Consider the following 57671-nt stretch of genomic DNA (forward strand, 5'->3'; position numbering starts at 1 on the left):
CGAGGGATGGCGAGGTCTCGGAGCCATATCCAATCGACCAAGAGAGAAAAATTTTTCCTTTTATTCAATCCTCTTCCTTTTAGGTAGAGGTAATTATAAATTATCCATTATCAATTATTGAATAATTGGTGATGGCTTACTACTAATAGTTGAATGCTTAAATTTCCTACTTCCAATTTCTTGCTTAAATCCTTCCTTTTTTTCTTAATTTTAAATTTTGACTTTCTTTATGAACCCAAATAAAATAGAATCAACAAAAGCTCTTTTATTAATTAATCCCCATGCTAGAAAAGTTACTAATAATTTACCTTTAGCTTTAAATTATTTACAAGATTTTGGCTTAGAAGTTATTTGTCAAGAAACTCAATCTCCCCAGGATTTTAACCATTTTATTCAAAACTATAAAAACCAGGTAAATATGGTAATTATTGGTGGTGGAGATGGCACATTAAACTTAGCAGTAGATGCTCTAGTAGAAACAGGTTTACCCTTAGGAATTTTACCATTAGGAACAGCTAACGATCTAGCTAGAACTTTAGGAATTCCTGATTCTTTATTTGAAGCTTGTCGAGCGATCGCTACAGGTAAAAAACGTTATATAGATTTAGGTGTAGTTAATGGCAAATATTTTTTCAATGTTGCTAGTATCGGATTAAGTGTAGATATTACTAACAATTTAACTAAAGAAGCAAAACGTCGATGGGGTGTATTAGCTTATGCTATTACTGCAAGTAAAATGATTTTAAAAAGTCGCCCTTTTACTGCAGAAATTCGCTGCAATGGTGAAACAAAAATAGTTAAAACTCTGCAAGTTGCGGTAGGAAATGGCAAACATTATGGAGGTGGTATGACTATTGCTCACGATGCTGTGATTGATGACCAAAGACTAGATTTATACAGTTTAGAAATCAAGTATTGTTGGCAATTTATCGGTATGTTGCCTTCTATATGGCAAGGAAAATATCAAGAAAATTTTGGATTTCGTTTCCTCTCTGGTTCTGTATTTAATATTTATACTCGCAAACCTCGTCCTATTAATACAGATGGGGAAATTGTTACTTATACTCCAGCACATTTCCAGGTAGTTCCTTTAGCTTTAGCCGTTATGGTGCCCAGGAAACTAACAACTGAAAAGGAAAAACTTCAACCTATAATTGATTAAAATAAGGAAGAAGGAAGAAGGAAGAAGGAAGAAGGAAGAAGGAGGAAGGAAGAAGGAAGAAGGAAGAAGGAGGAAGTAAGAAGGAGGAAGTAAAAAGGAAGAAGGAAGAAGGAGGAAGGAAGAAGGAATAAAATTAATTTAAAAGTTGATAATATAATTTATAACTATTCAACCGGACATGATATACAGCAGATTGCAGATATATGAGGTACAAATATTTTCAACAATTAATAATTATTAATAATTAATTATTAATAATTATTAATTAATAATTAACAATTACCTCTCCTTGGAAAGAAGTGGTGCATCTCATATTTGCCAAAATATTTTTTTCCTATTCCCTATTCCCTATTCCCTATTTCTTATTCCCTATTACCTATTCCCTAAAAGCGATAAATTTTTGGCTTTATTCAAAATTGAGATGCACCCGAAAGAAGAGGATTGACCCTTAAGGAAAATTTTTTCTCTCTTGGTCGATTGGATATGGCTCCGAGACCTCGCCATCCCACCCTACGAGAAGCTACGCTTTTTCCTACGGAATGCTACGCAAACATGTCGCGTAGCGTTAACGTAAGTTATGCGCCAGCAAAACGACCGCTTGTTTATCCTTTAAAGGAGAGGATTTTTTACCTTAATTATTCGGTAAGTTTTAAAAATTACTATATTTTTAATATCCATAATTAAAAATATTTTAGAATAGAAGAAAATATAGGTATAGATAGCAATACCCGACAAAAAAACACTTTATTTTATCTTGTTAATTTCTGATGACAGAAAAACTAATAATTCCTATACATGAAACTTTCCAAAAAACCATTCAAGGAGAAGGCTATTGGGCAGGTACACCAGTAGATTTTATTCGTCTTGCTGGTTGCCCGGTAGGCTGTCATTATTGTGATACTGGTTATGCCGATGGAGGAACTAATTTACCAAGGCAAATTAAAACATTTGATGAGTTAATTAATGAGTTATTTTCTCCCAGAGTTGTTATTTCTGGTGGTGAACCTTTTATCCATAAACAGTTACCTAATCTAGTGAACAAAATAGAAGCTACTGGCAGACAAGTTTCTATAGAAACATCCGGTTGCTATTGGCAAGAAATTTCACCTCAGACTTGGATAACCCTTAGTCCTAAACAACATATTAGTCCTAAATATCCAGTTGTAAAACAGATGTGGATGCGGGCATCAGAAATAAAATTAGTAATAGAAACTGGTAAAGAGTTAGAATTTTATAGTAAAATTTTATTGGCAAATAATAATATTCCTGTTTTTCTCCAGCCAGAATGGTACAGTCGTAATCTTGCCTTACCATTGGTCTTAGAGTTACTTCAAAAATATCCTAATTACCGCCTTTCTGTGCAGTTACATAAATATTTAGGGATACAATAATTTATAATAATGAAAGTTAGGAATAAGAACCATATAAAAGGTAAGTTGAAACCCAATTAAAATTCAAGAAAATTATTTTTTTTAGAGCTTAGAAGATTTGAACCCAATATCTACTCTAAAAATTAAAAAGACCGGATTCAAAGTTTAGGACTTTAGTTTGATCCTTCCTCCTAATTCCGTCTTTCTTTCCTAGAGAATGCAATGCAAATTAGCAAACCGTCAAACGAAAAAAAGCTGTCTATTTGGACAATAAACAGCTAGTTCAGAACTGCAGATGGAGATACACCCTGATAGTTAAATGAAATAGTAGATGCCCCTGATGGATAACTCCTAGATGGACTAATTACCTGATGGTTTAACTCCCTAATGGCTTAGTCTCCACATCCCAAATAGCAGGATTGGGGAGAAAATAGTAATAAGACTACTAACACCTCACTTCCGGCTTTTGTGATCCATCAGGTCGTGCCTATGCTTCTTTTATAATTGCAGACTGATTCATCGGAAGACAAGAGGTCTTTTGCAACAACCCACTTTTTACAGGTTGCAGAGTATCGCGAGTCTATCTAAAACAACTAAACAGGGTTCATCTACTACTATGAAACAGAATATTATCATTTTTGGGTTAATAGCCTCCGCAGGCTTGACATTTTGCCAAGTACCAAAGGCCATAGCTGGGAATTTAAGGCCATCTAATGAGACTAGGATTGAAGAGAGTCAGATAATTAGTTATGAAGCGACTGATGAAGATGGCGATAGGGTAGAAGAGAAAACAGGTACAGGTCAAGGTAAGAAATAAAGTAAAGACAGGTAGATAAACTATCAAGAAAGCCGAAATAACTTTCTTGAGACAGTATAGATAGATTAGACTAGATTTAAAATTGGGCAGAACTCTTTGCTACTGATTAGAGTTCTACCCTGGATTATCCTAGTATTACTTCCTAACTCGTATTATCAATTAATGATGGACACAACAACTACTACACGCAGAAAAAGGCTAATTACGAGGACTGCAGAAAGAAGACAAGCAACTCCAAAAGAGAGACAATTAATTCATCTTTTGGCTAATCTTGGGTGTAGTTGCGCTAGATATGACTTCCAGCACTTCTCTAGTAAAAACCAAATACCTCCCGATGACCGAAAACGTTTAGCAGAGTGGCACTATCTCCGGTTACAGCAAATTCGCCGGGTAGAAAGGAGTCTAGAACCTGTGGCCCAACTTAAGCGTGTTTACTATCGAAGTCAACTAAGTCCCAGATCCCTTAAGTCCCTAAAACTCCTATGGGTTGAGGAGGACAAACCAAGAGTGAAGCGGGTTAGTCCTGAATTGGATGAGCTATTAAGTTTAGCCCTTAATTTAGGAGATACTCTCAAGCAGATATTTCACACTATTGAATCTGGGGAAAGGGCATTTTCTAGAACTCCTATACCAGGGGTAGGAGTAGTGCCATTGTGGGTTAACGAGTGGGAAGAGTCTGGCTATGATATTAATTTTTTTCCTCCTTCTTTCCCTGATTGGGCTAATATTGTTGATGACTAAGTTTCTGACACAAATTTAAGTCATAAATTCTCATAGTATGTCCTAATCAACTCAATATTTGCTATAGTTTTTGGTCAAACTCTCCCATAAAATTTTTGCTAAATATTATTTAAATAGGTAAATAGGGTTTGCGCTCAAAAGTCTTATGGGTGAGGGTAGGAGATAGGAGACAGGAGACAGGAGACAGGAGACAGGAGACAACCCACCCCTAACCCCTCCGGTGGAGGGGAAAAATGGGAATGAGCGAGGAGATAGGAGTAAGAATTGTCCTAAGATTTTTCTGTCCGAAGGTTTGCCTTTTATGCTAAATTTTTGAGGGTTTTAGACTACTGAAGAGCGCAATTTTTGGGAATTCAATAAGGCTTAAACCTTTACTTGTCAATACTTTGAGATTTAATCAGCAAGCTCTAAATATTTCGGTGGGGAGAGCTTGCAAATTTCAGTCGGGGATTTGAAAGTTACAAAAATTAATTTTTTTCAATAAAATTTAAAATATAAAGAGTCAGGAGTTAGGAGTCAGGAGTCAGGAGTCAGGAGTCAGGAAGCACCAAAGGAAGAGAGTTTAGAAAGATTTGCCAATGAGTATGGAAACAGGATGAGAAACTGCCACTCTAAAACCTACTGACTTATACCTACTTCTGGGAGTTTTCCAATTTCTATTTGCACTACGACAACCTTTAGAATAGTTTAAGTATCCTCCTCCTCTCAACATTCTGTAGTTATAATTGCTATCTTTTTCCCACACACTACCATCTGAAGGAGCACCCTGATAATTATTATGCCAGGGGTCGGCGCACCACTCCCAGACATTGCCATGAAGATCGTATAATCCAAAAGCATTGGGTGGAAAACTACCTACATCTGTTGTTTGTTCGCGATAATTTTGTTGTAATGAACAGGCATAAGCTTCTTCGCCATTATAGTTTGCTAGGTCAGTTATCAGACTATTACCAAAGTAAAATAATGTCGTTGTTTCTCCGCGACAAACATATTCCCATTCTGCCTCTGATAGTAACCGATAAGTTTTTCCAGTTTGAGCAGATAGCTGGCGACAAAATTCAATTGCATTATACCAAGACACCATTTCTACTGGTCTATTTTCTCCTTTGAAATAAGCTTGGTTTTTGCCCATCACTGCTTGCCACTGCCCTTGAGTAATGGGATATTTACTAACAAATAAAGGTGGTATTGTAACTGTATGTTGTGGGCTTTCTGTTTCCCATTTTTCTGCTGTTGTTTTTGGGGAACCCATCAAGAAAGTATTGCCAGGAATAGATACCATTTCTAGGAAAATCTTATTGGCAATATTTTCAATGAATTGTTGAGTTTCCCGTTGCTCTTTTTGGGTTTCAATTATTTCGCAGTTTGGGCTAATTTTGATTTTTAAATATTCAAATTTAAAAGTTTCCAATTCGAGTTCAAGACTAGAATCAACAGTTAATAATTCTGGAGGAGTATCGGTAATTATTGGCAGAGTTGCTGGCACAGTTGAGGGGATATTAGTTATGATAAATTCTTTTACTGGTGATAATAAAGTCAACCATTCAACAACAAATTGAGGCCGTTCTTCTGGCTCTAATTTCATGCCTTGAATAATTGCATTATTGACTCGATCGCTAATTTGAGAATTATATTTTTTTGGTGGAATTAATGGTATTTTTCCTTCTTGTCTGACTTTTGCGGGTGTAGGCATTTCACCTGTCAATAAAACATATAGGGTTGCTGCTAGGGCGTATATATCAGTAAAAGCTCCCCGTTTGGCTCGTATTTCGTACTGTTCAATTGGTGCAAAGTACAATGTACTATCTGTTGTATGAGTTTGTACGCTGCCACTATTAAATTCTCGTGCTAAACCAAAATCAATTAATATTGCTTCTAAAGTATCTCGACGTAGGAGAATATTTTGAGGTTTAACATCCCGATGTAAAAATCCTTGATTATGTATAAATTTTAGTGCTTCTCCTACTTGTTTAATTAGATGTATTGCTTCACTTTCTGATATAATTCCGTCTTGTTCTTCACGATAAATTCCTAAGTCATCCCCGTCTATATATTCCATCACCATGCACCATAATTTATTTTCTTTAAAAAGGCGGTGAACTTCTACAACATTGGGATGACTACATTTTGCTAAACATAAGGCTTCATTTAAAAAGTTTTCTTGATATTTGTCAAAGTTTGGTTTACGTTGTACTCGATAATTGAGAGTTTTAATCGCAACTAATTGATTAGAGTTTTGTTCTAAAGCACGATAAGTAATCCCGAAACCGCCAATACCAAGCAGGTCTTGAATTATATATTTGCCATTTTGTAATTGTTTACCTGATTTCCAGTATTTCATTCTATTAATAGGGGATTCAGAATTTTAAGTTATCCCTGGAATTAGAGCTAAAAATAGGGGCAAATTATACCTCATGTTAGAATATAATAACATAATTTTGACTCAGAGGGAAGAAGGAAGAAGTAAGAAGGAAGAAGCAAGAAGTAAGAAGCAAGAAGCAAGAAGTAAGAAGCAAGAAGTAAGAAGCAAGAAGTAAGAAGCAAGAAGTAAGAAGCAAGAAGCAAGAAAAAATGGATGGGGATAGTCAAGGACCTGCAACTTTGTGTCTACAAACCCCAACGATTTGTACACTGTGTAGACGGTGGATTATTCAACCCAAAATAAAAAGATAATGGAGGTTTCAAGTCTCTAATCATCATAGACTCAGAAGTAAGAAGGAAAAAGAAAAAGTCTGACTTTCTCTAAGTTTTAAACTTTTGAACTGTCAAACACCTTTCTTTCGGCTACTACAACATTTTTTTTAATGGTATTATACCATTTTGAAAAAATAATTTTACGAATAATAAGCACCAGAAAAAGACTTTCAAATAAAGTATATTTGACAAAAAATGTGATTTAAAACATCAAAAATTGCATTAAATATATCCATTATGCATTCTAAATTCTAAATTCTAAATTAGAATAAACACCCTAAGTATTTGTAGCAAATATTTATCAATTTGGTATTATTCCCTTTTTAAGGAGAGAAAAAACCCTAACTAAAACCTAAGACCCAAGACCGTAATAATTTCCTGCAGAATGCTGTGCAAACATAATTTTTCATTTCCCTTGAATACTAATTCTTTCTTCCAAGATAATGAGTTCATAACTTATAGCTGAATGCTGACTGCTGTTTGCGGAGCATTCCGGTACGGAAAATGCTTACCGCTGACTGCTATTTCAATAATTCCATTCAGCAATAGCTGTAGATATTCCTGTTTTTAACTCAGATTTGATATTGGATTTTTGAGATAAATAAATAAGTTGTTGATATGCTATTTCTGGATCTAATTGTTTTAATGCTGCTATACAATGAAGCCTGACACTAGCATCGTCTTCTTCTAATAATTGAATGAGATAATCTAGAGCGCAAATATCTCCCAAATATCCCAATGCTAAAATCAAAGAATTTTTGACACGGACGCTTTCTAACACTGAATTATTACTTCTGAGAAATTCAATCAAAATTTCTGTAGCTTTTGGCTTTAATTCCTGACGCTCAATTTTACCTAATACTGTAATAATTTCATTCACAATTTGCGGCTGATGTTCTACTGCAACTAAGCAATTATCTCCTAGTAAACTTTGTAGATATTCCACAGATACTTGAGTTTCAACCCAACCTAAAGCACGCACCGCATCAAGCTTTAAAAAAACCGGAACAGTAGTTGTTTTTAACAATTCAAATAAAGCCGTTGCTGCTGTATTTGTACCGATTTTGCCCATAGCGAGCGCCACTTGTTGACAAACTTCAAAATTAATATCCCAAAGTAAAGGTTGTAACAATTCCACCAAACCCAATTCTTGGTGTAAATTAGCATAAGCACTCAAGCCTATTACTGCTTCTTTTCTAACTTGAGCCACTGTATCTTTTAAAGCCGAAATTAAGACAAAAAGCAACCGAGAATCATGGTAATTACTCAAGGCAGTAATAGCCGTTTTTCTAACTTCATCATTGCCATCTTTTACTAAATTTAATAATGGTGTTATAGTGCTAGGAGAATTAATTTTAGCTAAAGCTTTTGTTGCTAATAATCGTGAATCAGGATTGGCCAATAAATCCGTTAAAATATCAACTGCTGAATCTCCCAAAACAGCCAAAGTATCTGCTGCTATTTCTTGTAAATCTTCCGTCTCTGAACTAATAATTATATTTTTCAGAACTTCTCGGACTTCATCACTGTTAAAATCTGCTAATATCCGAGCCACAAACCAACGTTTTTCTAAATCTAAATTTTCATCCTGAATAATTTCAATTAACGGAGCGATCGCTGGTTTACCAATCTGCTTAAATAGTTTATAAATATCCCATTTTTCTTGAAAATCTCCATTTTTCAGAACTGTTATTGCTAGGTCGAGAGCCACATCTAAATCGGCATTTTCTAACACATCAACATGAGTATTTTGAGATGCTAAGAAAAATTTCTGTAAATACTGATTAACTAAAGACCAATTTTTTTCTTGGCTGGCTATTTTTGCTTGTTCAAGTATATTTGACATAACTGAATAATTTTTTAGATATTAAGCTTAAGATATAGCAATAGACATCTTCAGAAAAGAGGGAACAGTCAACAGGCAACAGGGATAAATAATACCATTTCTCAAAAAAATTTCTACATTTTGTTGAGCAGGGGAGTAGAGGAGTGGGGTAGTGAACCCACCCCTAACCCCTCCCAGGAGGGGAAGTAAACATAAGAATAATTAACATTAACTTAGCTAAAATTAGCAAAAAGATGGTTTAGCTTGTACCGATCAATTGACAACTGAAGTCTTGCAAAAGTATAGCACTAATGCATGGGAATTGGTATAATTGATAATTTATAGATAAAAAGGGAAGAGGGAACAGGAAAAAATAATTGATAATTTATAGATAAGAATTGATTTGATTTTTAATTCTCACGCCTATGTCTAATCGAAGGAAAGGGCGCGGATATATCAAAAGCTGATATGAAATACTAAAATTTTTGCTACAAACTTCCTTCTTCCTTCTGCTATATACAGGTATAGCAATTCCCATCCTGACGAGATACAAAATTTGTTTGTTTTAGGAAGTAGGGAGTAGAGAGTAGGGAGTAGGGATTAGAAAATAAAAAAAATCACTGTACTTCAGCAACTTGAGAAACGCTATATTAGGTAAAAAGTTCATAGTGCTAGATGAATCACCTTTTTTTCTATCATTTACTAAAGAATTAAGGTTTCAAGCCTCTCCTTTAAAGAAGAAAGAAGAAAAAAATTTCCTTTTAGTCAATTCTCTTCTTTTCAGGGAGAGGTAATAATTAGGGTTTGCTTATGGAAGTCTTTTAGTAGAGGTAGGAGACAGGAGACAACCCACCCGCGGGCCCCTCCCCTCCTGGGAGGGGGAGACAGGAGAAATGGGAATTTACAGGAGGTAGGAGCGGGCGTTTTGTCCCTTAATTTTTCGGCCCAAATCTTGACCAAAATCCCCTCCTAATTGAACAATTACCACTTAAAACCTCGAACTTTTTGATATTTAAAAAGGCACTTACCTTGTAAGCATTCAGCTATTAGCAATCAGCTCGAGCGCAATGAAAATGAATGAACCAAGTATTTGTTTAACTTCTACTGCATTTTTGAACAAAGAATTGAAGCACAAGAACAACGAGCTTAAATTGTCCACTAAAGGTAATCAAGCTGACCGCTGACCGCTGTTAGCTCCGCATTCCGCAGGAAATGCTTACCTTACCTTTATCTATAAAGACTTTTAGATTTAATCAGCAAGCCCTAATTAATTATTCATTATTAATTATTAATTGTTGAACACTTATCTAATCTTTAAAATGTTTGATAATTGCATCAGCAAATTCAGAACATTTCAAAGCTGCCACAGGTGGTTCCATTAACCTTGCCAAATCATAAGTTACTTCACCATTAGAAATAGCAGCTCCAATCCCTTTTTTAATTAAATCGGCAGCCTCTTGCCAACCCATATATTCCAACATCATCACACCAGAAAGAATCAAAGAACCAGGATTAACTCTATCTAAACCTGCGTGTTTTGGAGCTGTGCCGTGAGTAGCTTCAAAAATAGCACATTCATCACCAATATTAGCACCAGGCCCCATACCTAAACCACCAACAATAGCCGCAGCAGCATCAGATAAATAATCCCCATTCAAATTCATAGTTGCCAGAATAGAATATTCCCCTGGCCGAGTTTGAATTTGTTGGAAAATACTATCAGCAATACGGTCATTTACCATAATTTTCTCTTTCCATTTTCCATCCCCATGACTATCCCAAATAGCTGCCAATACATCCTCAACTTCTTGGCAAATTTCAGCTTGTTTTTCTGGTGTTAAAGCATCATAACCAGGGTCAATTTTTCGAGCATTTTCTTCACTACTAATATTAGAATTTTCTTCCTTATTAGAAAGTATCCAAGATTCTCTTTCCGTTACACATTCAGTACGAAATTCAGTAGTTGCTAATTCATAACCCCAGTCACGAAATGCGCCTTCGGTGTACTTCATAATATTACCTTTATGCACCAAAGTTACCATTTGTTTTGACTTGGGTAAGCGCAAAGCATTTTGGATGGCACGTTTGACTAACCGTTGCGAACCAGTTTTGCTAATAGGTTTAATACCAATACCCGAGTCGAGGCGAATTTGCTTTTTGCCATGTTCGGGAGTAGCAGGAATTAAGTCTTTGTTTAAAATGTCAATCAACTTACTAGCAATATCAGTACCCTCACGCCATTCTATTCCTAGATAAATATCTTCAGTATTTTCCCGATAAATAATCACATCTAATTTTTCTGGACTTTTGTGGGGAGAAGGAGTACCCGCGTAATATCTACAAGGACGAACACAAGCATATAGATCGTTAATTTGACGCAACGCCACATTTAAAGAGCGAATACCCCCACCAATGGGAGTTGTCAAAGGACCCTTAATAGCAACACCATATTCTTTTATAGCGTTGAGAGTGTCTTCCGGCAAATATTGGAAAGTGCCATATTTTTCACAAGCTTCATCACCAGCGTAAACCTTAAACCAGTTTATTTTGCGTTTGTCACCGTAGGCAGTGGCGATCGCGGCATCAAACACTTTTTGAGAAGCTGGCCATAAATCTACCCCAGTACCATCGCCCCGAATAAATGGGATAATGGGGTCCTCTGGAACATTAGGTTGACCGTTGCTGAAAGTGACTTTAGACCCTGTGGTTGGGGGAGTTATTTTTTCGTACATACCTTGATAATTCGGGCTACAATACATTCCTTTGTGTCCAGATTATCAATGTATAATGATATATCTTGAAATATATCTATGATTTTTTTAGAATTGGAGAAGGAAGAAGCAAGAAGGAAGAAATGAAGAAGGAGAGAAATAGTTTAATTATTTTTGTAGTTTTTTGATGGATAACAGTAAGATAAGTAGCAGAATTTTTTCTCTTAGACCATTTCTCAAAAGGAGTATCATATCAAATCCGGTTAAAAAGTTATAGAATGCTTAAGTCAGGAGGAGTCAACCCACCCCTCGCCCCTCCACCAGAGGGGGAGGGGAAGTCAGTCGGACCGAGTCAGGAGGAGAGAGAATTACAAAGATTGAGTAGTTATGACGATTGAAGAATTTTTTATGTCCAATAAAACGGATTTGATATCAGAAATAATTTAGCAGCATCCCTTGATTTGAAATAATTAGCTTAAATAATAGACATCTCTTCCAAAAGAGGGAACAGGGAGCAGAGAACAGGGAGAAATAATTGATAATTTATGGATAAGAATTGATTTTATTTTGAATTCTCACGCCTATGTCTAATGATTATTAGCTCTTACGCACCCGAATCAAGAAACCTGGTTAAGACTAATGATTCTGAGCTGATTATACAGTAACTTTTGTTTAAAAACCCCGTTTCTGCATTAAGTTCTGATTATACCAAATTTGCTTTAGTAATATAGAATCTGGTTATCTGGTTATATAGTATATGTTGATAATTCTATAATTACTTCAATATTTAATCTCCCCTACTCCCCAGGGCTAATTCATTGTCGTCAGAGAATATTGATATGGATATGAAATACATTTAATTGTGCAAATATTAAGAATCTCTCCCTAACCCCACATTCCCCTCCAGGGAAGGGTTAGGGGTAGGTATCCATCTCCCCCACTCCCCTACTCCCAACTATAGAATAACTATTCAACCGGACATGATATAAGAGGGAACTTGAAAAAGTCGAAGTTTTTGCTATACATGGAATTTGGGGATAGAAAAACCATCCTTATAATAACTGGAATTTGGTATTATATCAAGTCTCATTAATTAGCCATAATAAAAATCTTTTCTCTGATAAATTTCTCCCTGTTGCCTGTTGCCTGTTGCCTGTTGCCTCATTTTTTTATTGTGGGTATTCAAAGAGACATCATATTAGTTAAATATTTCAACCTTTTTGAATGAGCAAGATGCTTAGACTTTTGCAAACCAAACCCCTACATCTCAACTTTACCTACTCTTGACAACGCAATCAAGAATAAATACTATTTGTGTGATTCCTCTGGAAATGACAAATGAAAATTTTGCTCTTAAGCAATCATCCTCCTCATGGGGGTGGCGCAGCTAACTCTAGCCAAGAATTAGCCTGTGAGTTGCGGAGTATCGGTCATAAAGTGCTTCAAATAGCACCTTACTGCATTGCTACAGACCTTGCTGAGTATCCCGGATTAATCTGGATTCCCATCAACGATCCTTGGGATACCCTGACCATGACTGCGGGGAATAAAGATAGCATCGATCGCCAGGTACTCGAGATTTACCGTCAACAGGGGCCTTTTGATTGCGTTATTTTTGGTCGCGAATACTATCTGTGGAATCTCCCCGCTGTAAAGTGCATTCATTCAGGTCCAGTAATTACCATTTGTCGCGGGGGTCACATTACGCACCTGGACTCCAACAGACCAGTGGAACCCAAAGTAAGACAAGATTTGATCCAACTTTACCGAGACTGCGACCTGATAATTTGCATCGCTGGGTATTTAGTGGATATTGTCAGAAAGGTGACCGGAGCAAAGAATCAGATTTTTTGCCCTAACCCGGTTAGTCTTCCCAGATTAAACTCTCCAGTGATTTATCAACCAACGGCAAAAGACCCGATCCGGTTACTGATGGCGGCTCAAATGAAGTCCCGCAAAAGACCTCTGGATGCAGTGAAAATCGTGGGGTTTCTTGAGGAAAGGGGAGTCGATGTCTACTTGACAGTCTGCGGTAGCGGTATGATGATGGCGCAGATGCAGGAGTGCATTCGCAACTATGGTTTAGAAAAACGGATTGACATGAGGGGTCAAGTCGATCGTCAAGAAGTGTTAGACTTGATGCATCAGGTAGAGACGGTTTTGCTGTGTTCGGAACGGGAAGGAATTCCCCGGGTGCTGCAAGAAGCGATCGCCTCTGGAAAGGGAGTTGTGGCTTACGATAATCCCGGTTCTCGCGAGGTAGTCAGTCAATGGTTGGGGGATTCTCCTTTAGGTCGTATTGTTCCCCTTGGCAATTCTGTGGCTGCAAGTCATGCTATATTGGATATCGCCGATTATTGGCGTACTGATTACCAACCGATTGTTCCACCTCAATTACCTCAAGATCAGGAAATTATTTATGAGTATGAGTCCATACTCCAAACCTTGATCAGGGAATCATCAAATCCACAAATTATTAAAGCTCTTGCATAAGTAGATTTTTATCTAGTGCAGGATGGCAGAAATAACTAACCAGTTACAAAATCCTAAAAGTTTTACCAATCAATACTTTTGACTGTCAGATGTGCGTCTTACATTCTGAGGAAACCTCAGAATTACGCACTCGCTTTTAATTTCCGCGTAGCGGCACTAGGAGCAAAGCATTTGGGCAGTAAATGTTCTTAAAAATTCGAGGTGTTTTTGTTCAAATGTTTTGCCCCGTCTTTATTATACCAATTTGAAAAAAGAATGCTATACTTAAGTTGTACTTCAATTATTAAGTAATTAACACAGACTGAATAACTTTTTTAATAATTATTAGCTAGTTATTGTTAATTATTCTTATTTTTACTTCTCCCTGTACGGACGTTGCATAAGGGCGTCCCTACCCACTACCCTACTCCCCCGCTCAAGAAAATGTAGCAAACATTTATCAAATTGGTATTAATGCCACCAGGTCGATGGGATTTTGCTAGTTTGCTTCTTTGTAAAAACACAGAATAATGACTAATATATCTACTTACTCCCCACAACCTAACCGCAAAAAAATGGTGTTTGGCTGCGGTTTATCCAGAACCGGTAATAAAAGTCTCGGTCGCGCCCTAAAAATTTTAGGCTACAATCAGATTAAATATCCTGAATCTATCGACGAATTGGGAACGGTGTATGATGCGGCAGTTGACATTACCGTAATTGCCTGGTTGGATGAATTAGATACTAAATTTCCCGATGCCAAATGGATTTTAACTGTGCGAGAAATGGAGCAATGGCTGAAATCTTGCGAAAGTTGGTTTAATCGTTCCTTAGATCACTATTCTCCAGAAAAACAACTTTATATGTTAGAAATACGTCGTCAGGTTTATGGAACGGAACAGTTTTCTCGTGAAATTTGGCAAGATGTTTATCGATGCAATTTTGACAGAGTTGTGACCAAATTTAGCGGGGGAGAAGACCGACTGTTAATTTTCAATATCTGTCAGGGAGAATCTTGGAGTAAATTATGTAAGTTTCTGGGGAAAACAATTCCTGACACTCCTTTTCCCAGGATCGTTTAAGATTTGATTTACAGTACAATGATGCCAGAGAAAGACAAACGGTTGAAAGCGAAAAATGAGTCAGATTTTTTCCTCATTTCCTTTCCTAAATGCGGTCGGACTTGGTTGCGATTGATGTTAGGAAGAGTTCTCCAGACTCACTTTAAATTAAAGAATACTAATCTTTTAGAACTAGACAAATTAAGAGAGTTAGATCCTGATATTCCCAAGATTTGGGTATCCCACGACGATGAACCACAGTGGAAAAACCCGGAGGAGTTGATAACTTCAAAAGCTGAATATCAAGAAAAACGGGTGATTTTTTTAGTGCGCGACCCCAGAGATGCGATTGTCTCTAACTATTACCAAAAGACGAAACGTCGCCTAGCTTACAACGGTAGCTTGTCGGAATTTATTCGCGAAGAAAATGGTAGCTTTACCACGCTTATTCGTTTCTATAATATCTGGGCAGAAAATCGAAACGTACCCCAAGATTTTTTACTGGTTCGCTATGAAGAGATCCATCGCGATCGCCAAAAAGAATTGCGTCGAGTGTTGCATTTCTTAGATTTACCAGAAATTGCCGACGCTCTAATTGCAGAAGCAGGAGAATATGCTAGTTTTGAGAATATGCGCAAAATGGAAGTAGAAAATCAATTTAAATCTCGGCGCATGAGTGCGGTAGATCCTCGATATATCAACTCTTACAAAACTCGCAGAGGTAAAGTCGGTGGATTTAAAAACGAATTGAGTACAGCCGATATTGATGATCTCAATCGTATAATGCAAAAAAGTCTGTCAGTTTTTTATGGTTATCAGGTATGAAAGAAAGTAATATCATGTCCGGTTGAACAGTTATAAATAAACGACGGAGTCCTGAGGAGTCAACCCACCCCTAACCCCTCCCAGGAGGGGAAGTCAGGAGTCAGGAGAAAAAAAGAGGGAAAAAAAGGAGAAAGTTTTTTCATCACTAATTATCCGGACATGATATAAGCATTTATTTGTCTCCGGTGCCCCACGATCGGGAACCACCTTACTGGAGCTAGTTTTGTCTTCACATTCCCAGATTACTGTAACGCCAGAGAGCCATTTTATTCAGCAATTATTTATCAAAGATTTTGCGGCCCAACCGTTAAATCGAGAACAGAAAGAAGAGGCGATCGCCTTAATGCGGGCGGACAAAAAACTCAACAGTTGGCCCAATTTTCACCTAGAGCAATTTATCGCCACCATTTCCTGGGAAACCGACTTAACCATAAGCAAGCTTCTAGACAGTCTCTTTAACTTTTTCGCTTTGAAAAACAATGGAGGTAGGAGACAGGAGGAACGGGGAATTTACAGGAGGTAGGAGCGGGCGTTTTTTCCCTTAATTTTTCTGCCCAAATCTTGACCAAAATCCGCTCCTAATTGAACAATTACCACTTAAAACCTCGAACTTTTTGATACTTAAAAAGGCACTTACCTTTATCTATAAAGACTTTTAGATTTAATCAGCACAGTAATAATTAGGGTTTTAAGATTCTAATTGTTTTTTATTGTTGTTGTGAGGGAATGGTTCGTCTCGAACTGGTAAATCAAAGAAGGAACATAACTTTTCCCATCCTTCCCCTTGACAAATATTCAGAACTAACAAAGATTCCGGACGATCGCGAAAATATTCCAGCACATTTTGACAATGGAGGTCGTAAACATAGGACAATCTTTCAGTATTAAACTGATAAGTTCCATAAACTGCACTCCGTAAGAATCTTCTCAACTCCATTTTCTTTTGCTTTTCTGGTCTCTCGTCAAAGACCACTTTCTTACTCCAATGTGCTTCCATTGATTTGAGCCAAGATTCTTTTTCCCGCACCGTCAAAATAAACTTACTATCGGGATAAATTTTATCTAATTGAGCATAATAAGAAGCCACTGTAATATCGGTAATGCCATCAAAATTATTCAACAAGGAAAACTCGAAATTTCCCTCTATCAATTCTTGCAGTGTTGTTTCATCCTGTGGATAATGCACAACATTTATACCCAGAATATTCAATGCTCCCGTTAAGCTTTTTGTTCCCGTGCGACTTAAACCAATTCCAAATACTTTCATCCGCTTGCTTCGCTGCCATTTTTGCGGATTAATCTTAGCAGATAATTCCCAAACCTGCTCTAAAGTCAATGCTTCTTTTTCGGCAATATTTAACTTTTCTAACTCGCTCATTGCTATCTGCGGTAAATAGGCAATAAATTTCTCTATTTCTTCGAGAGTTGCTTTTTCTTGAATTAATTCTCGACTATAGTTAACCCCATAGTTAGCCACTAGAAAATCTTTATCCTTACTGTCCTCGCTTTGCTTGATCCAATCATCTTGATTAACGTTTAATTTCTTTTGCCAATAATCTTGACGACTTCTTAGTTCTCTAATAGCATATTTAACAAATATATCTAGGTAATACTGAAAAAAGTCATGAAAGATTTTAAAATGCTGAAAAACTTTGCTTTGATTTAGTTTACTTAGAGCTAACTCACGAGTCCTTGACTCGGGACGCAGCACATACTTGCGATCGCCTTTGGGAATTTCCACTTTTTGCATCAATTGCACTACGTCCATTCTAGTAATATGAACCCCACAATGGATGTAACCTCGGAATTTATCGAGAACATAACAGTCCACATAAGGAAAGCTATTGTACTGAAGAAATGGTGTCATATCCTCACAAATCAAACAATCAGCATCCGCAAATACCACAAAATCGCAATTGTAATTTATTGCCAACATTTGCTTCACAGCCAGGGAAAATGGTTTAACATTTTCTATAATATGCACCTCCTGTGGCTGAATGTTGTTCACCGCCAATTCTAGTGCTGCATCCGAAGTTCGTTCTCCGACAGTTCTAAATACTAAGTCTATTTTTTTCATCTACTACGCTTCCCACTTAAATTCTTCATTAATTTCCCCAGCAATTTCCACAAATAAACGCTCTGTGCTAGGGTCTAGTTCTTCTCGCCAGCGCAAATCTAAGCTAATTCCCAAATCGTGATTCTGGTAATAATCCCGGCTATTTTCAGAAATTTTTACAACAGATTCATCTAAGTTTTTCTTTTGTGCTTTTGCTATCAAGAACTGAGTACCGCTGTTACCACCAAGGGGATGATGTTCGTGGCGATAATATTCGACCATTTCCGGTTGATATTCTATCTCTAAAAAATCGCACAATCTTCTGGTTACTGCTGCGGGGTTACTAGCTAATTTTTCATATTTAACTTTGATTTTTTTCCCACTAAAGTCTTCGTATAATTTTTGGGTTTGTTGAATTTTATTGACCCAGTTATTAATTATTTTATCGACATCTTCTTCGGGATATTTTCTCAGTCGAGAATTAATAACTGCTCGACCATCTCTTTGAATAAAAAGCAGAAACATCTGAGTATTTGTATTTTCAATTGCGGCGATCTTTTCTGTTATCCACTTAATTTCTTTGGTCGAATCAATAACGATCGCCTTTCCGGTTTGGCGCGATAATTGTTCGTAGAGGTCGAGGCGATCGCTAACCACAAAATCTCCCCAAACCGGACAGTTTCTACCACAAATTTTACAAGTTCTTTTGATCTCTGGTTTCTGTAAATCTTGAAAAAATCTGGTTTTATTCGCCTCTCCACAATAAAAGCAATCCTGATGACTTCCCAAAATCATCCCCAAAAGCGTCGAGCCAGAATGACCAGCTCCACAGATAAAAACTGCTTTTTTATTAATTCTTGTCAAATTATTTTACCTCAATTATGTAAGCATTTCCTGCGGAATGCTGCGCAAACAGCTATTAGCCGTTAGCTGTCAGCAATAATACCATTTCTCAAAAACTTTTCTACACTTTGTTGAGCAGGGGACTCACCCCTAATATCATGTTCGGTTGAATACTTACACTTTGGAGGAAGGAAGGCAGAAGGCAGCGGGAGCTGGAGGCAGAAGCGGTGCGACCCCGCGTCGGCGTCAGACGCAAGGGAATGCGCACCAAGAGAGGGAAGAAAGGGTTAAAAGGGATAAAGTTTTTTTATAACTGATTATCCGAACATGATATAACCCCTCCCAGGAGGGGAAATAGGGGAGTGGGTAGGGATGTTACATACAACGTCCGTACATGGAGAAGCAAACATAAGAATAATTAACATTAACGCAAGCTGAAATTAGCATGCAAAGTAATTTTGCTTGTGCTGATTAATTAACAACTGAAGTACTGCCCAAGTATAGCAATAATGCATGGGAATTGGTATAATATCATGTCCTGATAATTAGTTATAAAAAAACTTTCTCCTTCAACTCCAGTTCTTCCTCTTCCTTCTCCTTTCTTCCCTCCTGACTCCTGACTCCTGAGGACTCACAACAGTTATTTATAAGTATTCAACCGTTAGCGTAGCTCCCCCGGAGAGGGCACATGAGATAAGATTTTTCGCTTCTCAATTAATAAACCTTTTATCTAATACCAGTTTAATATGGGGTTGTATAGAATTATGAAATTCATTAATCGCTCTATGTTTATCTGTGGTCAATTATGCTTGAAATATTATTCTATACAGCTTCATTTCAATTTGGTATACAACTAAAAGCTTTACTAATTGAGTCAGAGTTAAATCTTACTACAAAAACTGCCTAAAATAGTCTATTTTCATTAAAAACCCGTTATGATAGCTGATAGCTGATAGCTGATAGCTAAATGCTTACGATTTCATTGTCACAATATTTTTTTGAAATTCATCTTATTTACTCCATTCAACAAAAGTTGTTTCTACTTTAGCTCCCGGGGCAACATTACCTTTAAACGATGCTACTTTTCCTGGTTCAACTGTACTAGGTTCAGCATAAATAAAGCCATTATCAATAATATTTCCAGCATCATCTAATACCTGATAATTTACTTTAATTTGTTTCACAGTTTGACAGCTTTTATTTGCAATTTTGCCCGTTAAAAAATTACCATCATAGTTAACATTACTCATCGGTATATCTGTAGGTTTAACTTCTTCTGAATTTGATTTACAACTATTTTTTTTACTTTCATTAATAGCTTCTCGATCGCCACAGAGATTAACTAAATTAATAAATTTCCCCTCCGTAGTTTCCATATAACAAATTGGGTTATCAAACTCAGATTTTTGAGCAAATATATTCACCTTATGACTCTGTAATAATTGATGATAAACTCCCCCGTTTAACAATGGTATTAATATAGTAAAATAGAAGTATTTCATAGTAACTATTAATCACTGGTAAATTTATTTTTGCACTTTTAAGCTAGTTTTGAACCACTAATAATATCATGTCCGGATAATTAGTGATGAAAAAACTTTCTCCTGTTCTTCCCTCTTTGTTTCCTCCTGACTTCTGACTTCCCCTCCCCTCCTGGGAGGGGTTAGGGGTGGGTTGGGAGGGGTTAGGGGTGGGTTGGGAGGGGTTAGGGGTGGGGTGGGTTGACTCCTGACTCCTCTCTCATTTTTTTCAGCTAATAGCTGATAGCTAGTTAATACTTTCTCAGACTCTTAGCTCGCTGACTTATCATTGCTTCAACACTACCTTCTAAACCTAAATCTTGTAAAATTTCCATAGCAGCTATTTCACCTGTCTGACAACCACCTTCCATATAACCTTGATTTTCAAGAATAGATGTATGCTCCCCGGCAAAAAATATATTACCCACTCGCTCTCTTTCTACACCATAAAACTTTGTCCACTCCCCCGGTTTGTAACATAAATAAGAACCGCGAACATAAACTTCTCCTGGCCAATAACTACGAATTGTCCGATCTGGCATTGAGATATTACTAATACCAGGAAAAACCTGTTCTAGTTGGGAATTCAATTTTTGAGCATGAATTTCCGGACTACCAGTTCCTATTGCTACACCTTCAGTACCCCCAACAAATTGTGTAATCAAACCCATACCTGGATGATAACGACTTTCAGAAGTTTCCCAAGTGTTTTGAAACCCTAAATCTAAATAGACATTAGCTGTAGAGTTGTAGCGAGTACGCCAAATTTTCTCTTGATAAGTAGTAATTAACTTAGAGTTCGTTCCGTAGCTAGCAGTATCTATAGATAACTTTTTCAAAGGTGGCAAATCTACATTAAGCTGAACTTGTCGTAACAAAGTTAAAGGTAATGTTAGCAAAATTCTCTCATAAGTACGCTCAAAAGTACTGTTCCCCGACCTTAATACCACTCGATACCGACCATCAGAAAGAGAGTTGATCGCTTCTAATATTGTTCCCGTCTCAATAGAATTGGAGACTAAATTTGCCAACTTTTGGGGTATCAGTTCATTACCTCCCTGTACATAAAAAAGTTGCTCGATCGCACCAATAATACCAAACTTACCTACTTGAGCACCTATTATATAGATTAAATTGAGACTAGACTGCTCTTCCATATTTAGACCGTAGTAAGTTTCATAAGCAGCTTTGACTAGCTGGCGAATTGCTGGTGTAGTTTGAGGAATTTGGTCTAAATATTCGGCAATTGAGATATTATCTAGTTCTACTGCTGCTGGGATTTTTGTGGTATAGTCCTTAAAATTAGCGATCGCCTCAAAATCTCTATTAATCTGCTCTGCAATTGGTGCAAAGTCTGTGGTAATTTCTGCTAATGAAACCTTGCGACCTTCAAAAAAGTAAGTCTCTTGTGTTTCCAAATTTTCATCGACTGCCTGCAGATCTACAAGACGCAATCCTAATTCCTCAACCAAACTGCGCAGATAAATATGCTCGGTGTAGATAAATTCCCCACCAAGTTCAACAGCAAATGGAGTACCTAATGCTTTTTGGCGAGTTCGGATTCTACCTCCTACCCGATTACTAGCTTCAATGACGTTTACTGGAACTCCTGCTTGAGTTAGACGATAGGCAGCAGTTAATCCGGCAATTCCTGCTCCTACTATTAATACTGGAGTTGTTTGAGCCATTACCCTTTCTCCACTCTTGGACAAAAGGGAAACTTTAAATTTTTGAGCTAAGTCTAAACCACCTTTTAATAAGGGACTGCAAGCATTCGGAAATTTCCTAGCTTTAGCTTCTTTTACTATTCCTAATAATTCATCACTAGGGATACCAGTTTCTGTTGACATTCTGGCAATAGTATGAGCACGACCTAGTATTGTCATCACGGGAGATTTAGTCATTTTTGAGGTCTCATTATCACAGGACTTATATCATGTCCGGTTGAATAGTTATAAATAGTAAGGGAGGAGTCAGGAGTCAGGAGGGAAAAAAGAAGGAAGAAGAGGAAAAAGTTTTTTCATAGATATTTAAGACAAAAGCATTATGCATTCACTAACGCCAAAATTTACATCGCAGCAATTTCACCACTATTACAACTACCTTCCATCTAACCTTGATATTAATCAACTAGAAATTCTTGGGCCTTAGTGGTAAACCCCGCCTTCCGCGAACAACATTACCTCTAGGTCCCTGTCTTCGGCCACTACGACGACTTACTTGTAAAGACTGTTTAACCCTAAGCGCCTCAACAGCAGGAGCTAAACCTAAATCTTCTAGAATTTCCATTGCGACTATTTCACCACTCTCACAACCACCCTCCATTAAACCAGAGAAATCTAAAGAAGTATGTTCGCCAGCAAAAAATAAATTGCCCACTCTCTCCCCTTCAACACCAAAAAATTGAACATATTGTCCTGGTCGATAACAAGTATATGAACCCTGAGTATATAATTCTCCTGGCCAATAAGTCCGGACAGCGCGACCGATGCGAGCGCTACTAATTCCTGGATATACCAAATCAAGCTCTGGCAAAAAGCGTTGTGCGTGGTCTTCTGGAGTTCCGCTACCTAAAACTACTCCTAAATTTCCGCCAGGCAAAAATTCCAGCACTCCCTCCGTAGTCGGACTTGTTGGAGCAACTTCTCGGGTATTTTGAAACCCTAAATCTACATAAGTTTCCCCACTTGAACCAAACCGAGTGCGCCAAACTGGGTTATTAAAAGCTATATGTAACTTAGAATTTGTACCAAAACCGTAATTATCAATAGCAAATCTTTTGACTGGTGGTAGATCGACATTGAGTTGCACTTGACTGAGTACCGGAAAAGGTATGGTTAAAACAATTCTTTCATAAGTACGGTCAAAAGTTCTTTCTCCAGACCTCAAGCTCACTCTATAACTACCATCTGATAAAGTTGTTATTGCCTCTAGAACCGTGCTAGTTTCAATGGAACCTTGTACAAGATTAGCAAGATTATTAATAATTTGACTATTACCACCAATAATTCGATAACGTTCGTCAGCAGAACCATATAATTCAAATATGTCGGGTTCAGTGCCAATAATATATATTAGATTCAGACTCGACTGTTCGTTAGCATCCAAACCATAGAAAGAATTGTAAGCTACTTCCAGCATTTGTCGCAAAGTAGTGCTAGTGGGAATAGTTTCTAGATATTCGGTAATTGAGAGATTATCTATATCTGCGGTAGGTTGGTCAAAAGTCGTATAATCTTCAAAATTATCAATTGCTATCAGAGTCTCATCTATTCTTTCGGCAACAGGAGCAAAATCATTAATAATTTCTTCTATGGGAATAATTCTACCCTCAGCAAAGTAAATTTCTGGCGTTAACCCCTCCTCACCAGCTACCAGATCGAATTCTGTTAATCCCAGTTCTGCTGCTAAGTCACGAATGCAAACGTGTTCAGAGTCAATATAAGCTGCCCCTAATTCAGCATCAATAGTTGTTCCGGCTATTTTCGAGATACTTCTAATACGACCTCCCACTCTATTTCTAGCTTCAATTACATTTACTGGTACTCCTGCCTGAGTTAGACGGTAAGCTGCAGTTAATCCCGCAATTCCAGCTCCTACTATTAATACTGGTGTTTGTTGAGCCATTGCTCGTTGTCCACCCTTGAAGAAATTAGAAGCTGCCATTGCTCCAGCAAATCCTAAACCACCTTGTAATAAACGACGACGAGTAGTCCGAAAGTTTCTACTTTGAGTTTCTCTGACCATTCCTAATAATTCATCGGTGGGAATGCCTGTTTTTCGCGACGTATTGGCAATGCTATAAGCGCGACGTAGGATTTTCATTAAAGAAGATTTACTCATAATAATTAATGTCCCTTAATTTTTAAGTATAAATTTTGAATTTAAAGCATACAGAAATGAACGATTGTAGTAAGATAACATTGCTTAGGTTGCAATGTAAACTCAAACATAAACTTTTAAGAAATGTTAACTATTGAAACTCTGTTTGATGAAGGATTTTATTTATTTCAAAACCCTGATGTTGTAGATGAAATTGCTGCGGGTAATTTCAGTAGTGGTTTGGAACATTTTGTGAATGTGGGTCAATTTGAAAATCGCGACCCCAATGCTTTATTTGATACTAGCTTTTATCTGGAAATTAATACTGATATAGCTGCTGCTATTGAGGAAGGTGTACTAACAGCAGTGGAACATTTTCTTAGGTTTGGTCAATTTGAACCTCGCGACCCTAGTCCTTTCTTCCAGAATCTTTTTTATATCTCAGATCCTGAGTTTGCTACAACATTAGAATCAGCAGGATTAACACCTTTTGAACATTATGTTAGGTTTGGTCAATTTGAAAATCGCGACTCTAGTTTTTTGTTTGATACAGATTTTTATCTTGCTCAAAATCAGGATGTAGTGGAGTTACTAAATAATGGTAGTTTTAGTAGTGCAATTCAACATTATATTTTAGTTGGTTTGTTAGAAAATCGTTTGAGTACACCTCCAGATTTTAGAGATGATTTATTAAATGTTAATGCTGATTTTGGTGTTTTGGGAACTGCAGAATTTAACAATTTTATTGGAGATGGAAATCCGGTTGATGTTTATAGTTTTATGTTGAATACTCCTAGTAGTTTAGATGTTGTATTAACTGGTTTGGTTGGGGATGCAGATGTGGAGTTAATTGAGGATATTAATAATAATGGAGTGGCAGAAATTTTAGAGGTTTTTGCTGAGTCAAGAAATGAGGGTACTTTTGATGAAATAATAGATATTGATTTCTTACCAGAGGGTAATTACTTTGTCCGAGTTTCTGAGTTTAGTGGTCATACAAATTATTCTTTGTTTTTAGAAGCTAGTCCAATTTAGAGTAGTTAATAATAGTAGGGTGGTTCAACAATTAATTATTAATAATTAATAATTAATAATTACCTCTCCTTGAAAACGGATAGGATTGACGAACAGGAAAATTTTTTCTTCTCTTGGTCGATTGGATATGGCTCCGAGACCTAGCCATCCCACCCTACCGGAAGCTCCGAAGATAGAACTCCGTTCCGTTGTCGCGTTTCGCGTCAGCGTTGCGAAGCAAACGACCGCTTTTTTCTCCTTTAAAGGAGAGGCTTTAAACCTTAATTATTCGGTAAATTTTGAATTATCATCAAGCAACTATAAACTTTTCCTCTTTCTTGCCTGCCCTAAATTAAATTATCAGTTATCAGTTGACGAAGGAAACCCAACAAAAATATCTTTGGAAAAGTTTCCAAACTGTTCCCCTAGATAAATTAATATCCTTAGATACTCTGCTTTATCCCCTAAAAATAAACCCAAAATTGGGAATCATATTAGTTGCTCATAACTTATTTAATCAAACCAATTATACTGTCAATTTTCAGGTAATTCTCCAAAGCGATCGCGATAACGAGACAGTAAAGATTCTAATTTTTCGGTTCGTTTTTCTGCTTCTTGCCGTGCCAAAATTTCCTGATTCAAAACTTCTCGTAATTCATCAGAAATTACCAATTTTTCTCCCGTATCTTCCCGATAAAATCTTATCAATTTATCCTCAACCTCTAAACGTAATCCTAAAGGTTCGCTCCGACCATCTGTAATTAATTTATAATTTGTTTCTCCCAGACAATACCCTTGCAATTTTTCTTTTATCCATTCACCTTTAGGGTCAAATAACCAACATTCCTTTACTTTTAATTGTTCGTAAAATACTTTTTTATAACCTTCATCGTCTCTGAGGGTGTTTTTAGTAGTTACCTCAAAAATAACTGCCGTAATTTTACGTTATTCCCAAAGTTTATAACTATCTCTTCCCCCTGGTTCTACACCAAAAATAACCATTACATCAGGAACAGTTAGTAGTTTAGGAAAACCCCTAGAAAAATATAAAAATTGTTTGCTGAATACATTGGCTTTTTGACCTTTTAAATATTCTTTCAAGACTTCAAAAATATTTAAAACAGCGTATAAATGATCGTAATTTTCACCAACAGTTGTTTCATCCTCATTAGGATAAAATACTTCTTTTTTGGTAGTTGCGGGTTGATTTTATGGAGTTGTTTGGTTTTCTGATGTCATAGTTTTAGATGAGATTTGTAACAAACGTTTATGAAATAATAGCAATATTTTTTCGATTTTGTTAGAATTGGAACTTACGCAAAGAAACCTGGTTTCTACGGTAAATTATTGGTAAGCATTTCCTGCGGAATGTTGCGCAAACAGCTATTAGCTGTCAGCTTTTCCTGCGGAATGTTGCGCAAACAGCAAAAGAAGGGGATTTTAATAAATATAGACTGTTTCAGCCAGCTTTTATAGTCTGACTCAATTAGTAAAGCTTTTATCACAAACTAAAAGCAATAGCTGATAGCTGATAGCTGACGGCTGAATGCTTACAATTATTGTGTTTGATAATCAACATCTACGAGAAACTGGGTTTATGGACTCGATCATTATCTTCAGCAAAGGTAAAAAATTATGGTAACAACTAATTTAATTAAGACAATAGCAGTTAATATTCCCAAAGAAATTAACCTGAAAATTACTCACGAACAATTTATGGAGTTAGCACTGGTTAACCGAGATTTACAGTTAGAAAGAACAGCTACAGGAGAGTTAATTATTATGGCACCGACAGGAAGTGATACTGGCAGACAAAATTTAGGAATTGAAGCCCTATTATGGTTATGGAACCGTCGCACAAAGTTAGGAGTAGCTTTTAATTCTTCTAGTGGTTTTCATCTGCCTAATGGTAGCGATCGCTCTCCTGATGCTGCCTGGGTAAAACAGGAAAGATGGGATAGTTTAACTAGGGAAGAACAGGAAACTTTTGCACCTTTATGTCCCGATTTTGTAGTAGAGTTACGTTCTAAAAATGATACTATTTTAGAGTTACAAAAAAAGATGAAAGAGTATCATTCAAATGGTGCAAGATTAGGTTGGTTAATTGATAGTAAAAACCGAAAAGTAGAGATTTATCGGCAAGATCGGGAAGTGGAAATTTTGGAAAATCCTAATAGTTTATCTGGAGAAGATGTGTTGCCTGGATTTGTTTTAGATTTAACAGAAGTTTGGTAATGGAGTGCTAAATAAACATTTGTTGCTGAGAGGATATCTGAAAAGTTTTTTGATACTGAATTTTGCCCCCCGAGCAAGCCAACTTTGGGGGGAACAAGAGTTAATTTGCTTCTAAAAGTCCCCCAAAATTGGGGGATTTAGGGGGCTTGAATTTTGAAAACGCTTTCTTTTTACAAATCATTTAGGATTGCTATATTATATTTTTATTAAGCAAAGGACACAGATATTGCTCAATGTTTTTCGTGCAATATTTGGACATTGAAAGCTCAGTCATAGATTGCTTCTGACTTCTCATTTCTCATTTCTCTAATAATGCACCATTTACCAAAAAATTATGGTTTAAAGTCTCCCCCCTTTTAAGGAGATAATAAAGAAAAGTTTTCCTTTGAGTCAATCCTCTCCTTTAAAAGAAGAGATAATTATTAATTATTAATTATTAATTGTTGAACAACTTGTTATGAGTTATTGTATAAATCCTCAATGTTCTAATCCTCAAAATAGTGGCACTCCTTTATTTTGTAAAAGTTGTGGTTCCCAACTGTTGCTGCAAGACATTTATCGAGTCATTCGACCCCTGGGTGGTGGTGGTTTTGGTAAAACATTTGAAGTGGAAGATTGTGGCACTCCCAAAGTATTAAAAGTTCTGCATAATAATCATCCGAAAGCGGTTGAATTATTTCGACAAGAAGCTGAGGTTTTAAGTAGTTTAAATCATCCTGGTATTCCTAGAGTTGAAGCTGACAGTTATTTCACTTTTCAACCTAGAAATAATCAAGAATATTTGCATTGTTTGGTGATGGAAAAAATTGAAGGGATGGATTTAGAAAAATATATGCAGCAACGCAACTTTGAACCTATTTCTCAAAAGGCAGCATTTAGATGGTTGAAACAGTTGGTGGAAATTTTGGATGAAGTTCATCAACAGGAATATTTTCATAGAGATATTAAGCCGTCGAATATTATGATTAGAGAAAATGGTCAGTTAGTATTAATTGATTTTGGTACAGCTAGAGAAGTTACTCAAAGTTATCTACAACAATTAGCAGGGCAACAAGTAACAGGAGTTATTTCTCCTGGTTATACACCTTTGGAACAAGTGAATGGAAAAGCTGTGCAGCAATCTGATTTTTTTGCTCTGGGGAGAACTTTTGTTTATTTATTAACAGGTAAGCATCCTAATAGTTTTTCTGAAGACTCTAACACGGGAGATTTAATTTGGCGAAATAGTGTTGAAGTATCAAATGATTTGGGTGATTTTATAGATTATTTAATGAAGCCTTTTCCAGGGCATAGACCTCAAAATACACAAGATATTTTTAACTATTTAAACAATATAAATGAAGCAAAACAGAGTTCTGGTTTGCCTAAAAATAATCAGAAACAAGAACAATCAACAGTTGTTTCCTCTACTCCTGAATATGCAGGATTTTTTAGGCGTTTTTTCGCTTGGATTGTCGATAATATTATTCTGATAATCGTAATGGGATTATTAGGCAAAATCATTTTAAATAATAAATTTTTGTCTGATTACATAATCAATTCAATAGGTACTTTTGGATGGTCGATAGGTTGGGGGTCTTTCAGTATAACCACAGGAATTATAGGTATTATTTTTATCATTTTAATAGGATTAAAGGAAGGATTATTTGGCGATTCATCATATATAGTGACTCTAATGTTTGTCTTATTCACTACTATATTAAAATGGTTTTATTTGACGCGACTTGAAAGTTTACCAATAAAAGCAACTATTGGGAAAAAAATAATGGGAATTATCGTCACAGACTTAAATGGAAATCCCATATCATTTGGTCGTGCTAATGGAAGGTATTTCGCCAAAACAATTTCGTCAATAATTCTGCTAATTGGGTTTATTATGGCAGCTTTTACCAAAAAAAAGCAAGCATTGCATGACAAGATAGCTGGTACTTTAGTTGTTAGAAAAAAGCCATAATTTCAAAATTAAAACCCACATTCCGCACTTCAATAATGAATGTAGTTAATGTAGTTAATGTAGGTTGGGTTGAGGAACGTTAGCGGAGCTTATCCGAAGGATAAACCCAACATTATTTAGATATTTTATAGATATTTGTTGGGTTGCGCGTTGGCGGAGCAAGTGCGGTAGCTATATCGCTTAACCCAACAAAGCCCAAAAAATTATTCCTGTAGAAATGAAAATATATCCCTACAGGCACTAATTAAAGTTAAAAAATCACCTATCTATTAACCTCGAAGTAGTTAATGTAGTTAGGGTTGAGGCAGGTTAGCGCAGCCTATCCTTGGGATCTACCCAACATTATTTAGATATTTACAAGACTTACGCAAAGGCACTATTTATAGACTCCAAAACTATTGTCCAATAGTTGTAAACACTATATATAGAGTATTTCCTTTTGTCCTAATTTATAGATATTTGTTGGGTTGCGCGTTGGCGGAGCAAGTGCGGTAGCTATATCGCTTAACCCAACAAAGCCCAAAAAATTATTCCTGTAGAAATGAAAATATATCCCTACAGGCACTAATTAAAGTTAAAAAATCACCTATCTATTAACCTCGAAGTAGTTAATGTAGTTAGGGTTGAGGCAGGTTAGCGCAGCCTATCCTTGGGATCTACCCAACATTATTTAGATATTTACAAGACTTACGCAAAGGCACTATTTATAGACTCCAAAACTATTGTCCAATAGTTGTAAACACTATATATAGAGTATTTCCTTTTGTCCTAATTTATAGATATTTGTTGGGTTGCGCGTTGGCGGAGCAAGTGCGGTAGCTATATCGCTTAACCCAACAAAGCCCAAAAAATTATTCCTGTAGAAATGAAAATATATCCCTACAGGCACTAATTAAAGTTAAAAAATCACCTATCTATTAACCTCGAAGTAGTTAATGTAGTTAGGGTTGAGGCAGGTTAGCGCAGCCTATCCTTGGGATCTACCCAACATTATTTAGATATTTACAAGACTTACGCAAAGACACTATTTATAGACTCCAAAACTATTGTCCAATAGTTGTAAACGCTATATATAGAATATTTCCTTTTGTCCTAGTTTATAGATATTTGTTGGGTTGCCCGTTGGTGGAGCAAGTGCGGCAGCTATATCCCTTAACTCAACAAAGCCCAAAAAATTATTCCTGTAGAAATGAAAATATATCCCTACAGGAACTAATTAAAGTTAAAAAATCACCTATCTATTAACCTCTAAGCTTCTCCGACCAAACACGAGTAGGCAAACCCCAAACATAAATAAACCCTTCCGCCGCTTTATGGTCAAACTCATCCTCCGCACCATAAGTTGCTAAATCAAAACTATATAAAGAATTGCCAGACTGACGACCGACAACCATCGCATTACCCTTAAACAATTTCACTCGCACAACACCAGTCACCCTTTCCTGAGTCTGCTGAATAAAAGCATCCAACGCACCCTTCAACGGACTAAACCACAAACCGTTATAAACCAACTGACTGTAAGTTTCCTCAATACCACGCTTATAACGAGTCACATCAGCAGTCAAAGTTAAACTTTCCAAGTCGCGATGCGCTTGAATAAGCACCCACATTGCTGGAGACTCATAAATTTCTCGTGACTTAATTCCCACAAGACGGTTTTCAATCATGTCAATACGACCGACACCATGACCTCCCGCGATCTGATTAAGTTGAGTAATTAACTCAATACCACCCATTCCTTGACCGTTGAGACTAACAGGAATACCTCCCTCAAAACCAATTTCCACATATTCCGGTTCATTCGGAGTATCAGCGATCGCTTTAGTCATATTATAAACTTCCTCTGGTGCCTCCACCCAAGGGTCTTCCAACTCCCCTGCTTCGATCGCCATCCCCAATAAATTTTTATCAATACTATAAGGAGAAGACTTTTTCACTGGAGCAGGAATACCATACTTTTCACCATAAGCAATAGTCTCCTCCCGACTCATTCCCCACTCCCGCGCTGGTGCAAGAATTTTGATTTTCGGGTTAAGTGCAGCAATAGCAACATCAAACCTTACTTGGTCATTACCCTTTCCAGTACAACCATGGGCGATCGCATCAGCACCATATTTTTCTGCTGCGTCTACTAAAATTTTAGCAATTAAAGGGCGAGCTAATGCTGTAGCTAAAGGATAACGATTTTCATATAGAGCATTTGCTTGAATAGCAGGAAAAGCATATTCTTGAATCAAAGGTTCGATAACATCTATAACCAAAGATTCTACTGCACCCGAATCTAATGCTTTTTTGCGGACTCCTTCTAACTCATCTCCCTGTCCTAGATCTGCAGCAAGAGTAATTACTTCTTTGACACCCCACTCATTTTTTAAGTAGGGAATGCAAACGGAGGTATCCACTCCACCAGAATAAGCTAATACAACTTTAGTGGCACGACTCATAGATTCTTCTCTAGAAATTAACAACTGGGTTTTTATTATCGGACTTAGCCTGTAAAATTATTGTCAGGCAAAGTACAGATTCTAGAGTGTATCCTAATTTTCAGAGGAATGAAAAGTGGGTAATAGGGTGTAAGACCCACAGAGGAAAAATACCACATCAAAACTTTTCTGTTTCTTCTGTTGTGCCTACTCCTGCCTTGTTTACCTTCTTTAACTTTTATTCCATTAGACATTTTCTCCAAAAGAGGCAACAGGCAACAGGCAACAGGCAACAGGCAACCCACCCCTCGCCCCTCCCCCTCCCAGGAGGGGAATAATTGATAATTTATGGATCAGAATTGATTTTATTTTGGATTTTTGGAGATGTTTATTAGACATTTCCTCCAAAAGAGGGAGTAGGGAGTAGGGAGTAGAGGGAAATAATTGATAATTTATAGATAAGAATTGATTTTATTTTGGATTTTTGGATATTTCCATTTAGCGAATAATTAATAATTAATAATTAAATAATTCGCGCCTTGAAGCCTCCCCTTTTAAGGGGAAAAAGCGGTCGTTTTGCTACGCAACATGTAAAGCGTAGCTTCCCGTAGGGTGGGATGGATGGGTTTCCTAACCATATCCAATTGACTAAGATAAAAGAAAATATTCCTTATATTCAATTCCGTAACGGTTAAAACCAGAGGTAATTATCAATTATCAATTATCCATTATCAATTAATGAAAGGACTTACGCATTTTCCCGACAAAAACGCCATATATGCCATAGTGCTATAGTTTTTATCTACTATATGTAGTGCCTTTGCGTAAGTCTCCAATTTAGTCAGGAGAAAAAATGTTTTTCAGTGTAGTTATCCCCACTTATAATCGCAAACTTATTTTAGAAAAATGTCTTCGCGCTCTGGAAAATCAGGATTATGACCGCCCAATTTTAGATTATGAAGTAATAGTTGTCGATGATGGCTCGACGGATGACACTATCCCCTGGTTAGAAACAGAGGCCAAAGAATTTCCCCATGTCCAACTATTTTCTCAGTCGCACCAAGGGCCAGCAGCAGCTAGGAATTTGGGTGTTGAGCAGGCCAAAGGAGATTTTATTATATTTATTGATAGTGACCTGGTGGTAACAGATTCTTTTCTACAGTCACACGCAAATAGTTTGATTTCTCAAAAGTCAGATAATGTATTTACTTATGGCAGAGTTATTAATACTTGTAATTTTGATTTTCCCACTTCGGAACCTTATAAATTGACTGATTTTTCGGCAGCTTTTTTTGCGACGGGAAATGTGGCGATCGCTCGTCATTTTTTAATTGAAGCTGGGTTATTTGATACTCGTTTTGAACAGTATGGTTGGGAAGATTTGGAGTTAGGAGTTAGGTTAAAAAAATTGGGTTTGAAATTGATTAAGTGTCCTGATGCTGTTGGTTATCATTGGCATCCACCTTTTGCTTTGGAGCAATTAGAAGGAATGATTGAGCGAGAAATTCAAAGGGGAAAAATGGGAGTTTTGTTTTATCAAAAACATCCGACTTGGGAAGTTAAAATGATGATTCAAATGACTTGGCTACACAAATTATTATGGGGAGTTTTATCATTAGGTGGAAGATTAAATGAAAAGACAATGGCTGTTTTTTTGCAATGGTTAATTGACCGAGGTAAGTCACAGTTGGCTTTAGAAATTTCTCGGATATTTTTGAATTGGTATAATGTAAAAGCTGTTTATACTAATGATGTAAATATTGAGTTTGAAGAAGGAAGAAGGAAGAAGGAAGAAAAAGTGGATGGGGACTCAAACCCCAACAAGCTTGTAAACACCTCGGGTGAAGGCGGGGTATTAAACCCAAAAGAAAAAAAATAATGATTGAACCTGATTTTCCTCATATTGTACTGGCCTTTAACTACAAAGGTTGGAAAGTTGAAATTGACCAAGGTGAAATGGACGGATATGCTACTTATGCGGCTTGGGCTAACTATCAGTTAGGTTGTGTTGTGGCAGTACCTTATGCTTCTTCTCGACAAGAGGTAGTTAGACGTGCCAAACAATGGATTGATGCTCGAATTGACATCCTCCCGGCGCTGCTCTACGAGACAGCAAGAGATTCCTAACCATCACTGATTAGGTCTTTCTGCTGCCTCTTGCAGAGGAGCTGCGCTAACAATGCACCAGCCTCCAAGGTCAAGCCTCTTTTCGGTCTTACGGTCGCTCCACAGACTGACACTGCTAGTCCAGCAGCCAGATTTTAAGTCTAACACACTATTGGCAAAACCGTAAAATTGATTGGTTTTTCCTCCGGAATGCCCTCGCATTCATCCCGACGCTCCCCTTCGGGAGAGCGCGGGTCTTCAACCAACGTTGAGATAATCAGAATATAACTTTAAAGTGAAGAATTACTATATAATAGAAGATGATTTATAATATCAGGCATTCTAATGAGTACAGCAACTTACATAAATGACAGTGAATTTAATGCACTTTTAACTTCTGAAACAATCTTTGTCGTAGATTGTACAGCGTCATGGTGTGGTCCATGTAAAAAAATTAGTCCTTATATTGACCAGTTAGCTGAAGAATATGAAGGTCGTGCGAAAGTAGTGAAACTTGATATTTCTGAAAATAAGGAAACTGCCAATAAATTCAGTATTCGTAGTATTCCAGCTGTAATGTTTTTTAAAAGTGGCGAACTTGTAGAAAATATAGTTGGTGTTTCTCCTTATGAAACTTTCAAAGCAGCACTTGATAAGTTACTTTAAGTTTTATAGAAGATAGAAGTAGGTAGATGTTAAAAATAATTGTTTTTTTGAGTATTTAGAGCAACTTAATTTTATTTATTCCTTCTTTTTGATAGTTGAAGTAGTTATCAAATAAAATCATGTTCGGATGAAAACCTTATAAATATCATTCTTTATGTTATAGATGTATAGCCGTTACATCAAACTTCTACTTTCTGTCACTTTTTACATATCAATTATAACTATTCAACCTAACATAATTAAAGTATTAATATTTGAGAAATAGTATGGCGCTACGCATTAAGGTGTTTGACATGAATAAAAGCTGAAACCCTTTTGTATTTCACTATTGCCTGTTCCCTGTTCCCTGTTGCCTTCCACGTAGCGCTATATTAAGTGAAATGAAATATAAATTAGTAAAAAATATAAATTATTGTAGAAAACAACAATAACTTAAATAATCGGTAATTTAGTCATTATTTATTCAATATTACCTTTCTTAAAAGCCATAATCCTAATTCGCTTATAATCAACCGTCCACCTACCCTTCTTATATAGATGAGGACGTAATCTATTTTCAATATCATCAATAATAATGCTTTGCTTTTTTTCAGGAATTCCTTCAAAGAAACAAGTTGCAAACATCTTCAGCCAATTACGCAAACCATATTCTCCATCTTCAAGTTTAGTAGGTCTTTCTAATAAACTAGCAAAAGTCAACACAAAACCTTCTGATTCTAAGAGAGTAGCATATTCTCCAATACTAGGAAAATACCAAGGATTAAGTTGTTTATTACTACTATAACCAGCCGCATCTAAGGCTTCATAAATACTTTTAATAATTGTTTTAATATTACCTTTGCCACCAAATTCACTAACGAAACGACCTCCAGGTTTCAGTATGCGCCAAATATTACGGATAACTTTTTTCTGCTCTTTAATCCAATGAAGTACTGCATTAGAAAACACAGCATCAAATGTTTCTTTTAAATCTATATTAACTCCATCTCCTACTAAAAATTTAATATCTGGATAACAACGATGTGCTTGTTCAATCATAGTCGGGGCATTATCAATTCCTACAACTTTTGCCCCTTTTGTAGTGATTTTATAGGTCAGATGACCTGTACCACAACCAAGGTCAAGAATTTTTTCTCCACTCTGAGGACTGAGCAATTCTAATAAATCTATTGCCAAATTAGAAACAAAAGAATGTTTACTTTCATACAGTTCTGCATTCCACTCATTGAAAGATATATTTGGGGAGTTGTTAGTTGTATTATTTTCCATAGCACTATGAAGAGTAACTTATTCATTGACACTCGCCCGTTAAATCGGAGATTATAACAGGTGATTTTTGCTTTGCTGGCGCAACGCTACGGGAACAAGAACTCTTAACTAGATAACAAATCAAACAAGTTGAGTTGTACCCCTGAGAGACAATTGACCCAAGCTTTCTTGCTCCGTCTTTACGCCCTCGGAAACCGTTGACTCGCAGGCGGTGCGCTTTTCTTTAACGGTATGCCCTACCGCTATCAATCTTCACCCACCCCTCTTGCTCCCCTCCCGGGAGGGGATGGGGGTGGATGCAGCAGCTACATCGCGATTTTCTTGATAATTACAATGGCTGCAATTATGCTTTCTATTCCTGCGGAATGCTACGCAAACAGAAAGTTTTTTCTTTTCTATCTGCCCGCATTTAGGACATTCTTGAGAAGTATAATTTTTGTCAACTTTGGCGTAATACTTACCTCTTTCCCAGCATATATAAGGAAGTATTTCATTGATAAATTGACCTATACCAGAATCTAAAGACTGTTTTCTAACTATACCTCTAGACCAAGATTTGAAGTTAATATCTTCAACAAAAATATTATCTGTTAAATCGCAAAGTTGATGGGCTAGTTTGAAATGCCAATCACGTCTAGCATCAGCTATTTTTTCATGTAGCCTAGCTATTTTGTTCTGAAGTTTTAACCAATTACTTGACTCCTTCTTTTTTTTCTTAAGTCTTCTTTGCAGCAATTGTAGGGGCGAATGGCCATTCGCCCCTACCGCAGTTGACAAGAGCAAAAACTTAGGAGATTTGATTAACTTTCCTGTTGAAGTAGCGACAAAACTTTCGATTCCGGCATCAATGCCTAATGACCTTTTACCTACTGGATTTTCTGGAACTGACTCTGATGAAGAAAAGATAATCATCAAATAATAACCAGTAGCTTTTCTAACTATCCTAGCTTGTTTAGCTTGAAAACCCTCTGGATATTGCCTACTTTGTTTGATTTTAATCCAACCTAGCTGAGGGAGTTTAAATCTACTATTACCTAGACAGTTTTTCAGCATAGCAGGAAAAACAAAGCTTCTCAACTTTTTCTTAAATCTAGGGAAGCCTTTACCAAGAGATTTCATTTCAGAAAATGCTCTGTCTAAAGTCTTTAAAGTTTGTTGTAAAACTTGAGCATTTTCATGTCGGCTCTTAGCCGAAACTGACTTTAATCTGGGATTAGTCTTCTTAGCTATTGTTAGGTTTTTGGCTTGATAATTGTAATTAGGATAAGCTGCATCAGCCGGGATAATATATTCAGTTATAATTGAGCAACTATTAATTTCTATTTTCCTTGAACTTAACCAATCTTTACGCTCTCTCAGAGCATAATTATACACAGTTCTACAAACATCAAGAATCTGGTTTATTTCAGTTTCTTGTCGTTTGTTTGGCTTAAGTTTATATTGGTAAGTTAAAGTAATCAAAGGTTAATAGCTATCTATATTATAACTAATACTATATACTATATTGATTAGCTACTGCTCAATTAATTTGCTGGTTGAAATTCATCTCACCGCTAAATTAAAAATTATAGCTGCTCGAACTCTTTCAAGATTCTCTGATAGATTATACTTGAATGCAACCTAATAATACCAAATTGATAAATGGTTGCTACAAATAGTAGAAGCAAGAAAGAAGGAAGAGGGAAGAAGGAAGAAGGGGTAAATATGGGAAAAAAGGGGGAAATGATAGAAATCACTATCTAAAATGAACTGAAGCAGTTATTTTAAGCATATCCGATCAATATCTATCTCTTTATAACATTCTTTTTTCAAATTGGTATAACCTATCCAGTCAAAAGTTAAAAGTGCCGATCCCCTATTTCACGAGTAAAGGGATGCAGAGATTTTATCCCTAATTAACAGATCAAATCAACCAATAGAAAGGAAGAGCGGCAAGACAGTCAAAAGTAAGACTTAACTGATTAATTTAGATAGTTTTAATTAGGAAAATAATTAAGAAAAGTTGTTCTTGCTCTTGAAGCGATTGAGTAAAATTACTCTAATCATCGGGATAAAATTTTAGATCATTTAAATAATAATAGCTGTAAAACTTCAGATTTGTATTCAGTATAGTTGGAATCTAAAACCATTTTGTGCTAAGAAGTATATCCTGTCCCAATATTGAGTATTGAGATAAAGTATTTCATTCAGGAGTATGGCTTATGGCAGGTAGTGAAGTTGGTGCAGATTTATGGTTGAGTGAGTATATCACACCTTGGGATATTTATGTTCATGGTATTACCAAGGTACTTGCCTACAAAAAAACTGCCTATCAGGATATGTATATTATAGACACAGGTATTTATGGTAAAGCACTGGTTCTTGATGGTAAATGGCAATCTTCTACAGGAGACGAATTTTTGTACCATGAACCCCTGGTACATCCTGCCATGATTTTTCATGGATCTCCTAGTAAAGTTCTTGTTCTTGGTGGTGGTGAAGGAGCAACTATTCGAGAGGTCTTACGTTGGCAAACAGTAGAACAAGTGGCCATGATTGACATTGATGAAGAAGTGGTTGAAGCTTGTCGTCAACATTTACCTGAGATGCACGCTAATGCTTTTGATGACCCTCGCCTCAAATTGGTCATTGGTGATGCTTTAGAATTTTTGGAGACTTCTGGTGAAATTTGGGATGTAGTTATTTCTGACCTTTCTGACCCTATTGAAGAGGGACCTTCATTTCAGTTGTTTACAAAGGAATACTTTGAAAAGATTCTACAGGTGCTTACTCCTGGAGGGTTTTTTGTTGTGCAAGCTGGCCCTGTTTCCTCAGGAGAAATGAAGCTTCATACTCGAATTGTGAATACAATGAAAGAAGTTTTTCCTTATGTCCAATCTTATAGTAGTTATGTTCCTACTTATGGCCAACCTTGGGGTTTTGTACTTGGTTCAACAGAAATGATTAATAGTCGTCCTGACCCTGAAACAGTTAATCAACTTCTGAGAGAAAAAACTACTGGTGGGTTTCGGATGTTGGATGGGACTACCTTATTGGGGATATTACAAGTACCTAAACATTTGCGGGAAGCGATCGCTACTGAGACGGAGGTATATACTTTAGCAAAACCTCCAAAATTTTTCGGAAAAGGTTCTACTAAAAGTTGAAGCTATATGAAGAAGGAAGAAGGAAGAAGGAAGAAGGAAGAAGATTAACTATATAAAATTCCTTTGTTTCGGCTATTCTATAATTCCTGGCCTTTGTGGCAACTGCCACATATTGAAAGAACAATAGTTTAAAAATTACAAGAGTAACTAAAATGACTATACTACGAATTCTAGCTGCTATATTCTTACCACCTTTAGGTGTTTTCTTGACCGTTGGTCTAGGCGGTGCTTTTTGGATTAATCTTCTCTTAACTATTTTTGGTTTTTATATTGGTGGTATTGTTCATGCTATTTGGGTTATTGCCAAGCATGATCAATAATTTTTAAGCCTAATAATTTAGGTGTAGAGTTAGGAGTAGGTTTTTTGATTATTTCTGAAGTTAGAGCCAATCATAATATTAGCCTAAACCTATCTCTACTAAAATACGACTCATTTTTCTACTTTCAATTCTCTAATTACTGGCAATTCATAACTGATAAATGGTATTATAGAGAAACTACATTTACTAGACAAGCCAGGTAATAATGACAACACTAAACCTTCAAATATCTATAGAAAAAACTAGCCACTCTCGCATTAAAGAACAGGATATTAATAATAGTTCGTTTGGCAAAGTATTTAGCGATCATATGTTAGTTGTTGACTACAGAGATGGTAATTGGCAAGAGGTGAAAATAGTTCCTTATGGCAATATTTCAATGGCTCCTTCTCTGTCAGTTTTGCATTATGGTCAAGCGGTTTTTGAAGGTTTAAAAGCTTATAGAAGTCCAACTGGAAAACCTTTACTATTTCGCCCACAAGCTAATTATAAACGGATAAACGAATCAGCTTTTCGATTATGTATGCCACCTATTCCTGAAGATATTTTTCTGGATGGTTTGAAAGAATTAATTAGAGTAGATTCTGACTGGATTCCTACTCAGTCAGGTAGTGTATTATATATTCGACCTATTTATTTTGCTACAGATGAATCTGTTGGTATTAAACCAGCAAATAGTTATAAATTTATTATTATTTCTTCCCCTGTAGGTGCTTATTATTCAGAACCAGTTAAGTTGATTGTTACAGACAAATATATACGAGCTGCTGAAGGTGGAACAGGTGCGGCTAAATGTGCTGGTAATTATGGTGGTAGTTTATTAGCAGATAAAGAGGCTAAACAACAGGGTTATGATAATGTTTTATGGTTGGATGGGAAGGAAAAAAAATATATTGAAGAATGTGGCACAATGAATGTGGCTTTTGTCATTAATGATGTTGTGATTACTCCTAAATTGACTGGCACTATTTTAGCTGGAATTACTAGAGATAGTGCCTTAACTTTATTGAGAGATATGGGTGTTAAAGTTGAGGAAAGATTAATTTCTATTGATGAAGTGGCAAAGGCTTATGAAGAGGGTAATCTTTCTGAAGCATTTGGTATGGGAACGGCTGCTACAATTGCTAATATTTCTACTATTAATTATCAAGGTAAAGATATGATTTTACCTCCTGTTTATGAACGAAAATATGCTCCTCAAGTGTTGCAAAAATTAGAAGATATTAAAACGGCTAAAGTGACTGATCCTTACGGTTGGGTTTATCCACTGTAAACTATAGGTTAATATAATTGGTCTTGGGATGAGATGAAAACTAAAAATTATTGGTTGATTCACTAAGTAGTCATGCAAAATTAATTACACATACTCTAAAGCGAAAAAGCTGATGCTGTAAAAATTACAGAGAATAAAATTAGGTAATTAATTTTGCTTAAGCACTTAATACAAATCTTCTATCATCCCACAATTTTTGTATGTTAAATATAGCTAATATCATGTTTCTTTAAATACCCATAATAAAAATTTTAGGGAATGGGGAACAGGCAACAGGGAACAGGGAACAGGGAAAATGGAGAAATTTATCAGAGAAAAAATTTTTCTTATGGCTAATTAATGAGCCTTAATATAACTTTCTATTGTAGTTAGTATCAAAAATATTCTGGAGATAATTGAAAGATAGATAAGCTAAATATAAATATGTATAACAATCTGATTTTCTACAAATAATTTAATACTTCTATAGATTAGGAATTTTTCCTCTAAAAAAAATCTGAATCTCCACTCATATCATGTCCGGATAAGAGCGTGATAAAAAAACTTTCTCCTTCTTATCCTGTTCTTTTTCTTCCTCCTTCTTTCTTCCCTCCTGGGAGGAGTTAGGGGTGGGTTGACTCGTGAGGACTCCGTCGTTATTTATTTTATAACTGTTCAACCGGACATGATATCACTCATTAAAAAACTGTTTGTCAAATAAATGTTAAATCATGTATGGTGCGAATTGATTATGTAATGCACTATTCCACGGCACACGGTGCGTGACAGAAAAACCGACCATTATTCCAGAAATGGTCAGGGTATCGTCACACACCCTACTGGATTGTTTCACCTAAAATAGTGCATTAGCTTTTTTCGTCACCCCATCCCCCCATCACCCCATCCCCCATTTTCTATTGCAACATTTTAGATGAAACAGTCCACTACTTAATTTCACTCTTCATTCTATCTCATAATTACTAATATGAAATAGGTTAATGTTTGCTATCAAAGATTGATGGGGAGATGGGGAGATGGGGATATGAGTAGATTCGTATATTTGCACAATTTTTTGTATTTCATATAATACCAATTTCAAAAAATAATGTTACGAATAGTAAGAGGAATAAAAAGACAAATGCAGGATATGTACTTTGACAAAAAAGATGATTTACGACCTAAAAAATCGTATTGAAACCATTCCCGTGTGACTCGGTCCTCCTGACTTCCCCTCCCCTCCTGGGAGAGCTGTCAGCTTTCAGCTCTCAGCTCTAGGGTTTAAATGAATATAGACTGTTTCAGCTAGCTTTTAGACGTAAGTATAAATTCTGGTTCAATTAGTAAAGTTTTTATCTAAAACTAAAAGCAATAGCTGATGGCTGATAGCTGACGGCTGATAGCTTACTTTAGGGGTGGGTTGACTCCTAAGAAACATCCTAGCTATTTGTAGCAAAAATTTATCAATTTGCTATAACTACTCTCAATTAACTCATGGTAAAACAAAAAAAAATTAAGTCAATATTATCTATATTTGAGGCTCCTATCGGATTATTCGCAGGGGCAACTTACCATTTTCGTGCTTTAATGATATTTGTCAAAAATCCAAAATTAATAGGTTATATAGTTGTTCCAATTTTGATTAATATCGTTGTAGGTATTCTTCTTTATATTAGTTTACTTCTACCAGGAATTGATTTAATTAATACTATTTTTAATAACTTATCTTTACGCTTTGATGCTTTGATTGCTCAATTACCAAAATGGTTAAACTTCTTAAGTTATATAGATAATGTTTTATATAAACTTGTACAAGTAATTCTCTTACCAATATTATTGCTGATAATTGGATTTTTGTTAGTACAATTTGGAGCTATTCTAGGTTCACCTTTTTATGGTCAACTTTCTGAGCAATTAGAAAAAATTATAACTGGCACATTGCCTGAAGCTCCACCAAGCTTATTAGGCTCTCTCAGAGATATTTGGCGAGCCATACTTTTTGAGTTAAAAAAAATTGGATTACTCTTAGTAATAGGTTTGCCTATGTTGCTACTCAACTTTCTCCCTGGAGGCTCTTTAATCGTAACTATTGGTGGCATAGTTCTAACAACTTCCATTGTTTGTCTTGACTTTTTTGATGGGTTTTTGGAGAGAAGAAAATTAAAATTTCGAGAGAAGTTAACAGTAGTGCGTCGTAGCTTACCAGCAAGTGCCACTTTTGGGTTAATTTGTCAAGCTTTAATTACCATTCCCATAGTTAACTTCTTAGGTATTCCACTATGTGTCGCGGCAGGGACTTTATTTTGTTGCGATCGCGTCTTACCAAACTTACTGCCAGATCATCAAGCTTAAATAGTGCGGGCTTAGATAGAATCGAAGTTCATTTCACAACCCGCTCTTGACTTAGATTTATAGTTCAGATGATATTAGATAATACGAGTCATGGCAGATACTTTTGTGAGCTTTTCTTTATCCAAGCCTTCTAGCTCATCTATCTTCAACCATCCCTCTTTTACTAAGCCAGCTAGAGCAAAAATCACAGTTGCATTTCTGGAGTCATACTTGCCATCTAGATCGTATCTTCTGGCACTGAGGAAATCATGTAGATACCATAAATCATCAAATTCTTGAATTCCACTTGCTTGTTGGCGCACTGTTGTGACTAAAGCATTGATTTCTCGTTCCTTAGCTTTGGACAAAGCTGCTTGTGCAATCTTTTCTTCTGTTATAGACCACTGAGTATCAGTAAGTTGCATCATCTTTCTTATTTCTTAAAATCTATGGTGTGATTATGATTTTTTATGTAATTGCTAATCGTAGCATATATAACCTAATTCAGTAGCTAGGTAAAATAAAATTTATATTAATTTACTCATCTATATTCCTTGCCATAACAAAAAAAAAGAGTGTTCTATCTAAAGACACTCACTAAAATTTATTTTTGTATAGTTAAATATTTTTGGTAAAGTTACCTATTTCTTTCTACCTGGCCAAATTTAACAACTCTTTAGCAGAGGCCAATAAGTCGATCGCCACAAAGAAAATTTTACCTTCAGCATTGAGCAAAAATCTCCAAGCAATATTCATACCTACACCAGCTCCAAACCAAGGAGTTTGGCATTTACCAGTAACCTTAATCTGAGTATAACCATCCTCAACAGGTTCAGAAATTCCTTGCTCTGGGATTAACTTCAGATTCTGACATTCTTCTTGAAAGAATCGCAAAATGGCATCTTTGCCCACAATTGGTCTACGGAAAGGAGGTTGTAGGCCGCCATCTGGAGTGAATAACTCAATCAGTGCATTAAAGTCATTGGCATTCAAGTTATTCATGTAATTCAAGATAGTAGGATTATCAACACCTTGAATCGTAACTTTACTTCGCTCTGCCATATTCTGTGGAGCAACAACAGGCTCAGAAACTCGGGTATAGTTGCCCAAATTTTTAACATCAAAACCCATATCAATCACAGAATTTCTCAAAACAGTGATTTGCTGACCAGAATCTAATCCTTGAATAGTTCCCAAAACGGCTGAAGCATTAGCAGAAAGCTGATAACCCTCTGGTATAGGAGCAACAAGTCCCTGATTCATCCATTCTCCAAGTTGATACCAAAAGCCCAACTTAATGTTTGGAGTCCAAGTACCGTAGGTGCGACATATTGGTGTATCGGCGCGGTTAGCCAAGTCACACATTACTTGGGTTTGCTCCTGAAAGTTCATTTGCTTAATTTCATTCATAGTTCTTTCTGCAAGCTGCATATTGGCAGCTCCTGGAGCAGCAATTGTGATTGTTTTGCCCATTTCTAAGTAAGCGAACCAAATGAGAGCTAGTTGGTCTTCTGCGCTTAGTTGAGTGAAGCGAGCGATGGTAGCTGGCACTGCATCAGCGGATAAGGTGCTGGGAAAGATATTACGAGCTGTATCAATTGAAAATGGCATAGGTTTATCTTGATAAAGGAATCCAAAATTCAAAATTCAGAAATACCCACACTTTTCATTTCAATATGGGGTGGGTGGGGATTATCGGAAAATGATAAATACCCACACTTTTGATTTAAACTAGGGTAGGTGGAGATTATTAGGAAAAGCTTTCCTTGTTAACCACTATTTCATCGTAACATTACTTTACATTTTTCATACACATAGGAATATCTTAGAAAACTATGCTCAATAGAATTGCTAATCAGATTAGAAAGTCCTTCCCTGCACCAGAAGTTAGCGCTCACTGCGATGGCCCTTGTGGTGTGTACGACCCTGCTTCTGCTCGTATTTACGCTGAAGCTGTATTGTCTATGACTAAGAAAATCCTAGAGCTTGACCCAAAAGCTGGAGATCATAAGACTGCTAATACTCTTTCTCGTTATATTGCAATTAAGGAAGAGCAAGCTCAGAAGACTAAGGAAGATTTACTCGTTCTTTGGACTGATTATTTTAAGCCTGTACATTTAGAAAAGTATCCAGACCTCCACGATACTTTCTGGAAGGCTGCCAAGTTATGCTCTGCTTGTAAAGTAGAAGTTAGTTTGGAGCATGCTACTGAGTTACTAGCTGCTGTGGAGAAAATCCACGGTATGTTCTGGGCTACTAAGGAACGTGATGTAGCTTGGGTAAAGGCTAGCTAATTTTTTTCGTTTGAGGTGGTAGGTAAAAAGTTGATACAGGAAAGTAGTAATAAAGAGTTATTACTTTGGTTATTAAGGTTGCGTCAACGGTTTTGTGTCACTGGATTTTCTATGTTTCCTCTACTTAAGCCTGGGGAGGAAATTCTTGTGGATACAAGAGCCTACCGCCACTTTTTACCAGAAATTGGTGATCTGGTGGTGGCTGAACATCCCTATCGTCAAGATTTGAAAATAATTAAATGGGTTGCCTTTGTTGATGAAAAAGGTGACTGTTTTTTGATGGGAGAAAATAAGGAAGAAAGTAATGATAGTCGTTCTTTTGGTTGTGTGAGTTGGCAACAAATTATTGGTAGGGTTACTAGCAAGTTTCCTGTAATAATTAATAATTAGGGTTTGCGTATGGAAAGTCTTTTTGCTCGGATAGGAGACAGGAGACAGGAGACAACCCACCCCTAACCCCTCCCAGGAGGGGAGAAATGGATCGGGAGCGAGGAGGTAGGAGCTGGCGTTTTGTCTCTCAATTTTTCTGCCATAATCATCCCAAAATACCTGGACTTTTGAGCTTTTTCCACCGAAAAGCTGCTACTTTTTTCAAGTCTAAAACGCTAAAACTAATATCAGTCAATACTTTTAGAATTAATCAGCAAGCCCTAATTAATAATTAATTGTTCGGTAAATTTTAGGGAGTAGGAAATAGGGTGAAATAATTGGTGGTTTCTGTACGATAATTTATTTTATTTTTTATTGTTTGGAGATGTCTAATATCAAATCTGGTAGCATCGGTATATTTGGAAAGTTAATCTAGGAGTCAGGAGTTGTAGGGGCGAATGGCAATTCCCCTGTACAGGAGTCAGAAGGGAAGAGAATTTAGAAAGATTTCCTCTTTGATGAAGATGTAAAATTTTTTTATACCTAATTAAGCGGATTTGATACAATTTTTAGGGGTAAATACAGAAAGCAAAAACTTCTCTAAAGTTCATCAAACTTACTCATAACTATAGCTGTCAAACTAAAATGAGTAAGTTTATTCAGTTGTCTATCCATTGAGTCGTTATCAGGTGAAGTTAAACGGTGGATAAGAGAATTATTGTTCTTATTCTCGGTCTATTTCATTAATTATTTTTTTTGCTTACCATATATTTATAAGCAGGTCAAACTACTATGAGAGTAACTGACAAAAATTAGTTCATCATCGTTGAATCAATGTTTGGCGATCGCTTACTTAAAGAACGAAATAATTAGGGTTTTGGGCTGAAAATTTCCATTGGGTAATAATTACCCTTTGATTATAATTTCTTTATTTTATCACAAAAAGGCTGAAACTATTGAAACTCCGTGAGCTAATTTAGGCTTTTTTTGATGTTTTTTGTCAGAGATTGATGACAAAATTTAAAATTTTAAAAGTATAATCTGATATTGATAATTAAAACTTTTAACTTAAGCGATCGCTAAGGTCAAGGATGAGGATTTAATAAGATACAGAATTTAAAGGGCAAAGATTGAAAAATTTGAAATGACTTTTTCAGTTGTGGGGTATTTTTTGTGTTGAATAAAAAGTCATACTTGGGGGGGGACGAACCACCCCTAATGACTAAATCGTATCAGAAATTTTTTGCCGATGCAAGGGGAATATCCTTTTCTCGCCGATTTTTTTGGTAGCTTCACAGAATGCAGATTAGTCATCCGTATATCCGTGGCAATCCTTGTCTTGCCCTGACTTCTCTGAGAGTTGTTTGGGATTTAGGTAATGCAGAAGTTTTAAGGATTCTATGGAATCAGGCGATCGCTACTGTTAAGGAATGAGGATAAAAAATACAGAGATTCAAGAGGGAAGATTTCAAACTCGGATATGACTCATTCAGTTGTGGATATTGTGTTGAATAAAAAAATCATACGCAGGGGCGAACAACCCCCAATGATTAAATTGTATCAGAAATTTTTTCTGCTGGCAAGGGGAATATCCTTGCGGATTTTTTAGGTAGCTTCACAGAATGCAAGGTTCAGAAGATTTGCATCTGTGGCAAAATCCTTATCTTGCTCTGACTTGTCTGAGAGTTGTTTGGGATTTAGGCAATGCGGAAGTTGTCAGGATTCTATGGAATCAGGCGATCGCTACTGTTAAGGAATGAGGATAAAAAAATACAGAGATTAAAGAGGGAAGATTTCAAACTTCGATATGACTCATTCAGTTGTGGGGTATTTTTTGCGTTGAATAAAAAGTCATGCGTAGGGGCGAACGACACCCAATGACTAAATTGTATCAGAAATTTTTTCTGCTGGCAAGGGGAATATCCTTGCGGATTTTTTAGGTAGCTTCACAGAATGCAAATCTTCTGATCCGTGCATCCGTGGCAAAATCCTTGTCTTGCCCTGAGTTCTAAGCTCACACGGATTATGGCACGGATGTACGGATTAATTCGCGGGAGGGAAAGAAAAAGAGGGAAAAAGGGAAAAGAGGGAAAAGGGGAAAAGAGGAAGAATTCTAGGAACCAAAGGCAGAAACCACCGGAACAGACCAGACAATCCGAAAACCTCTATTGTTGAAGAGGGCGACGGCATAGTAGTAGCCACGCCAGGCACACCGGCAAACCCAAGAATAGTCGTCCCAGCCACCACCACGGAGCAGTCTGATATTACTATCACCTCCAGTTTCCCAAGCACTACCATCAGTAGGCGCTCCATTATAGTTATCATGCCAAACATCCTGACACCATTCCCAGACATTTCCATGCATATCGTACAAACCAAAACTATTGGGTGGAAAAATTCCCACATCTGTAGTTTCTTCACAACATATTCCTCTCAGTTCATCAGCATAAATCTTTCTGTAATCATAATAGTTAGCTAACTCAGACGTTATAGTTTCGCCAAAATAGAAAGGCGTTGTTGTTCCTGCTCGACAAGCATATTCCCACTGACTCTCACTGGGTAAACTATATTTTTTACCTGTTATGCCTGAGAGTTCCTGACAAAACTTTGTAGCCCAATTCCAGCTTACTTGTTCTACAGGGCGGTTTGCACCTTTAAAGTAAGAAGGATTATTTCCCATAACTGCTGACCACTGCGCTTGAGTGACTGGATACTTTCCCATGAAAAATTCTGGCACATCTACATAATTTTGCGGACTTTCACTATCTCTTCTTCCTTCTTCCGTCTCTGGAGACCCCATGAAAAATCTACCTGCGGGAATTTTTACCATTTCTAGGGAAATTCCATTGCCGAGGTTTTCTCTCATTACTTCTGCTTTACCTGGAAGGCGACTTATTACTTCTCCTTTCCTGTTAACTATGACGGTAGTAAATGTCTGAATGGAAAATTTGGGTTGTGGTGGAGGGGTAGGTTTTGGTGTTGGTTCTGGTTGAGGGGGAGGTTCTGGTATTGGTTCTGAAGTAGAAATATTTTCTAGAGGTGTTCTACTCCACAAATATTTAGTTAACATTGCTGCGACAAACCCACCTACTGCCAAACCTCCTAATGTTAATAGTGGAAGGGGAGTTTCTGTTGTTGGTTCGGGAGGATAAATATTTTCTGGAGGTGTTTCTAGTGTTGGTTGGGAAGTAGAAATATTTTCTGGAGATGGTTTATTCCCAAAACCTCTACTTAATATTGCTGCGACAAACCCACTTCCTGCTAAACCTCCTAATATCAATATTTGTCTTCTAGTTTTATTCGTTTTATTAGGTTGGGGTTGGGGTTTTGCTACTACTGTTTCTGTTTGAGTAGGTAGGGGGACTGGTGTTGGTTCTGGTGGAGGGGGTGGTGGAGTTTGAAAATTTAATACTTTTAATACTTCTAATACTTTCATGGCATTTTCATAACGCTGTGAAAAATATTCCCGCACCATGCTATCTAATATATTTGCCAGGTCGTCACTCACTTGTGCTTCATTTCGCCAGATAATATTTCCTGTCTTTGAGTCTGTTGGTAAGTTTTTTGGTTCTTTTCCTGTGAGTGCTTTTATTCCAACCATTCCCACTGCATAAATATCGCTACTCAATTTTGGTTTGCCGTTACTTTGTTCGCTTGGCATATACCCAGGTGTTCCGACTGCTACTGTTAAAGTAGTGGTTCCTGGTTGGTTAGTTGTAGTTAATACACTTATTTCTTTTACCGCACCAAAATCTATCAATACTATTTTGTTATCCGACTTTCGACGCATCAAATTTTGTGGCTTAATGTCTCGATGAATAATATTATTTTGATGAGCTACTGCTAATGCTTCTAATATTCCTATGAGTAAGGCAATAGTATAAGACTCGCTTAATTTTCTCCCCGACGTAAGTTCCCTACTAATATCGTGCCCTTCTATATATTCTTGTACTAGGTAAAATTCTGTTCCTTCCTGAAAATGTGCAAATAATTTTGGTATTCGGTCTGAGTCTTTGCCTAATTTGTAGAGAGTCTTTGCTTCTCTCTCAAATAACTTTTGGGCAATAGCTAAAACTTCTGGGTCTGAACTTTTATTGTTGCTGAACCAAGGGATGAATCTTTGCAGAAAAGGTAAATCCCATTTTTTACTTCCTTTAGGCTTAAGATGCTTAAGGACACATTTGGGTTTTCCTGGTAAGTCTAAATCTTGAGCTAAGTAGGTATCTCCAAATCCTCCACTTCCCAGAGAGTCAATAATTTTATAGTGGTTTCTCAGGATTTTTCCAGACTGCATGATTTTTTCAGTTATCAGACTTTCCTTTACCTGGGAAATATGCTGTTTTTGGCCTAATCAATTTGAGTATATATGAGCGCACCTTCTCCATTATACTTACATAATCATGTCAAGTTTTTATTTGTCAACCATAGTCTAATATAGTCAGGATTGCTTCGGTTGACTTTAGTATTTTTGATTCAGTTTGAGTATTAATATTGTCGTCTTGTTTGCAGGGGGCGACGGAATTTTTTCTACATGAATAATCCCTATTTAGTATTTGATTAAGTTGCAAATTCCCGTCAACGTCAAATAGTCTATTTATGGTCTTTTAAAATTGAGTATATATGAGCGCACCTTCTCCATTATGATTACAATATCATGTCAAATTTTTATTTGTCAACCATAGTCTAAGATAGTCAGGATTGCTTCGGTTGGCTTTAGTATTTCTGATGTAGTTTGAGTATTAATATTGTTCTCTTACTTGGGGGGCAACGGAATTTTTTCTACAGGAATAATAGCTATTTAGTATTTGATTAAGCTACAAATTCCCGTCAACGTTAAATAGTCTATTTATGGTCTTTTGAAGTTGAGTATATATGAGCGCACCTTTTCTATTATGATTATAATATCATGTCAAGTTTTTGTTTGTCAACCATAGTTTAATATAGTCAGGATTGCTTCGGTTGGCTTTAGTATTTCTGATGTAGTTTGAGTATTAATATTGTTCTCTTACTTGGGTGGGCGACGGAATTTTTTCTACAGGAATAATCGCTATTTGATATTTGATTAAGCTGCAAATTCCCGTCAACGTTAAATAGTCTATATTACGGTCTTTTGAAGTTGAGTATATATGAGCGCACCTTTTCCATTATGATTATAATATCATGTCAAATTTGTGTTTGTCAACCAATATTCTATAATTCTGAAAATTGAAAATTATAGAATATTTAACTTAAATAACTAAATGACTATAGCAATAGACTTCGGAACAAGTAATACGGTAATTTCCCGTTGGAATCAAACAACTCAACAGCCTGAAATTGTTAAATTACCAGGTTTGTCAATTATTTCTGGACAAAATCCACCTCTAATTCCGAGTTTGGTTTATGTAGAGAATGTTGCTGAAAATAAAATAGTAATAGGTCAGCAAGTTAGAGATAGGGGTTACGATGTGAATACAGATTCTCGTTTCTTTCGGAATTTTAAGCGGGGTATTGGCTCAGATATTAAAGGATTTTTGCCTGAGCTTGATGGTCAGGTGGTCTCTTTTGAACAAGTGGGAAAGTTATTTTTACAACAAGTTGTGGCTGGTATTCGGAATGTTCCTTTGCCTGTAGAATCTTTAATTTTTACTGTTCCAGTTGATAGTTTTGAAGCTTATCGTAATTGGTTGGGGGAGGTTTGTCAGTCTTTAGAAGTTGAACAAGTACGAATGATTGATGAACCTACTGCCGCAGCTTTAGGTTATGGAATGAAAGAGGCAGAAATTTTATTGGTGGTTGATTTTGGTGGGGGAACATTAGATTTATCTTTGGTAAGGTTGGATAATTCGATACAAAAACAACCTTTGGGTTTTATTCTGAAATGGGGTGAAAAATCTTTTGGTAAAAGTTCAAATCAAAAGCCAAAAATTGCCAGAGTTTTAGCAAAAGCAGGACAGAATTTAGGGGGGTCAGATATTGATAATTGGTTAGTGGATTATTTTGTCAAAAATCAAGGTCTTGAAAAGACTCCTTTAACTACTCGTTTGGCAGAAAAGTTGAAGATTCAATTGTCTTTACAGCAGCAGGCAGCAGAGGTTTATTTTGATGATGAAAGTTTAGAAAGTTATGAGTTGGAATTAGGGCGAGATGGCTTTGAGGAGATTCTCAGAGAAAAGGGATTTTTTGTCAGTCTTGATGAATCGATGAATCAGGTTTTAATGCAGGCAAAAAGACAAGGAATAGAGTTATCGGAAATTGATGCAGTTTTATTGGTGGGAGGAACAGTACAAATACCAGCAGTTCAGAGGTGGGTAAAAGAATATTTTGATGCTGGAAAAATTCGTTGTGAAAAACCTTTTGAAGCAATTTCTCAGGGAGCATTGCAATTAACTCAAGGAGTAGAGATTAAAGACTTTTTGTATCACAGTTATGGTATCCGCTATTGGGATAGAAGGAAAAACGTTCATAGTTGGCATCCTTTGATTAAATCTGGTCAACCATATCCAATGAGTAATTCTGTGGAGTTGGTTTTGGGTGCTTCGGTGAATAGTCAACCAAGTATTGAATTAATTTTGGGAGAATTGGGTGCTGAGTCTGGTGGGACAGAAGTTTATTTCGATGGCGATCGCCTAATTACTCGCAAAATATCTGGAGAACAAACTTTAGTAAAACCTTTAAATGACCGAGAGGGAGGTCGTAGTATTGCTCAATTAAGTCCTCCTGGAAATCCTGGAAGGGATCGAATTAAAGTATTGTTTTGGGTGGATGAATCTAGATTTCTCAGAATAACGGTGGAGGATTTATTGACAAATGAAACTTTGTTAAATGAGCAAGCTGTTGTGCAATTGAGTTAGCGCCGCTACGCAGAAGTTAAAAGTCGTAGGGGCGAATGGCATTCGCCCATACAAAAGTCAATCATTTTTGATTTGTAATTGTTTTAGGATTTTGTAACCAGTTAATTCCGCCATCCTGCATTAGTATGGTTTTAGACAATAGATATCTCTATAAAAGAGGGAGTAGGGAGTAGGAGAAAATAATTGATAATTTCTGCAGGATAATTGCTTTAATTTTTAATTTTTGGAGATGTCTAATATATATATGTAATTTTTGAGTAGGAAATAAGAAAAATTAATTATATATTATTAATGAAAGTAATTTTATCGAAGTTAATGGTATTAGCTTTGAAATTCTAGTGCCAAAACAGGTATTAGTGCTTCGTGACATACTCCCACACTAAGCTAACGCTATAGTGTGGGCTTCTCGTTTCGCTGCCCTGCTATTGCATGGGGCTCCACGAGCTTTAAGGACGGAATGCCCTACCGCCCTATTTTTTATATTCATCGCCGCGTTTACATCGCGGTCTATTACAATGCCGCAGTGCGGGCAAGAATGAGTTCGTATGTTTAATTCTTTATTGACTTTTTCACCACAATTTGAGCAATCTTGGCTAGTATTTCTGGGGTTCACTGCTATGGTTTTCTGTCCAGCATTTTCAGCTTTGACAGTCAAAATAGACAGGAATTGTCCCCATCCAGCATCGTTAATTGATTTACTCAAACGGGTCAATGCTTGCCCTTTAATGTTTAAGTTTGCCTCCGGCACGCCGCTCCGCGTCTACATGGGCAATAATATCCGCTTTTGATAACAATTCATTGGCTGTTTTAAAATGAAAATATTTACGCTTGTCGGCTACCTTTTTTATGTTGTTTGGCTACTGCTTTTATAGCTTTTAACCATCTTTTACTACCTTTTTTCTTTTTAGATAAACGTTTTTGTAACGTCTTTAATCGCTGCTGATATTTTCGATAGTATTGAGGAATTGGAACTAATTCTCCTGAGCTTGTCGTCAAGAATTCCTTCAGTCCCATATCTATTCCCAGAGTATTTTCTGATGTAGGTTTTACTTCAGAATTTAATGAGGGAACTGATTTATCCTCTAAGGATAAAGTTACATAATAGCCATCCGCTTTACGGCTAATTATGACTGTTTTAATTTGAAAACCTTCTGGCAACGGCCGATGTTGAATCAACTTTACATTACCAATTTTGGGAAGATTAATTCTTTGATTGACAATACACTCCTGTTTTATTTGAGGATAAGTGAAACTACGATAACGACTTTTTTTCTTGAATCTTGGCTTCCCTAATCTCTGCCCGTTTTTATTTGCTTTAAACCACCTATCAAAGGCTAGTTTTACCCGTTTAATGCAATCTTGCAATACTTGAGAATGAATTAATTTGTACTCCCGAAATTTGTCTTTGGTATTTACCAAATCCTTTTTCTGGGAGTAATAATCTGGATTATCTCTGAGTTGAATTTCGCCATGAAAATCAGATTTTATTTTAGCTATACCGGGAGAAAGTATCAGATTTTTTATTGATGCAAAAATATATCCGCTTTGTAGCAAAAATTATTTATATAATTAGCATTTATTTCTGAAATTATAGAAATACCTATTGGCATTTTGTAAATTTACTTGATGTTCACGAAACCAGACAACAAGCTTATTCTGTAGGTTTGTGTTACTGCTTAATCAAACCTACAATTATACTCAAATACCGTAAACTGGATTTAGTATAATATTATTGATTAGTCAAAAAAAATACATTTTCATGAGTTATTGTCTCAATCCTAATTGTACTAAACCCAATCAGCAAAATTCCATCAGTTTTTGTATTAATTGCGGTACAAAACTTCTCCTTAAGGAAAGATATCGTCCGATAAAGTTTTTAGGTGCTGGTGGGATGGGGAGAAATTTTTTAGCAATAGATGAAGATACTCCATTAAAAAGAAAATGTTTAATTAAACAATTTTTTCCTGCTCCTAATATTGCTAATAGTCAAGCAGCTTTTCAGAAAGCAGTTGAACTGTTTAATAGAGAGGCAGAATATCTAGATAAGCTAAATGTAACAGCAAAAGATAAAGGTAGTGGCAAAGAAGCGTCAATTACTATTAATAATGATTGGATATTGTCTGAAAAAAGCATTGAAGAAGAACGACCATTTTTACTTTCAAATACTGATTGATTAAAGAAAATTGACCTTCAGAAAAACTCTCTCTGTAAAAATTCTATCTATAGCAATAGACTTCTCCAGAAAAAAGAGAACAGATAAAATAAATCATCTACTATCATTTTTCCTTTCAGATACTGATTGATTAAATAGGATTGACCTGCAAAAAAACTCTGTAAAAATTCTATCTATGGCCATAGAATTCTCCAGAAAAAAGAGAGCAGATAAAATAAATCATCTACTATAATTTTCACTTCAGATACTGCTTGATTAAATAAAATTGACCTGCAAAAAAACTCTGTAAAAATTCTATCTATGGCCATAGAATTCTCCAGAAAAAATAGAACAGATAAAATAAATCATCTACTATCAATACTGATTCAATATTGTCTGAAGACGAAATTGAAAAACCACCACCATTTTTACTTTCAAATGCTAATTGATTAAATAAAATTGACCTGCAAAAAAACTCTGTAAAAATTCTATCTATAGCCATAAAATTCTCCAGAAAAAAGAGAAAAGGGTAAATAAATTATCTACTATCAATACTCATTCAATATTGTCTGAATAAGAAATGGAAAAACAACGACCATTTTTACTTTCAAATATCTATGAAATATCGACAGAAAACTAGATATTAAAATACTCAAAATCACACTTTTGCTCTTAACAATAATAAATCAAATCTCAAATTCTCATAATTTTGTTCAACCAACCAACTCCGACTTAAGCAGTCAGCTATTAGCTATACAGCTTTATTACCGAATAATTAATAATTAATAATTAATAATTAAATAGTTCGCGCCTTGAAGCCTCCCCTTTTAAAGGGAAAAAAGCGGTCGAGGGATGGCGAGGTCTCCTCGCCATATCCATGAGACCAAGACAGCGGTCGTTTCGGCTATCGCCGACATGAAAAGCGGAGCTTCCCGTAGGGTGGGATGGCGCAATTCGGAGCGGGTCTGCAAGAACTGGTCTCCTTGCCATATCCAATCGACCAAGAGAAGAAATAATATTTCCTTATATTCAATCAAGAAAGGTTTTAACCAGAGGTAATTATCAATTATCCATTATCAATTAATTAACAAGAAATACCTCCCCTTTCAAGGGGATAAAAAAAGAGAATATTCCTGATTTCAAGCCTCTTGCTTTCCTAGGTCATGCTGCGCAAACAGCGAGAGGTGCTGATAACTGATAACTGATAACTGAAATGACCTTTAGTAGAAAATTTAAGCTTGTTTTTCTTGTGCTTCAATTCTTTGTTTAAAAATATAGTAGAAGTGAAGCAAATACTTGGTTAATTTATTAGAAAGCTGTTTGCGAAGCATTCCGCAGGAAGAGCTCACCGCTAATAGCTGAATGCTTATACCAAATTGAAATGAAGCTGCATAGAATAATATTTAAAGCATAATTTACTAGATATAGGTGTAGATAGAGATAGATTGGTCTAATGAATTTCATCATTCTATACAACCTCATATAAAAATGGTATTAGACTCTGACAGTGCTTATCAACAGAAAAATCAATTCATAAACTCACAAATTAATTGTATAAAGTAAATTTTACCTTTTATATAAATCTTAGTTATTATACAGAAACTTATATTTAGGGTTTGCTGAAAAAGTTTTTTAGTAGGGGTAGAAGACAACCCACCCCTCACTCCTCCCAGGAGGGGAAGTCAGTCGGACTCAGACAGGAGAAATGTTCAAGAATGCGCGAATTTAGAATGCGCGAATTTAGAATTACCTCTCATTGAAAAGAAGAGGATTGGGTTAAAAGGAATTTTTTTCTTTTTTCTCCATCAATGGAGAGATTTTATACCTTAATTTTTCGGTAATTTAGAGGAGGTAGGAGTAAGAATTTTAAGAATGATTTTTCTGCCCAACTATGAGCCTAAAATACGCTCCTTTTTGAGCGTGAAGAGCTGAAAACTAGGCACTTTTTTTGACCCCAAAAAGGTACTTGTATTTATATGTCAATGCTTTTAGATTAGATCGGTAAGCCTTATTTAGATTAAATTGTAATCTCACCATAAAAAACTTACTAAATAATTCTATAGCCATAATATTTGAGTTGTGAGATATTGAAAACTTTTAGGGAGCAAGGAACAGGGAAAAGAGAAGAATAAAAAAACGTATTATATGAATATAATAATTGCTATATTCTATACTTTTAAGGAACATCTAAATTCTCACAACTAATTCCTGATTGCTATATATACCACCAAATATATACTAGCTAAAAAAAGACTTCCTATTAATTATTCTAAAAAAGAGAATCATGTGCCTAGTAAAGCAGTCGGGAAAATTATTGCCACTCCATCACAAAACCCAAAAAATTAATTTATGCTTAATTTAAGCTAATCCTGACAAAAACAATAATATGATTTATCATAAAAACATTAAAATTGATCAAGGCTATTCCTAAAAAATCAAAATATAAATATATAGAGAAATCTTACTATTAACTTCAATCAAAAATTCCTCAGCAAAATATAATCAATATTATCGTTAGCTCAAAATATCGGCATGAGTCATTGCCTCAACCCCAACTGTCAAATTCCCCAAAACCCAGACTGGAACATATACTGTCAAAACTGTGGCTCAAAACTACTACTCAAAGACCGCTATCGTCCCCTTAACTTAATTGGACAAGGAGGTTTTGGCAGAACATTCTTAGCTATCGACGAAGACAAACCCTCCAAACCCTATTGTGTAATTAAACAGTTTTTTCCAGCATCCCAAGGCACAAACAATATCAGCAAAGCTGCCGAACTCTTTGAAAAAGAAGCTACAAGATTAGACGAACTGGGCAGACATTCCCAAATCCCCGAACTAATGGCCCACTTCATCCAGGATGGGCGACAATACTTAGTGCAAGAATTCATTGCCGGACAAAATTTAGGCCAAGCTCTGGCGGTTGAAGGACCTTACAATGAAGAGAAAATAAAAGCTTTACTCAATAATTTACTGCCAGTCCTGCAATTTATCCACTCTCACAACGTTATTCACCGCGACATCAAACCAGACAATATTATTCGTCGTCAAAACAGTGACAGTCAATTAGTATTAGTAGATTTTGGTGCTGCCAAATATGCTCTCGGTACGGCACTGTTGAAAACAGGTACCACTATTGGCACTCCTGAATATACTCCCCCCGAACAAAACCGAGGCAAAGCAGTATTTGCCAGTGACTTATATAGTTTGGGAGTAACTTGCTTACATCTTTTGACCAACGTTTCCCCATTTGAATTATTTGATGTGGGTGAAGGTACTTGGGTATGGCGACGTTATTTAAAGAGTAATTCTGTGAGCGAACAGTTGGGTTATGTTTTAGATAAACTGGTGGAAAATGCTATTAACCGTCGCTATCAGTCTGTTTATGAAG

At 36.3% G+C, this 57671-nt stretch carries 45 protein-coding genes and 1 pseudogene (1 of these 46 running past the window's edge); 26 read left to right on the forward strand and 20 right to left on the reverse strand.

The window, feature by feature from the left end; genetic code table 11:
* Positions 1–229: 229 nt before the first annotated feature.
* The 4 genes from F6K15_RS18025 (at position 230) to F6K15_RS18040 (ending at position 4090) form a co-directional block, all read left to right on the forward strand.
* Entirely contained in the window at positions 230–1162 is a 933-nt protein-coding gene (locus F6K15_RS18025) for a lipid kinase (RefSeq protein ID WP_293062956.1), read from the forward strand.
* Positions 1163–1929: 767 nt separating this feature from the next.
* Positions 1930–2553: a 7-carboxy-7-deazaguanine synthase QueE gene (locus tag F6K15_RS18030; RefSeq protein WP_293062957.1), complete on the forward strand. Its 624-nt coding sequence runs from the start codon at positions 1930–1932 to the stop codon at positions 2551–2553.
* Between the two features lie 595 nt (positions 2554–3148).
* Entirely contained in the window at positions 3149–3349 is a 201-nt protein-coding gene (locus F6K15_RS18035) for a hypothetical protein (RefSeq protein WP_293062958.1), read from the forward strand.
* A 162-nt stretch (positions 3350–3511) separates the two neighbouring features.
* Entirely contained in the window at positions 3512–4090 is a 579-nt protein-coding gene (locus F6K15_RS18040) for a hypothetical protein (RefSeq protein ID WP_293062959.1), read from the forward strand.
* 562 nt (positions 4091–4652) lie between these two features.
* On the opposite strand, the gene F6K15_RS18045 is transcribed toward F6K15_RS18040, so the two are convergent.
* Positions 4653–6431 (reverse strand): bifunctional serine/threonine-protein kinase/formylglycine-generating enzyme family protein, encoded by a 1779-nt coding sequence (locus tag F6K15_RS18045; RefSeq protein WP_293062961.1) that lies wholly within the window; start codon positions 6429–6431, stop codon positions 4653–4655.
* A gap of 73 nt (positions 6432–6504) precedes the next feature.
* Here F6K15_RS18045 and F6K15_RS18050 point away from each other — a divergent pair, with 73 nt between their 5' ends.
* Complete coding sequence (locus F6K15_RS18050) at positions 6505–6627, forward strand: hypothetical protein (protein WP_293062963.1); 123 nt, start codon at positions 6505–6507, stop codon at positions 6625–6627.
* A 683-nt stretch (positions 6628–7310) separates the two neighbouring features.
* Here F6K15_RS18050 and F6K15_RS18055 read toward each other — a convergent pair.
* Positions 7311–8630 carry a HEAT repeat domain-containing protein gene (locus F6K15_RS18055; protein WP_293062965.1) on the reverse strand — a complete coding sequence of 440 codons (1320 nt, stop codon included), beginning with the start codon at positions 8628–8630 and terminating at the stop codon, positions 7311–7313.
* Between the two features lie 1286 nt (positions 8631–9916).
* Positions 9917–11341 carry an NADP-dependent isocitrate dehydrogenase gene (locus tag F6K15_RS18060; RefSeq protein WP_293062967.1) on the reverse strand — a complete coding sequence of 475 codons (1425 nt, stop codon included), beginning with the start codon at positions 11339–11341 and terminating at the stop codon, positions 9917–9919.
* A gap of 1317 nt (positions 11342–12658) precedes the next feature.
* Between F6K15_RS18060 and F6K15_RS18065 the strand changes: the two genes are divergently transcribed.
* From F6K15_RS18065 to F6K15_RS18080, 4 genes and pseudogenes are all read left to right on the forward strand, one after another.
* Positions 12659–13813, forward strand: a complete 1155-nt coding sequence (locus tag F6K15_RS18065) for a glycosyltransferase family 4 protein (protein WP_293062969.1) — start codon at positions 12659–12661, stop codon at positions 13811–13813.
* 509 nt (positions 13814–14322) lie between these two features.
* Positions 14323–14874 (forward strand): sulfotransferase family protein, encoded by a 552-nt coding sequence (locus tag F6K15_RS18070; RefSeq protein WP_293062970.1) that lies wholly within the window; start codon positions 14323–14325, stop codon positions 14872–14874.
* 3 nt (positions 14875–14877) lie between these two features.
* On the forward strand, positions 14878–15678 hold the full coding sequence (locus F6K15_RS18075) for a sulfotransferase domain-containing protein (protein WP_293062971.1): 801 nt from the start codon (positions 14878–14880) through the stop codon (positions 15676–15678).
* A gap of 184 nt (positions 15679–15862) precedes the next feature.
* Positions 15863–16201, forward strand: a pseudogene (locus F6K15_RS18080) (sulfotransferase); the annotation flags it as partial.
* A 165-nt stretch (positions 16202–16366) separates the two neighbouring features.
* On the opposite strand, the gene F6K15_RS18085 reads toward F6K15_RS18080, so the two are convergent.
* The 5 genes from F6K15_RS18085 to F6K15_RS18105 all read right to left on the reverse strand — a co-directional run bounded on the left by F6K15_RS18085 (position 16367) and on the right by F6K15_RS18105 (position 23940).
* The gene (locus F6K15_RS18085) at positions 16367–17755 is read right to left on the reverse strand and encodes a sulfotransferase family protein (protein WP_293062972.1); all 1389 of its coding nucleotides are present in this window, start codon (positions 17753–17755) and stop codon (positions 16367–16369) included.
* Between the two features lie 3 nt (positions 17756–17758).
* A complete protein-coding gene (locus F6K15_RS18090) occupies positions 17759–18598 on the reverse strand; it encodes a sulfotransferase (protein WP_293062973.1) in 840 nt (279 codons plus the stop codon).
* Positions 18599–19587: 989 nt separating this feature from the next.
* The gene (locus F6K15_RS18095; RefSeq protein ID WP_293062974.1) at positions 19588–20079 is read right to left on the reverse strand and encodes an FxLYD domain-containing protein; all 492 of its coding nucleotides are present in this window, start codon (positions 20077–20079) and stop codon (positions 19588–19590) included.
* A gap of 269 nt (positions 20080–20348) precedes the next feature.
* Positions 20349–22001: a flavin monoamine oxidase family protein gene (locus F6K15_RS18100; RefSeq protein WP_293062975.1), complete on the reverse strand. Its 1653-nt coding sequence runs from the start codon at positions 21999–22001 to the stop codon at positions 20349–20351.
* A 226-nt stretch (positions 22002–22227) separates the two neighbouring features.
* On the reverse strand, positions 22228–23940 hold the full coding sequence (locus F6K15_RS18105) for a flavin monoamine oxidase family protein (protein WP_293062976.1): 1713 nt from the start codon (positions 23938–23940) through the stop codon (positions 22228–22230).
* A gap of 123 nt (positions 23941–24063) precedes the next feature.
* Between F6K15_RS18105 and F6K15_RS18110 the strand changes: the two genes are divergently transcribed.
* Positions 24064–24954, forward strand: coding sequence for a PPC domain-containing protein (locus F6K15_RS18110; RefSeq protein ID WP_293062978.1), 891 nt, complete (start codon positions 24064–24066; stop codon positions 24952–24954).
* Between the two features lie 513 nt (positions 24955–25467).
* Here the strand turns inward: F6K15_RS18110 and F6K15_RS38450 are convergent.
* Positions 25468–25734 (reverse strand): hypothetical protein, encoded by a 267-nt coding sequence (locus F6K15_RS38450; RefSeq protein ID WP_363268213.1) that lies wholly within the window; start codon positions 25732–25734, stop codon positions 25468–25470.
* Between the two features lie 144 nt (positions 25735–25878).
* Positions 25879–26034, reverse strand: a complete 156-nt coding sequence (locus F6K15_RS38455; RefSeq protein ID WP_363268215.1) for a hypothetical protein — start codon at positions 26032–26034, stop codon at positions 25879–25881.
* 534 nt (positions 26035–26568) lie between these two features.
* On the opposite strand from F6K15_RS38455, the gene F6K15_RS18120 reads away from it, so the two are divergent.
* Positions 26569–27168 (forward strand): Uma2 family endonuclease, encoded by a 600-nt coding sequence (locus F6K15_RS18120; RefSeq protein ID WP_293062980.1) that lies wholly within the window; start codon positions 26569–26571, stop codon positions 27166–27168.
* Positions 27169–27625: 457 nt separating this feature from the next.
* Positions 27626–29122, forward strand: coding sequence for an RDD family protein (locus F6K15_RS18125; RefSeq protein ID WP_293062982.1), 1497 nt, complete (start codon positions 27626–27628; stop codon positions 29120–29122).
* Between the two features lie 1241 nt (positions 29123–30363).
* Here F6K15_RS18125 and F6K15_RS18130 read toward each other — a convergent pair.
* Positions 30364–31566, reverse strand: a complete 1203-nt coding sequence (locus tag F6K15_RS18130) for an argininosuccinate synthase (RefSeq protein ID WP_293062983.1) — start codon at positions 31564–31566, stop codon at positions 30364–30366.
* A gap of 832 nt (positions 31567–32398) precedes the next feature.
* Here F6K15_RS18130 and F6K15_RS18135 point away from each other — a divergent pair.
* Both F6K15_RS18135 and F6K15_RS18140 read left to right on the forward strand, forming a co-directional pair.
* Positions 32399–33424 carry a glycosyltransferase family 2 protein gene (locus tag F6K15_RS18135; protein ID WP_293062985.1) on the forward strand — a complete coding sequence of 342 codons (1026 nt, stop codon included), beginning with the start codon at positions 32399–32401 and terminating at the stop codon, positions 33422–33424.
* Positions 33424–33672, forward strand: coding sequence for a hypothetical protein (locus tag F6K15_RS18140; RefSeq protein ID WP_293062986.1), 249 nt, complete (start codon positions 33424–33426; stop codon positions 33670–33672). The genes F6K15_RS18135 and F6K15_RS18140 overlap by 1 nt, the downstream gene beginning before the upstream one ends.
* 3 nt (positions 33673–33675) lie before the next feature.
* Here F6K15_RS18140 and F6K15_RS18145 read toward each other — a convergent pair whose 3' ends face one another.
* A complete protein-coding gene (locus F6K15_RS18145; protein WP_293062987.1) occupies positions 33676–33873 on the reverse strand; it encodes a hypothetical protein in 198 nt (65 codons plus the stop codon).
* Between the two features lie 123 nt (positions 33874–33996).
* Here F6K15_RS18145 and trxA point away from each other — a divergent pair, with 123 nt between their 5' ends.
* Positions 33997–34317, forward strand: coding sequence for a thioredoxin (trxA, locus tag F6K15_RS18150; RefSeq protein WP_293062988.1), 321 nt, complete (start codon positions 33997–33999; stop codon positions 34315–34317).
* Positions 34318–34776: 459 nt separating this feature from the next.
* Here trxA and F6K15_RS18155 read toward each other — a convergent pair whose 3' ends face one another.
* On the reverse strand, positions 34777–35586 hold the full coding sequence (locus F6K15_RS18155; protein ID WP_293062989.1) for a trans-aconitate 2-methyltransferase: 810 nt from the start codon (positions 35584–35586) through the stop codon (positions 34777–34779).
* Positions 35587–35838: 252 nt separating this feature from the next.
* Positions 35839–37047, reverse strand: a complete 1209-nt coding sequence (locus F6K15_RS18160; protein ID WP_293062990.1) for a transposase — start codon at positions 37045–37047, stop codon at positions 35839–35841.
* Between the two features lie 740 nt (positions 37048–37787).
* Here F6K15_RS18160 and F6K15_RS18165 point away from each other — a divergent pair.
* From F6K15_RS18165 to F6K15_RS18180, 4 genes are all read left to right on the forward strand, one after another.
* Entirely contained in the window at positions 37788–38732 is a 945-nt protein-coding gene (locus F6K15_RS18165) for a methyltransferase domain-containing protein (RefSeq protein ID WP_293062991.1), read from the forward strand.
* Between the two features lie 152 nt (positions 38733–38884).
* The gene (locus tag F6K15_RS18170) at positions 38885–39052 is read left to right on the forward strand and encodes a YqaE/Pmp3 family membrane protein (RefSeq protein ID WP_293062993.1); all 168 of its coding nucleotides are present in this window, start codon (positions 38885–38887) and stop codon (positions 39050–39052) included.
* A gap of 205 nt (positions 39053–39257) precedes the next feature.
* Complete coding sequence (locus tag F6K15_RS18175) at positions 39258–40325, forward strand: branched-chain amino acid aminotransferase (RefSeq protein WP_293062995.1); 1068 nt, start codon at positions 39258–39260, stop codon at positions 40323–40325.
* Between the two features lie 1470 nt (positions 40326–41795).
* Complete coding sequence (locus tag F6K15_RS18180; RefSeq protein ID WP_293062997.1) at positions 41796–42653, forward strand: EI24 domain-containing protein; 858 nt, start codon at positions 41796–41798, stop codon at positions 42651–42653.
* A 74-nt stretch (positions 42654–42727) separates the two neighbouring features.
* Here F6K15_RS18180 and F6K15_RS18185 read toward each other — a convergent pair whose 3' ends face one another.
* Positions 42728–43060: a hypothetical protein gene (locus F6K15_RS18185; RefSeq protein WP_293062999.1), complete on the reverse strand. Its 333-nt coding sequence runs from the start codon at positions 43058–43060 to the stop codon at positions 42728–42730.
* Positions 43061–43283: 223 nt separating this feature from the next.
* On the reverse strand, positions 43284–44243 hold the full coding sequence (locus F6K15_RS18190) for an orange carotenoid protein N-terminal domain-containing protein (protein ID WP_293063000.1): 960 nt from the start codon (positions 44241–44243) through the stop codon (positions 43284–43286).
* Positions 44244–44467: 224 nt separating this feature from the next.
* Here F6K15_RS18190 and sodN point away from each other — a divergent pair, with 224 nt between their 5' ends.
* The 4 genes from sodN (at position 44468) to F6K15_RS18210 (ending at position 47055) form a co-directional block, all read left to right on the forward strand.
* Positions 44468–44926, forward strand: coding sequence for a superoxide dismutase, Ni (gene sodN, locus F6K15_RS18195; RefSeq protein ID WP_293063001.1), 459 nt, complete (start codon positions 44468–44470; stop codon positions 44924–44926).
* 30 nt (positions 44927–44956) lie between these two features.
* Positions 44957–45316: a nickel-type superoxide dismutase maturation protease gene (gene sodX, locus F6K15_RS18200; protein WP_293063002.1), complete on the forward strand. Its 360-nt coding sequence runs from the start codon at positions 44957–44959 to the stop codon at positions 45314–45316.
* Positions 45317–46594: 1278 nt separating this feature from the next.
* Positions 46595–46729, forward strand: a complete 135-nt coding sequence (locus F6K15_RS18205) for a hypothetical protein (protein ID WP_293063003.1) — start codon at positions 46595–46597, stop codon at positions 46727–46729.
* 188 nt (positions 46730–46917) lie between these two features.
* Positions 46918–47055, forward strand: coding sequence for a hypothetical protein (locus tag F6K15_RS18210; protein WP_293063004.1), 138 nt, complete (start codon positions 46918–46920; stop codon positions 47053–47055).
* 353 nt (positions 47056–47408) lie between these two features.
* Here F6K15_RS18210 and F6K15_RS18215 read toward each other — a convergent pair whose 3' ends face one another.
* A complete protein-coding gene (locus tag F6K15_RS18215) occupies positions 47409–49589 on the reverse strand; it encodes a bifunctional serine/threonine-protein kinase/formylglycine-generating enzyme family protein (RefSeq protein ID WP_293063005.1) in 2181 nt (726 codons plus the stop codon).
* 946 nt (positions 49590–50535) lie between these two features.
* Here F6K15_RS18215 and F6K15_RS18220 point away from each other — a divergent pair.
* A complete protein-coding gene (locus F6K15_RS18220) occupies positions 50536–52128 on the forward strand; it encodes an Hsp70 family protein (protein WP_293063006.1) in 1593 nt (530 codons plus the stop codon).
* A gap of 379 nt (positions 52129–52507) precedes the next feature.
* On the opposite strand, the gene F6K15_RS38460 is transcribed toward F6K15_RS18220, so the two are convergent.
* Positions 52508–52876, reverse strand: coding sequence for a transposase (locus F6K15_RS38460; protein WP_363268223.1), 369 nt, complete (start codon positions 52874–52876; stop codon positions 52508–52510).
* Between the two features lie 74 nt (positions 52877–52950).
* The gene (locus F6K15_RS38465; protein WP_363268225.1) at positions 52951–53682 is read right to left on the reverse strand and encodes a transposase; all 732 of its coding nucleotides are present in this window, start codon (positions 53680–53682) and stop codon (positions 52951–52953) included.
* Between the two features lie 205 nt (positions 53683–53887).
* Between F6K15_RS38465 and F6K15_RS18230 the strand changes: the two genes are divergently transcribed.
* Positions 53888–54301, forward strand: a complete 414-nt coding sequence (locus F6K15_RS18230; protein WP_293063008.1) for a 4-Cys prefix domain-containing protein — start codon at positions 53888–53890, stop codon at positions 54299–54301.
* Between the two features lie 298 nt (positions 54302–54599).
* Here F6K15_RS18230 and F6K15_RS18235 read toward each other — a convergent pair whose 3' ends face one another.
* The gene (locus F6K15_RS18235) at positions 54600–54782 is read right to left on the reverse strand and encodes a hypothetical protein (protein WP_293063010.1); all 183 of its coding nucleotides are present in this window, start codon (positions 54780–54782) and stop codon (positions 54600–54602) included.
* 2030 nt (positions 54783–56812) lie between these two features.
* On the opposite strand from F6K15_RS18235, the gene F6K15_RS18240 reads away from it, so the two are divergent.
* Positions 56813–57671 carry the 5' portion of a serine/threonine-protein kinase gene (locus tag F6K15_RS18240; RefSeq protein WP_293063012.1) on the forward strand. Its footprint extends 1043 nt past the window's final position, so the window shows 859 of its 1902 coding nt (coding positions 1–859); the start codon lies at positions 56813–56815; the stop codon falls past the right edge of the window.

The organism is Okeania sp. SIO2B3, assembly GCF_010672525.1.
Taxonomy (GTDB): Bacteria; Cyanobacteriota; Cyanobacteriia; order Cyanobacteriales; family Microcoleaceae; genus Okeania.

Excerpts from the sequence above, each read along its gene's own strand:
- F6K15_RS18025 (WP_293062956.1), top strand. The coding sequence starts at position 230 with ATGAACCCAAATAAAATAGAATCAACAAAAGCTCTTTTATTAATTAAT.
- F6K15_RS18030 (WP_293062957.1), top strand. The coding sequence starts at position 1,930 with ATGACAGAAAAACTAATAATTCCTATACATGAAACTTTCCAAAAAACC.
- F6K15_RS18035 (WP_293062958.1), top strand. The coding sequence starts at position 3,149 with ATGAAACAGAATATTATCATTTTTGGGTTAATAGCCTCCGCAGGCTTG.
- F6K15_RS18040 (WP_293062959.1), top strand. The coding sequence starts at position 3,512 with ATGATGGACACAACAACTACTACACGCAGAAAAAGGCTAATTACGAGG.
- F6K15_RS18045 (WP_293062961.1), bottom strand. The coding sequence starts at position 6,431 with ATGAAATACTGGAAATCAGGTAAACAATTACAAAATGGCAAATATATA.
- F6K15_RS18050 (WP_293062963.1), top strand. The coding sequence starts at position 6,505 with ATGTTAGAATATAATAACATAATTTTGACTCAGAGGGAAGAAGGAAGA.
- F6K15_RS18055 (WP_293062965.1), bottom strand. The coding sequence starts at position 8,630 with ATGTCAAATATACTTGAACAAGCAAAAATAGCCAGCCAAGAAAAAAAT.
- F6K15_RS18060 (WP_293062967.1), bottom strand. The coding sequence starts at position 11,341 with ATGTACGAAAAAATAACTCCCCCAACCACAGGGTCTAAAGTCACTTTC.
- F6K15_RS18065 (WP_293062969.1), top strand. The coding sequence starts at position 12,659 with ATGAAAATTTTGCTCTTAAGCAATCATCCTCCTCATGGGGGTGGCGCA.
- F6K15_RS18070 (WP_293062970.1), top strand. The coding sequence starts at position 14,323 with ATGACTAATATATCTACTTACTCCCCACAACCTAACCGCAAAAAAATG.
- F6K15_RS18085 (WP_293062972.1), bottom strand. The coding sequence starts at position 17,755 with ATGAAAAAAATAGACTTAGTATTTAGAACTGTCGGAGAACGAACTTCG.
- F6K15_RS18095 (WP_293062974.1), bottom strand. The coding sequence starts at position 20,079 with ATGAAATACTTCTATTTTACTATATTAATACCATTGTTAAACGGGGGA.
- F6K15_RS18100 (WP_293062975.1), bottom strand. The coding sequence starts at position 22,001 with ATGACTAAATCTCCCGTGATGACAATACTAGGTCGTGCTCATACTATT.
- F6K15_RS18105 (WP_293062976.1), bottom strand. The coding sequence starts at position 23,940 with ATGAGTAAATCTTCTTTAATGAAAATCCTACGTCGCGCTTATAGCATT.
- F6K15_RS18110 (WP_293062978.1), top strand. The coding sequence starts at position 24,064 with ATGTTAACTATTGAAACTCTGTTTGATGAAGGATTTTATTTATTTCAA.
- F6K15_RS18120 (WP_293062980.1), top strand. The coding sequence starts at position 26,569 with ATGGTAACAACTAATTTAATTAAGACAATAGCAGTTAATATTCCCAAA.
- F6K15_RS18125 (WP_293062982.1), top strand. The coding sequence starts at position 27,626 with ATGAGTTATTGTATAAATCCTCAATGTTCTAATCCTCAAAATAGTGGC.
- F6K15_RS18130 (WP_293062983.1), bottom strand. The coding sequence starts at position 31,566 with ATGAGTCGTGCCACTAAAGTTGTATTAGCTTATTCTGGTGGAGTGGAT.
- F6K15_RS18135 (WP_293062985.1), top strand. The coding sequence starts at position 32,399 with ATGTTTTTCAGTGTAGTTATCCCCACTTATAATCGCAAACTTATTTTA.
- F6K15_RS18140 (WP_293062986.1), top strand. The coding sequence starts at position 33,424 with ATGATTGAACCTGATTTTCCTCATATTGTACTGGCCTTTAACTACAAA.
- F6K15_RS18145 (WP_293062987.1), bottom strand. The coding sequence starts at position 33,873 with ATGCGAGGGCATTCCGGAGGAAAAACCAATCAATTTTACGGTTTTGCC.
- trxA (WP_293062988.1), top strand. The coding sequence starts at position 33,997 with ATGAGTACAGCAACTTACATAAATGACAGTGAATTTAATGCACTTTTA.
- F6K15_RS18155 (WP_293062989.1), bottom strand. The coding sequence starts at position 35,586 with ATGGAAAATAATACAACTAACAACTCCCCAAATATATCTTTCAATGAG.
- F6K15_RS18165 (WP_293062991.1), top strand. The coding sequence starts at position 37,788 with ATGGCAGGTAGTGAAGTTGGTGCAGATTTATGGTTGAGTGAGTATATC.
- F6K15_RS18170 (WP_293062993.1), top strand. The coding sequence starts at position 38,885 with ATGACTATACTACGAATTCTAGCTGCTATATTCTTACCACCTTTAGGT.
- F6K15_RS18175 (WP_293062995.1), top strand. The coding sequence starts at position 39,258 with ATGACAACACTAAACCTTCAAATATCTATAGAAAAAACTAGCCACTCT.
- F6K15_RS18180 (WP_293062997.1), top strand. The coding sequence starts at position 41,796 with ATGGTAAAACAAAAAAAAATTAAGTCAATATTATCTATATTTGAGGCT.
- F6K15_RS18185 (WP_293062999.1), bottom strand. The coding sequence starts at position 43,060 with ATGATGCAACTTACTGATACTCAGTGGTCTATAACAGAAGAAAAGATT.
- F6K15_RS18190 (WP_293063000.1), bottom strand. The coding sequence starts at position 44,243 with ATGCCATTTTCAATTGATACAGCTCGTAATATCTTTCCCAGCACCTTA.
- sodN (WP_293063001.1), top strand. The coding sequence starts at position 44,468 with ATGCTCAATAGAATTGCTAATCAGATTAGAAAGTCCTTCCCTGCACCA.
- F6K15_RS18205 (WP_293063003.1), top strand. The coding sequence starts at position 46,595 with ATGCAGATTAGTCATCCGTATATCCGTGGCAATCCTTGTCTTGCCCTG.
- F6K15_RS18210 (WP_293063004.1), top strand. The coding sequence starts at position 46,918 with ATGCAAGGTTCAGAAGATTTGCATCTGTGGCAAAATCCTTATCTTGCT.
- F6K15_RS18215 (WP_293063005.1), bottom strand. The coding sequence starts at position 49,589 with ATGCAGTCTGGAAAAATCCTGAGAAACCACTATAAAATTATTGACTCT.
- F6K15_RS18220 (WP_293063006.1), top strand. The coding sequence starts at position 50,536 with ATGACTATAGCAATAGACTTCGGAACAAGTAATACGGTAATTTCCCGT.
- F6K15_RS18230 (WP_293063008.1), top strand. The coding sequence starts at position 53,888 with ATGAGTTATTGTCTCAATCCTAATTGTACTAAACCCAATCAGCAAAAT.
- F6K15_RS18235 (WP_293063010.1), bottom strand. The coding sequence starts at position 54,782 with ATGGCTATAGATAGAATTTTTACAGAGTTTTTTTGCAGGTCAATTTTA.